This window comes from Streptomyces sp. NRRL S-920, from assembly GCF_000717945.1.
Lineage (GTDB): Bacteria > Actinomycetota > Actinomycetes > Streptomycetales > Streptomycetaceae > Streptomyces > Streptomyces alboniger.
The window spans coordinates 280,225-327,601 of sequence record NZ_JODF01000001.1; the positions used below are offsets into that span (position 1 = coordinate 280,225).

The following is a 47,377-nucleotide window of genomic DNA, read 5'->3' on the forward strand; positions in this document are numbered from 1 at the left end:
GTCCGACAGCCGCGCGGACCTGCGGAGCGTGACCGTGCCGACCCTCGTACTGGAGTGCGCCGAGGACGTGATCGCCCCCCGCGAGGTCGGCGCGTACGTGCGCGACGCGATTCCCTCCTCCCGGCTGGTCACGCTGGACGCCACCGGTCACTGCCCGCAGCTGAGCGCGCCGGAGGCCACCGTCGAGGCGATCCTCGACTTCCTCGGCTCCCTGGAGGACCCGCGGTGATGTGCCGCTCGGGCGGAGAGCCGGGAGCCGGCGGCGCGGCCGGTACGAACGCCGCGTTCACGGCGCTGCTGGAGGACAGCGCCGAGGACCTCTACGAGTCGGCGCCCTGCGGCTACTTGTCGACGCTGATGGACGGCACCATCGCCAAGATCAACGCCACGCTGCTGGACTGGCTGGGCATGGAACGCGAGGCCGTCGTGGGCGAGGCGCGCTTCGCGGACCTCCTGACCGTCGGCGGGAAGCTGTACCACGAGACGCACTTCGCGCCGCTGCTGCGCATGCGGGGCGAACTGGGCGGCATCGCTCTGGAGATGAAGGCCGCCGACGGCCGACGGCTGCCGGTGCTGGTCTCCTCCGTGATCAAGTACGGCGGTCAGGGCGAACCCCTGCTGATCCGCACCACCGTCTTCGACGCCTCCGACCGGCGCGCCTACGAACAGGAACTCCTGCGCCGCCGCGAAGAGGCCGAGCAGGCGCGCGCGGAGGCCGAAAGAGCCCGTGCCGAGGCCGAACGGTCGCGCGCGGAGGCGGAGCAGGCACGCCGCCAGGCCGAGGCCGACCGCGAACGGCTCGCCGACGCGCTCGCCGCTCTCCAGCAGACGCTCGTCCCCTCCTCGCTGCCCGTCGTGCCGGGCCTGGAGACAGCGGTCTACTACCACACCGCGTCCCCGGACCTGCTGGGCGGCGACTTCTACGACCTGTTCCCCCTGGGCGAGGGCCGCTGGGCGTTCTTCCTGGGAGACGTGTCCGGCAAGGGGCCCCAGGCGGCCTCGCTCACGTCACTGACCCGCTACACCCTGCGGGCGGCCGCCCTCCACGACCCCGAACCCGCCGTGGCGCTGGCCACGCTGAACTCCGTCCTGCACGACCGGTACACCGCCGGCGGCGACCCCCGCTACTGCACCGCCATCTTCGGCGTCATCGAACCGGGCGAGGGCCGCACCACCATCCGGCTCGCCTCCGGTGGCCATCCTCCGGCACTGGTGGTACGCGGCGAAGGACGCGCGGACTACCTCCCCACACCCGGCGGCCTGCTCGTGGGCGCCCTGCCGGACGCCTCCTTCAGCACGGCGGAGACCACGCTCGGTCCCGGCGATACGATTCTGCTCTACACCGACGGCCTCACCGAGGCCCGCGCCGGGCGAAGCCGCGAGAGCATGTTCGGCGATGACGCGCTGCGCGCCTTCTTCGCCGACCCTGCCTCCGCCTCCCCGGCCGCTTCCTCGGCGGGGGAGGTGGTCGCCTCGCTGACCGAGCTGCTGGAGGGCTTCGGCGAGGGCCTCGACGACGACACCGCTCTGCTCGCCCTCGGAGTCCCCGCCCGCGGGACCGCCCCCGCGACCGACCACTCGACAACGAAGCAACCACGATGAGCCCACTGAACATCATCCGCCGGGACGCCGAGACCGGACCCGTGCTGCACGTGGCAGGCGCCCTCGACTACCAGCAGGCCGCGTCCTTGCGCGAACAGGTCGAAGCGCTGGCCCTGAGCGCGGGGCAGAGCCTGGTCATCGACCTGTCCGGCCTGGAGTTCTGCGACTCGAGCGGCATCACCGCCCTCCTCGCCGCCCGCCGTCGCGCCCACACCACCGGCGCCGACCTGGCCCTGGTCGACGTCCCCGCCAACACCTTGCGCATCCTCACCGTCGCCGGCCTGGATCAGGTCTTCACCATCCGTTCCAGCACCGACTAGACGACGGTGGACGTCGGCGGGATCCACCGGCGGGAGCGGGGCGGGGTGTTGGAGACGTTGTACTCCTTCCTCAGTTCTTCGGGGATGGCGTAGTGCATGACGCGTCCGCGGGTGAGGGAGGACAGCTCCAGGACGGCGGTGAGGCTGCCGAGGCGGTCCAGCGCCCAGGCGCCGAGAGGCGAGCGGTCCTCGATGGCCTCCAGCACTCCGAGGAGGTGGGGGACGGTCTTCACGACGGTGTCCCACGCGGTGCTGGGTACGCGCAGCCAGTCGGCGCAGGTGTCGCCGATGAGGTAGCGGATGAGGGCGGAGACGACCGGGTCGAAGAAGGTGCCGGGCACGACTTCCTCGTAGAGGTCGATGAGCTGCCGGGTCAGGTGTGCGCCCTCCTCGGAGGGCCCCATGTGCCGGATCATGTACAGGTCGAGGAATTGGCGGGCCTCGTCGAGCGTCTTGGGGACCGCGTCCTGGTCGATGCCGAGCATCGCCCCGACCACACGCCAGGCGTAGTAGTAGGCCTCCGCGCCCTCCGTCGACATGTGGATGTTCAGGCGGTGCAGGCTGTCCAGCACGAGCAGCGAGAAGAACATCTGCCCGCCGATCAGGTCCTCCTGACAGATCGGCGTTCCGAGCGTCTCGGTGTCCCAGCGGTTCTCGCGCTTGAGGTGGTGGCGGATGGAGGCGTGCAGCAGGCGGACCTTCTGCGCGGCCGGGATGAAGCGGCTGCCCGCCTCGAAGGCCCCCGGCTGCATCAGATAGACGGTGAACTGGCCCGTCTCCGCCATCCGCCTGGAGGGGTACGCCAGTCCGTGGGTCGTCGACAGCAGCTTCGCCACGGCCGGCACGACATAGCAGGCGGGCATGGAGGCGAAGGAGAGGGCCGTGGAGATGTGCACGTTGTTGTCGATGAAGAACAGCCGGGCCTTCTCCATCTCGCCCCAGTCCACCCAGGCCGGTGGATAGCTCGTGGCCGCGAGGTACTCCCGGGCGACGTCCGGCAGCCCTTCCGGCAGGGGAGCCCCGACGGTGGAGACGTACCGCATCAGCGTGTTGAACTTGCCCACCTCACCGCGTTCGAAGAGCGTGGCGACGGTGGCGTCGGCGAGTTCGTCCCCGGGCTCGCGCAGGGCGGTCATCGATGCCTCGGTGTGCAGCATGACTGAGTTCCTCGTTCTCGGGTTGACTTCGGGTGGGCGTCGACGCGCGCTGCTCGCGCGGGCGTCAGGACTGGCGGGCCGCCGCCGAATGAGCCAGCGCCGTCAGGGCTCTGGCGGCGGGCGCCGACACGTCCGCTGTGTGCAGCGCGTCCAGCGCCTCCCGGACCCGGACGGTGATCATGTCCTCGATGCGGTCGGGCGTCCTCAGGTCGCGCATCATGTCGCGTACGGTGCGCAGGCCCTCCGCGTCCAGATCGGGCCGGCCCAGCAGGGCGCGCAACCGGTCCCGTTCGTCGGCGCCGGCGAGGCGCCAGGTCTCGGCGAGCAGGGCCGTGGGCCGCTGACCGCGCACGTCGTCGGCGTTGGCCTTGCCGGTGCGCTCCGGGTCGCCGAAGAGGCCGAGCAGGTCGTCCCGCAGCTGGAACGCCTCGCCCAGCGGCAGGCCGTACGCGGAGTAGCCCTCGCGGAGCCGACCGGCCGCGCCGGCCAGGGCGCCACCGATCAACAGGGGCTGCTCGACGGTGTACTTGGCGGTCTTGTACCGGATCACCTTCAACGAGGCCGCGGTGTCCGGGTCCGTGCCGGTGCGCAGGATCTCCAGGCACTCACCCGCGATCAGCTCCCGGGTCAGGGCCGACCACAGGGGGCGGGCCCGGGCCAGATAGGCGGCGGGCAGACCGCTGGTGGCGAACAACTGCCCGGCGAGCCCCATCAGGAGATCGCCCACCAGCATCGCCAGCGACCTGGCGGACGCCGAGGCGCGGGGGCGGTCGAGGACGGTGCCGCGCAGTGCGACGTGGGCGGTGGGCCGGCCGTGCCGCATCGGGCTGTCGTCGATGAGGTCGTCGTGCACGACGGCGGCGGCATGCACCAGCTCCATCGAGGCCGCCGCCCGCACCAGAGCGTCGCTGTCGGGCTGGCCCGCTCCGCGCCAGCCCCAGTAGCAGAACGCCGCCCGCAGCCGCTTGCCGTCCGCGACCGCCGCCTCCAGCTGGTCGGTCACCGGACCGAGCAGGGGGTCGATGTCCGCGAACAGCGCGGCCTCCTGGCCTACGAACTGACGCAGGATCACATCGACGCGGTCCTTGAACCGTGCGGGTTCCCACAGGTCAGAGGTCATCGGCGGCCCGTCGAGCCAGCGCGTGCCGGGCCAGGGTCTCCAGGTGGGCCGGGGGCACGGTCGCGAACCGGTCCCGCACCAGGCGCCCGCGCGCCAGCAGGTCGTGCTCGGCCTGCGCCGCCAGCTCGGAGGTGTCCGAGCGGCGCAGCAGCCCTTGCGCCGTCCCCAGGGCGGTGCCCAGCGTGCTCACCCCCAGATCGGCCAGGCCCACGGCCAACAGCACGGCCCGCTCACCGAGACCGCCGATCAGGCTCGCTTCTCGCGTCATGACATTTCTCCCACCAGAGCACGTACACCCGGCGCCCGCTTCAGGCGGGCCCGCACATCATGGGCCCACGCCGGGCACATGCCAGGGGAAACTCACGATCGAGTGAACGCTTTATGGGAGTGAGTTGCCCGCGCTAGAGCCAACCGGCCCGCATGCTGGTCACCGCTCCCGCGTCAACATCGCTCGTCGGCCGGCCCAGTTCCCCGGCCCAGACCCGCTCCAGCATCCGGCCGACGGTGCCCACGATCTCAGGGGCCGCTGTGCGGAGGCCGTCCGCGTCCGCCGCCGAGATCTCGTCCGCGGCGATGCCGGCCTCGTCCAACAGGCTGGAGATGTCGGTGAGCCTGTCGCTCAGCCACGTCAGCGGGTCGTCGGACAGCTCCTCGACGAAGGTCCGCGGGCCGGGTTCCCAGTCGACGATGCCGGGGTGGTGGTGCGTGCGGTCGAAGGTGTTCGGGGCGGCGTCCGCGTCCTGGAGGAGGTCTACCCGCCACAGAGGGCGCCCGATGGTGATGGGGCGAGCCGAGTAGAGGGAACCGGGCAGCTCGCCACTTTCGAACACTCGTAGCTCCAGCCGGACCCCGCGCTCGGGACTCTCCTGTCCGTGCAGCGGACTCGGGTTGAGGAAGTAGAGGTCGCTCACCACGACGCCGATCCGCTCAAAGGCGACTGCGTACAGCACACCAACCCCCAGGGGCTACTCGTGAGCCAGGCGAACCTTGTCCTGCCGAGCCTACGGAGGTCCGCCGCGCCGCACGATCCAGAACCGGCCAACGGCGTGAGTGCCCGGGGCGCACTCGCGGGAGTTCCGGCCCCCGCCTCGCGCGGCGGGGGCCGGATGCGGCGCTCAGCTCACCTCGTGGCGGCTCGCGCGGCCTGCCCCGACCAGCAACAGGACGGCCGCCAGCAGCAGGACGGGCCAGGGCGTGAGCGTGAGGACCACGGCGTCGATCACGGTCCAGAGCCCCAGGATCCACGCGATGAACGACGGCGGTGTGATGCCCCGGCGATCCAGCCACAGCACGGTGAGGCCGACCATGACGAGCGGCACACCGAAGCTGCCCAGGCTCAGCCAGTACGCGCTGTTGGCCGGGCTCATCGCCGAGAGGTCGTCATCCCGCAGCGCCCCGCTGAACCACGCGTCCGCGTGGGTCGCCGCCTCCTCCACGGTCAGGGCGCCGATGGTGTGCAGAGTGCCGAACAGCACGATCAGCCAGCCGGCCCATTTGATCATCTGAACTCCCCCTCGTACTCCGCGAGTTATACGCTGACGTACAAGGCGAGAGTAGAGCCGTTATACGGCTTCGTACAACAAGTGGGAAGGTGGGGTGGCTCACCCATGGGCGCGCTGCGCACGCCGCGGGAGAAGTGGATCGAGGAGGGGCTGCGCGCGCTGGCCGAGGGCGGCGTGGAGGCCGTGCGGGTCGAGGCCCTGGCCAAGGCGCTCGGGGTGACCAAGGGCGGGTTCTACGGCTACTTCGCCAACCGCGGAGCGCTGCTGGAGGCCATGCTGGACACCTGGGAGCGGGAGTGCGTCGACGACGTCCTGGCCCGCGTCGAGCGGGAGGGCGGCGACCCGCGCGAGCAGGTCCGGCTGGCCGGGCGGCTCACCTTCTCCGGTGACCGCCTGCTTCCCATCGACCTGGCCGTCCGCGACTGGGCCCGCCGCGACGCGGCCGTCGCCGAACGCCTGCGCCGCGTGGACAACAGCCGTATGCAGCTGGCACGCGACGCGATCAGCACCTTCTGCTCCGACCCCGAAGAGGTCGAGGCCCGCAGCCTGCTCGCGTTCTGCGCGGCCATCGGCAACCACTTCCTCGCCGCCGACCACCAGGGCGGCACCCGCGCCCAGGTCATGACGCGCGCCGCCAACCTGATCCTCGACATCCCGTCCGGCCGACCTGATCGGTGACCCGTGCCTCACAGGCTCGCCAGGAGATCGTCGAGCGGGGCCGGGACCCGGCCGGGGGAGAGGGCGTCGACGAGGAGACGGCCGTAGCGGATCTTGCGGCCCTTCTTCGTGCCGAGGAAGCGCCGCAACTGCTGGTGCCTGGGCCGACCGTCGTGCGCGGGCTGGCGAAGGAAGGTCTGCCAGGCGCGGAGGTCGCCCTCGGCCGCGACGATGTCCTCGACCCTTGCCGTGCCCAGCGCGCGGATGAGTTCGTCCTCCAGGTCCGCCGCGCACACGAAGAAGTCCCGGCGGGGTGCCCGCGCCCGCTCCAGACCGCGGTGGTAGAAGCTCTGTTCGTTCTCGTCGCACAGCCCCGCCAGGCGCAGGCCGAGGCCGGGCGGTCCGAGGAGGTGTGCGTAGCGGCCGATGCTCATCGCCCCGCCCATCGGTACGACGCACACTCCCTCGGCGGCGAGGTCCCGGCCGTGCCGGGCGGCGAGTGCCTCGACGGCCGCGTGGTCACTCGGCCCTTCGAGCAGGACCGCCGTCCGCACCCCCAGCTCCACGGCCAGCTCGCCCGCCGGCCCGCCGGGACCGCCGCTCGCCCAGCCACCGACCGCGTCCCGGAATGCCCGTATGTCCGCCATGGAGCGAGTGTGCACGTCCGCGCGACCGCACGGCACGGAATATGCGGCCCGCTCGGCCGCGGGCGTCAGTGCTACGTCAGCATTCCTGGGAACCATGGCGCCCCTGGTGCCGTCCGGGAGGAAGTTCATCATGAACGCGTCTTTCAACGAGTCCTGCGACTCTTCCAGGGGGTTACGCCTGTCGGCCGTCGTACGGCGTGGCGGACGATCCGGTGCGCTGCTGGCCTTCGTGATGGTCCTGTGCGCCGCGCTGGGCTGGGGGCCCGCGTCCTCCCCGTACGCCTTCGCCGCCGATGCCGCCGCGTCCACTTCCGCCAGGCAGATCGTGAACATCGTCTCCGCGCCCAGCGGCTTATGCGTGGAGGTCCCCGCCTCGGAAGTCGGCCAGCCGGTGCGCCAGGGCCGCTGCTTCGGCAAGCCGGGGGCACGGTGGTACCTCCAGTCCTCCGGGGCGGCGAGCGACGCGGTCAACATCGTCAGCGCCGGCAGCGGAACCTGCGTGGAGGTGGCGAACTCCAGCCCGGACAACGGCGCCGCCATCCGCCTGGGGGCCTGTGACAGCCGCCCCGCGGTGAGTTTCCGGATCGTCCCGGTCGGTGACGGTGTCGGATTCCAGACCATGACGTCCACGACCCCCAAATGCCTGGAGGTCACGGAGTCCTCCACGGCGGACGGGGCGGCGCTGCGGCAGTGGGACTGCAAGCAGCAGGCCGGCGCGATGTTCTTCCAGCGACAGCCTCCCCGGCAGTGGGAGACCACGCTCGTGAACGGCAACAGTGGAAAGTGCCTCGGGATCCTCAACCAGAGCCGTCTGGACGGCGCCAGGGCGATCCAGCGGACCTGCACCGCGGGCACCGACGAGCGGTGGCAGGTCGTCGAGCTGGGCGAGGGCAACGTGGCGGTGGTCAACGGCAACAGCGGTAAGTGCCTGGCCATCAGCAACGGCAGTCTGGACAACGGCGCCCACGCGAACCAGTTCTCGTGCGACGGCTACAAGTTCCACACCTGGGCGATGAGCCCGGCGGGGGACGGAACCTTCACGCTGGCCAACCTGAGGAGCGGAAAGTACCTCGGCGTGCGCGGCCAGAGCACGGAGGAGGCGGCCCAGGCGGAGCAGTGGGACCGCACGGCCCACACCGATCAGCTGTGGCGGATGAGCCCGACAGCGACGTGAGCGCTCCCTTACGACGGGCCGCCACCGTCCGTCCCCGCCGCCAGACTCCGCACATGCGCCTGCGCCTCGCCCAGCAGCTGAGCGGGCACGAGCCAGTAGTCGTAGATGCCGCCCCGCGCGGAGTTGTATCCACAGAGCACGGCCACCCCGGTGCCGAGGCGCTCCTTCAGCTCCCCGGCCAGCCAGCCGACGAAACCACTGTTGTCGGATGCCGACGGGAAGTGGAAGGCGAAGACGCCGAAGACCTCCGCCTCCCCGCCCCGCGCCGGTTCGAGAACCGACCAGCTCTGCGCGTCCCGCACCAGAGCCAGAACCTCGGCGGACGGCTGAGGTACCGGCCCCGCCGGGTATTCGTGGTAGGCCCAACTGCCCGGCAGGACCTCGAAGTCGGCGTCCGCGAGCACGCCGCGCAGCCGTGCGCGGGTTTCGTGGGGTGATTCGTGACTGATGCTGACCATGGCCCGTCCAACCGAGTCCCCCCGCGCCGAAATTCCCGCCAGTCACCACCTGCTGCGACCGCCACCCACCACCTGCTGTGATCCGCCGCCCGGCCCCGGGGGAGAATGAGATCCACTTCCCCCTCGACCAGGAGAAACATGTACAAGCGCCTGCCCGTCCTCGCCCTCTGCCTGGCCACGGCCGCTCTTGGCATCTCGGCGTGCGACGACTCCGGCGACAACCGCTCCGGAGCCCCGGCCCGGGCGGCGTCGACGGCCCCGTCCTCCCCCAAGAGCCCCCCGGCCGACCCCTCCGAGGGCGACGCCGAGCCGCGCGGACTGACCGGCGCTACGCCCGCGTTCTTCCTCAAGACCATCCGGGACCACTACCCGGACATGGACCACATCAGCGACGAGAAACTCCTCGCCCACGGCAACGCCTTCTGCGCCGCCGAGGGCCAGGCACTCGCCGATCAGGCGAAGAGGACGATGAAGGAACTCGGCACCACCCCGAAGCAGACCGCCCGGATCATGGGCAGCGCGCACGGCTACTGCCGCCTGGGCAGCACTCAGTCCGGCAACTGAGCCTCAAGCCGGAAGCGGCTCCTCCAGGAGGGCGCGTACGGCCGGTGTGCCGGACCGCTCCGCAAGCTCGGCCCGCAGCAGCTGCCACTGCTTCGCCACGGCGACCGAGGAGGAGTGGAAGAGGAACTCGGCGGTGCGCAGCGCCCGTTCCAGTGCCTGGTCGGTGTCTCCGCAAGCGAGCTGCGCCCGGGCGAGGAAGCCATTGCACAGGGCCGCGTTCTGGCCTTCCACGGGGGAGCCGCCTGCCGGGTCCGCGTCGAGGAGGGGGAGAAGGTGGTCCACCGTCGGGCCCATCTCGTTCAGGCTGAAGTGGGCGGCGCCGGCATGGAACTGGATCGCCTCGCCCGTGAACCACTCCAGACAGTCGGGGTCGTCGTCGTGCAGCGCGGGGCTGTGCAGGGTGCGGGCGATGTCCATCTCGCGCGCGCTGGCGCGGTGTTCACCCTGCTCCGCGTACGCGCGGCCGCGCAGCACGTGGATCAGGGATGCCAGCCGGGGGCTGTACCGCGAGCGCCGGCAGGCGTGTTGGGCGGCGTCGAGCAGCGTGAGGGCGGTCTGGACCTCGCCGTAGTGCAGGCGCTGCATGGCGAACTGCGTCAGGGCCCAGGCGCCCAGCCGGTTGTCCTGCGCGGCGGACGCGGCGCGCAACGCGGCCATCACCGCGGACTGGGCCCGCCTTTGGTCACCCAGGTCGAAAGCGAGCCGGCCGCTGTAGCAGGCGGCATCGGCCGTCAGGGCCAGCAGGCGTGCTCCGGTGGCCCGGTCGTAGGAGGCGTTGCGCGTCAGGTCGCACAGCAGCAGGAGCCAGGAATCGGCGAGGATGCGGGTGCCGGTGGAGCCCAGGGCGTCGAAGAGCTTGCGGCCCTCCAGTCGGCGCAGCTCCAAGGAGGAGACGGCCGACGCGGAGAGCCGTAGACCACGGCGGTCCGGCAGATCGAGCGGGGCGGCGGCGTTCAACCACGCTGTGGTGAGGCTCCTGATGCTCTGCTCGCAGGCGGGGATGGCGTCGTCCCGGCCGTCGGGCTCGGGCGACGAGCGTGCGATGCCCTCCAGGGCCACGAGTGCCTCGTCGCAGCTCCACGGCTGCTGGAGCAGTGAGGCGTGTCCGGTAGCCACGTACAGCCACTCCGGCCAGCCGAGGCGCACCACGTCGGTGCGCGGGACACCGTGCACGTGTGCCATCGCGTACTGCGCGCTCAGCTCGGGAGTGATCTTCCCGGACTCCCAGCGCGCGACCTTCTCCCGCCGCGCCGCCATGGTTCCGAAGCCCAGTTCGGCGTGGGTGTCGGCGATGAGCTTGGCATAGGCGGCGTGGGACAGCTCGTCCCGTCCGCGCAGCAGCGCGAGGGGGTGGCGGATGGAGCGATAGGTCATATGCATGCGGATCTCGATGCCGGGGGTTGCGAGGCCCGTGGGGGATGTGAGGGAAACATCCGCTTACCGTCAATCCGGACATTTCCAGCATAGTCAGTAGGTGTGCGGGCCGCAGGGTTGCTCCGGGCGGGGGGAGAGGCACATCCGAGGCACAGCCGGATCGCTGGAGAACCGCGGGCGCCCGCGGTTCCCTTTTCTTACGGCCGTCCTTCGTACCCGCACATCAACAGGGAGACGACTGTGCCCCCTCAACTCGCCGTTCCCGTCACCGTGGCGCCCCCTCAACGCTCGGCCGCCCGAGGTGCGCCGACGACGATGCCGACCGGCGCCCGCGGACACCGGACCGACCGCCCCATGTCCGTGCTGCGCTGGCCCGCGCAGGCCGACGAAATCGAGGCGCACCGAGCGCGGGGCGTCCCCCGACTGCTGCTGGTCGCGGCGGGCACCCGGCCCCCCGTCTGCGTCGACCCGCTGGAGGACTGGACCCGCACGCCGGTGGACGAGGTGGACCTGCGAGCGCGCTGGGCCGCCCTGTGCGCCAGGTCCGCCTGCCGGAAGCCGAAGATCGACCAGCACGGCGTCCTTCGGTTCGCGGGCCAGAGCCTTCCGCTCGCCGCCGGTGAGGCGGCCCTGGTGAGACTGCTCCTGGACTCCTACCGATCGGTAGTGAGCCGGGACGACCTGATCGCGCATATGTGGCCGCACAGTGCTCCCGCGCAGCGCAACGCCCTGGACGTGCGCGTACTGCGGGCACGCCGCCGCCTCCTGCCGCTGGGCCTGGTGATCAAAACCGTATGGAGTCAGGGCTATCTGCTCGACGCCCAACAGGACCGGGAGGCCTCGTGACCAGCACAGATCGGGCCAGCACAGACATGACCGGCACGGACATGACCGCCTCACATACCTGCACGGACGGCCGGCAGACCCTCGCCGGCCTGGCGCGACGCGGGGCCGAACGCCTGCCGACAGCCCCGGCCGTACGGTGGCGGGACTCCGAGGGGGCGTGGCGCACCCGGTCGTACGCCGACGCCCGGCGGGAGAGCGAGGAGATCGCCCGCGGGCTGATGGCGCTGGGCCTGCGCCCCGGCGACCGGGTGGCGATCCAGAGCGCGCTGCGTCCCGAGTGGACGTTCACCCTCCTCGGCGCGGCGGCCTCCGGTCTTGTCCTGGTCTCGCTCCTGCCCACCACGGTGCCGGAGGAGATCACACATGTCATGAACGACTCAGGTGCCACGGTGCTCATCTGTGAGGACGCGGACCAATGGGCGAAGGTGAAGGCTGCCCGGTCCCGGCTGCCCGCTCTGCGCCACATCGTGCTGATCGACGCCCCGGAGGGGGCCGACGGCATCATGACGCTGGCGGAGCTGCGCGCGCTGGGCCGCGAACAGATACCGAGCGCCGCCTTGCGCCGACGTCAGGACGCGGTACGGCCCGACGACCTGCTGGTCATCATCTACACCTCCGGCACCACAGGGCCGAAGAAGGGCTGCGCCCTCTCGCACGGCAATTACGTCAGTGTCCTGCGGGCGCACCCCGCCCCGCCACCCAAGCCCGCCGACGCCCCGCCGGACCTGAGCAACGGCACCCTCTACGTCGTGACCGGGCCGCACACCATCGCCCTGCTGATGCAGCTGCTCACCTGGTGGTCCGGCTACACCCTGGCCTACTTCAGCGGCGGCCCGCCGGAGCGCATGCTCCGGGAGATACGGGAGACCGCTCCGAAGCTTCTTCCCCTGGTGCCGCTCGTACTGGAAAGGATCTACAGCGCGGTTCTCGGATCCCGGCCGGAGGGGGAGCGGCACCGGCTCGTGGAACAGGCCCGGCTCGGCCTACAGGTCCGGGAGCGGCACGCCAGGGGCGAGAGTCTGCCCGCCGAGCTGAGCCGCTGGTTCGAGGAGGCCGACGCGGGTGTGTTCGCAGAAGTGCGCGCTCACTTCGGTGGCAGGGTGCGACGGGTGACCGTATCCGGCGCCGCGGTGTCCCAGGACCTGCTGGCCTTCTTCCTCGGCTGCGGTGTCCCGGTCGTGGAGTGCTACGGAATGACCGAGACCGCCGCGGCCGTCACCTCCAACTCTCCCGATGACTACCGACTGGGCACGGTCGGCAGGCCCCTGCCGGGAGTCGAGGTGGACATCGCGCCGGACGGTGAGGTGCTGGTGCGGGGCGGCAACGTCTTCCGCGGCTACTGGGGCTACGACGAGGGCCGGTTCGGTGCCGTCCACGACGGCTGGCTGCACACCGGCGACCTCGGTGAGATCGACGAGGACGGCCGGCTGCGTCTGCTGGGGCGCAAGAAGGAGGTGATCCAGCTGTCCCACGGCATGGCCGTCACCCCCCATCCGCTGGAGAGGCAGCTGCGGGCCAGCCCCCTGATCTCCCACGCCGTGCTCTACGGCGAGAGCCGGCCCCATCTCGTGGCGCTGCTCACGCTCGACGAGCGGCACGCGTCGGCGTGGGCCGCCGAACGGGGGCTGCCGACCGACCTGGGCGCCCTGGTCCGCCGCCCGGAGCTGCTGCGCGAACTCGACGGGGTGGTCGCACGCGCCAACTCCCGCCTCCAGGAGTACTACCGGGCCAAGGCGTTCACGGTGCTCGACCGCGATCTGTCGGTGGACACAGGGGAGTTGACCATTTCCCTGAAGGTGGCCCGCCCGGTGGTGTACGCGCTGCACCGGGAGCGATTCGAGGCTCTCTACGACTGAGGGCTCCCCACACCGCGAGATGCCCGGCAGATCTCCTGCCGGGCATCTCGCGGTGTGGCGGCCGATACCGTCGCCGGCACTCAGCCCACGATCAGCTTGGGGCGGTGGTGGTCCAGCCAGACGTACAGATCGAGCACCTTCTCCAGCAGCATGCGATGGCGCCCCGGATGCGGCACCCGGGTCGGATCCGCCTCGGCCGCGCGAAGCGCCGTGGGCCTGTCGACGAGGGTGAAGACGTCGTGGTCGGCGAGGGCGAGGACGCCGCGCACCTGCTCCTGGAGGGCGGAGACGTACCGGCGGTCCTGCGTCATCGGATAGGGGCTCTTGGTGCGCCCCAGCACCACGTCCGGGACCACCTCCCGGGCGGCCGCCCGCAACACGCTCTTCTCACGGCCGTCGAAGACCTGCATCGACCAGGGGATGTTGAAGGCGTACTCGGCGACCCGGTGGTCGCAGAAGGGCACCCGGACCTCCAGCCCCACCGCCATGCTCAGCCGGTCCTTGCGGTCGAGCATCCCACCGAGGCTGCGGGTCATGTGCAGATACAGGAGCTGGCGGGCGCGTCGCTGCTCGGCGCTCTCCCCGTCCAGGACGGGGGTCTCGGCGAGCGCGTCGCGGTACCGCTGCGCGGCGAACTCCGGTATGTCCAGGACCGCGCGGAGATCCGGCGGTGTGTACGGGCGTTCCTGCCGGGCCGTGCCGAGAGCGGCGGTGAGCCAGGGGAAACCGGCGGCCTCGCTGACCGCGCGGTCGTGGAACCACCAGTAGCCGCCGAACATCTCGTCGGCCCCCTCCCCGGAGAGGGCGACCGTGGAGTGTTCCCGGATCGCCCGGAAGAGCAGGTACAGGGAGTGGTCGAGGTCGCCGCGGCCCACCGGCAGATCCCGGGCGCTCACGCAGGCCCGGCGGACCTCCGGGTCGGCCAGCGCCGCGGGGTCCAGCACCAGATCGGTGTGATCGGTGCCCAGATGGTCGACGACGGCGCGTACGTAGGGTGCGTCCGGGCTGATGTTGTACTCGTCCGGTACGAAGTGCTCACTGTGCCCGGCGAAGTCCACCGAGAACGACCGCAGCGGCGCGGCCCGTCCCTCGGACGCGAGCCCGGCGAGGGTGCTGGAGTCCAGCCCGCCGGACACCAGCAGACAGCGGGGGACGTCGGCGACCAGCTGTTCCCGTACGGAGTCGTGGAGCAGCTCCCGCAGCCGCCCGGAGGTCGTGGCCAGGTCATCGGTGTGCGGCAGGGCCCGCAACCTCCAGTACTCCTGCTCGCGGACGCCCAAGCGGCTGACCGTGACCACATGGCCCGGCGGCAGTTCGCGCATGCCCTGCCACACCGCGGCGCCCGGCGTCTTCACGCCGAGCACGATCTCCCGTATGCCGTCCAGGTCCACGGTCCGTGGCACCGCCGGGTTGGCCAGGACGGCCTTGGGTTCGGAGCCGAAGAGCACCCCGTCGGGTGTGGGGTAGTAGTACAGCGGCTTGATGCCCAACCGGTCCCGGACCAGGAGCAGTTGCTCGGACCGGCCGTCCCAGACGGCGAAGGCGTACATGCCGACCAGGCGCTCGGTGAGCGCGGTCCCCCACTCCAGGTAGGCCCGCAGCACGACCTCGGTGTCGCAGGCGGTGCGGAACGGATGGCCCCGGCGGCGCAGTTCGGCGCGCAACTCGGCGAAGTTGTACACCTCGCCGCTGTACGTCAGGGCCACGACGCCGTCGAGGGTCCGGGCGGTCACCGGCTGCGCGCCGCCCTCCAGGTCGATGATCGCCAGACGCCGGTGGCCGAGGGCCGCGTGCCGGGAGTACCAGGTGCCGAAGCCGTCGGGACCGCGGGCGGTCATGGATTCCGTCATGGCTTCGAGTGCACCCTCCTCCCGGGTGAGATCGCGGTCGAACGACACCCAGCCGGTGATTCCACACATACCGCTGCTCCTTGCGTACGGGGGGAAGAGGTCAGTCGGTGAAGATGTGATCGCCGCGGACGGTCTGCCCGTCGGCCGTCGGCTCGGCCGGGTCCGAGCCCATCGAAGTGATCCTGTTGGCGCCGTCCACGAAGACGACCTTGGGCTCGACCTTCTGCGCCTCAGCATCCGCGACGACGCCGTAGCCGATGATGATGACCAGGTCGCCGACGTTGATGAGACGGGCCGCGGCGCCGTTGATGCCGACCACGCCGGTGCCCCGGGGGCCCTCGATGATGTACGTCGAGAGGCGGTTGCCGTTGTTGATGTCGACGATGTCCACCTTCTCGCCGGGCAGCAGTCCGGCGGCGTCCATCAGGTCGGCGCACAGGGTGAGCGAGCCGACGTAGTGCAGATCGGCCTGGGTGACCGTGGCGCGGTGGATCTTGGACGTGAGCATGGTACGGAACATGGCTGTACTTCCTTTCGAGGTGACTTGCGGAGTGGATCGCCGCTCTTCAGGGGGTGGATTCCGGTGGCCTCTCAGGCCTGCACGGACTTGATCTCCAGGAATTCCTCCAGGCCGAGGACACCGTGCTCGCGGCCGTTCCCGGACTGCTTGTAGCCGCCGAACGGTGCCCGGGGGTTCAAGTCGGCGCTGTTGACCCCGACTTGACCGGCGCGCAGGAGCCTGGCCACCGCGAGGGCCCTGTCGCGGTCCGGTGACCAGACCGCGGCGGCCAGTCCGTAGTCGCTGTCGTTCGCCAGCCGTACGGCCTCGGCCACACTGTCGTAGGGCTCGATGGCGAGCACCGGACCGAAGACCTCGTCGCGGTGCACCGCCATCCGCGGGGTGACCTCGGAGAGCACCGTGGGGCGGACGAAGTAGCCCTGGGGCAGGCCGTCCGGCGGCGAGGCCCCGCCGGTGACGAGGCGGGCGCCCTCGGCGAGGGCTCCGGTGATGTGCGCGCGGACCCGCTCCCGCTGAGTGGCGGACACCAGCGGGCCGAGGTGGGTCCCCTCGGCCAGCGGATCGCCGCACGTCATGGCCTCGGCCGCCTGCCGTGCCGCCTGTTCGACCTCGCCGAGCCGTGAGCGGGGCACCACGAGCCGGGTCAGCGCGCTGCACGTCTGGCCGGAGTTGAGGAACGCGTTGACCACGACCCGCGGCACCGCCTCGACCGGGTCGGCGTCGGGGAGCAGCACCGCGGGGCTCTTGCCGCCCAGCTCCAGCGTGACGCGCTTGACCGTCTTCGCGGCCAGTCGGCTGACCCGTCTACCCACCGCCGTCGACCCGGTGAAGGACACCAGATCGACGCCCGGGTGCGCGGCCAGGGCTTCGCCCACCACCGGCCCGGTGCCGCTGACCATGTTGAACACGCCGGGTGGCAGGCCGACCTTGTCGAAGATCTCCGCGAGCGCCCAGGCGCCGAGCGGTGCCACCTCACTGGGCTTGAGGACGACGGTGTTGCCCGCGGCCAGGGCGTAGGCGACCTTCGCGGCGATCTGGTGCAGCGGGTAGTTCCACGGGGTGATCGCTCCTACGACGCCGTAGGGTTCGCGCACGATCAGTGAGCCGCCCCCCTGACGTTCGTACGCGTACGCGGATGCGACATCGGCCGCGTGCCGGAACGACAGGACGGGCAGGGCGACATGCGCGGCCCGGGCGAACGCCAGCGGCGCCCCCACGTCCCGAGCGGTGAGCACGGCCAGCTCGGCCGCTCGCTCTTCCAGCCGGTCGGCGACGCGCCCGAGGTACTCCGCGCGGCGGGCGGCCGGGGTGTCCCACCATCCCGGGAAGGCGCGTCGGGCCGCGTCGACGGCCGCGTCGACATCGGCGGACGTGCCCTGCGGGACGGTGCACATCACCTGCTCGGTCGTCGGGTTGACGACCTCGATGACGTCGGTGCCCCGCGAGGGTCTCCAGGCGCCGTCGAGGTAGATCTGACGGTGGTGGTGCATGGCGTCTCCTTCGTGCTGCTGGGTGGCTACCACCGGGCTCGCAGCGCCCGGCCGACCTCGTCCACCGCTTCCTGGAAGGCGGCTAGTCGGGGGAGGAGGAAGAAGATGTGGAGCATTCCGGCGTAGCGGCTGACGGTCGTCGGCACTCCGGCGGCCCGCAGCCGTCGGCCGTACGCCTCTCCCTCGTCCCGCAGCGGGTCGTACTCGGCGGTGAGGATCAGCGCCGGCGGCTGGCGTGACAGGTCGTCGGCGAGCAGGGGCGCCGCCCAGGGGTGGGTGGCGTCCTCCGGGCGGGCCAGGTAGAGGTCCCAGAAGTGCTCCATCGCGGCCCGGGTGTTGACGTAGCCGCGCGCGAACTCCTGGTAGGAGGGGAACGGCGAATCGCGTGCGGGCGCGGTGATCGGGCAGATCAGCAGCTGGAGGCCGATGTCCGGGCCGCCGCGTTCGACGGCCATCCGGCAGGCCGCGGTGGCGAGGTTGGCGCCCGCGCTCTCCCCGGCCACCACGAGGCGGTCCGGGTCCGCCCCGAACTCGGCGGCCCGCGGGGCGAGCGCGTCGACGGCCGCGTAGGCGTCGAGCACGGGCCCCGGGAAGCGGGTCTCGGGCGCCCGCCGGTAGCCGACCGAGGCGACGACCGCTCCCGTGGCGGCGGCGAGTCCGCGCAGCGGGCGGTCGACCAGGTCGACGCTCCCCGCGACCCAGCCGCCGCCGTGGAAGAACACCACGAGAGGCCGGGGCCCGTCGGGCGGACCGGGCCGGTAGACGCGGACGGGGAGCGGCCCGCCGGGGCCGGGGACCGAGGTGTCCGTGACCTGTGCCATCGGTGCGGGCGGGCCTTGCACCTGTACGAGCCCGTCCAGGAGTTCGCGGATGACCCCCACGCTCACCTGCTCGAACGCCGGGAAGCCCTGCTCGTCCAGAGCGTGCAGTACACGCTCAGAGTCCATGTGGAGAGGCATGGTGCTCCTTCGGTTCAGGGGCGGGCGCCCGGGGCGGTCCGCGGGGGCACGGGCCGGTAGTCGGCTCGGTTGAGGCGGGCCGTGCGGCGGCGGTAGTCCGCGGTCTGGCCCGGCCAGTTGTTGGTGACCCGCCCACTGCTGTGGCGGTACCAGCTCGTGCACGTCGACCAGACCGACCGCCGCAACCGCCGCTGTACGTCCTGGTCGAAGGCTTCGGCGACCTCGGCGCGCACCTCCAGGAAGCGCGTCCTGCCCCGGGTGAGTTCGCGTACCGCGGCGGTGATGTACCGGATCTGACTCTCGATCATGTAGATGGCCGAGCCGGCGCCGATGTTGGTGTTGGGGCCGTAGATCATGAACATGTTCGGGAAGCCCGGGACGGCCATGCCCAGGTAGGCCCGTGCGCCATCGCGCCACACCTCGGACAGCTCCCGCCCGCCGCGACCGCGCACCCGCAGGGAGGCCAGGAACTCGGTGGCCGCGAAGCCGGTCGCGTAGATGATCGTGTCGACCGGATGCCGGACGCCGTCCGCGGTACGCACCGCGCTGTCGGTTATCTCGGTGATCGGCTCGGTGACGAGGCTGACGTCGGGACGGTTCAGGGCCGGGTAGTACGTGCTGGAGATGCCCACCCGCTTGCAGCCCAGCTCGCTGCGTGGCGTCAGCTTCTCGCGCAGTTCGGGGTCGTCGAGCTGCGTGCGCAGCTGCATCTGCGAGCCGCGCTCGGTCAGCCGGGCGGTCGGCCACCGGCGGGTCAGCCCGGAGACCAGGGCCTCGTTGAAGAGCCACCAGCCGAGCCTGGCCAGCTTCTGGGGCAGGGGCGGCAGCCGGCGGGACCACCGGGAGGGCGGCCGGTAGACCCGGTCCCATTTGGGGACCACATACGGCGCCGAGCGCTGGAAGACGGTCAGGTGCCCGGTCAGCGGCGCGATCTCCGGGACGATCTGCAAGGCGCTCGACCCGGTGCCGATCACGGCCACCCATCGGCCCGTCAGGTCGTGGTCGTGGGACCACCGTGCGGAGTGGACCGTGTGCCCGGTGAACCGGTCCGCGCCCGGTATCCGCGGTATCCGCGGATTGCTCAACTGCCCACAGGCCGGCACCAGTACCTCGGCCTCGATGGTCTCCCCCGCACCGGTGCGCAGCCGCCACAGCGCGGAACCCTCGTCGAACTCGGCCGACTCGACCTCGGTGTTCACCCGCAGGTGCGAGCGCAGTCCGTACTTGTCCGCGCAGTCGTGCAGATAGCGCAGGATCTCCGCCTGGGAGGCGTACCGGCGACCCCAGTCGCGGCGGGGTTCGAAGGAGTAGCAGTACAGGTGCGAGGGGATGTCGCAGGCCGCGCCGGGATAGGTGTTGTCGCGCCAGACCCCGCCGATGTCCGCGGCCCGCTCCACGATCACGAAGTCGTGGTGTCCTGCCCGCTTCAGCGCGATGGCGAGACCGATACCGCCGAAGCCGGCGCCGACGATCGCGACACGGGGGCGGGGCCCGCCGCGCCCGGCCCGCTGGTGCGCGCTCACTGCCCGGCCTCCGCGGGCGCGGGCGGGATGTTGTGGTTGAAGCGCAGCAGGTTCTCCGGGTCGTACTGCGCCTTGACGCGTGCCAGCCGCCGCAGCCGCGCGTCGTCCCAGAACCCCGTCACCCGGTCGGTCCCGGGCTCCTCGCTGAGCAGGTTGAGGTAGGACGCGCCCGACCCGAAGGCACGCAGCGCGGCTCCCGACTCCTTCACCCAGGCCCGGCACCGGTCGTTCTCGGCGGGGTCGTGCCACTGCCCGACGATGTGGATCAGCCAGCTCTCCTCGCGGTGGGAGAACGCCGTGGCGTCCGGTTCGATCCGGGTGGGCTGAGCATCGAAGGGGATGACCTGCATGACCGTCTCCGGCGACGGGAGATCGCTGCCGATGCGGGCCACCGTCTCGATCTCCGCGCTGCCGAAGCGGGGCAGGAACTCGCTGGTCCAGTACTGCTGATGGCCGCGTGGATTGGCCGGGTCCAGCATGGACTGCACGGTCACCAGCGGCATCGGCTCGACGACGTCGATCAGCGGGGTGCCGAACTCCCGGATCGGCCGGATCACGTCCCAGCCGTCGTCGAGGGGCCCCGAGTAGCGCAGGAAGAAGCCGACGACGGGCCGCCCCCGGTGCTCCTCGGGGAAGAACCCCAGGGCGGGAACGCGCAGGAAGACGACGTCGGTGCTCAGTTCGTCGGGCGTCGAGCTGATGGTGTCCCGGAGGAAGCGCAGGACCTCGACGGCCTGCTCCACCGGGTAGGCCACCATGCCGGCCAGCATCATCGGCCCGACGGGATGCGCCCGGTACTCGAAGGAGGTGACGACGCCGAAGTTCCCGCCTCCGCCGCGCAGCGCCCAGAACAGCTCCGGGTTCTGTTCGGCGCTCGCGGTCACCACCTCGCCGTCCAGGGTGACCATCTCCGCGGACAGCAGGTTGTCGCAGGTCAGCCCGTACTTGCGTTGCAGCATGCCCATGCCGCCGTTGAGGGTGAGGCCCGCGATGCCGGTCTCGGAGACCTGCCCCGACGGCACGGCCAGGCCGTGCACCTGGGTCTCCCGGTCGACATCGGCCAGCGTCGCCCCCGCCTGTACGCGTGCCGTGCCCCGCTCCGGGTCGACGTGGACGCCCCGCATGAGCGACAGGTCGATGACGATGCCGTCGTCACAGGTGCCGTGCCCGGCGATGCTGTGTCCGCCACCGCGTACGGCGATGGGGAGCCGCTGCTCCCGGGCGAAGGCGATCGCGGCGATGACATCGGCCGCGCCGCGGCAGCGCGCGATCACCGCGGGACGGCGGTCGATCATGGCGTTGAAAACGGCGCGCGCCGCGTCGTACGGGGAGTCGGCAGGGGTGATCACTTCGCCGAGGAGCGCGGCGCGAAGCTCCTCGACGGCCGCGGAATGCAGGGGGTTCATGGATGTTCCTCCAGGGAGCGCGGGGAGAGCGTGCACGCGTGTCAGTGGTGGGCTGCTGCGGCTTCGGCCCGACGGCGTGCCATGAACTCCTCGAACTTGTCGTGGAGTTCATCGGTGGCACGCATGAGGCGGCCACTTCGCGGGTTGACGAGAGAGTGCACGGAGTGGGCTTCCGCGAGGAGCCTGCTGCCGTTCGTCCGGTAGATCTCGTAGTGGCACTCCAGGTGCCTGCGGGGTGTGATGGCCCACGTCCTGATGGTCAGATCGTCCAGGTACTTGGCCGGCTCGTGATAGCGGGCGCGGAAGTTCGTCGTGGTGATCTGGTAGTTCCAGAAGTCGACGCCGACGGCCAGTGCGAAGGCCTCACGGCCCAGATCGAACCACGGCACGAAACTTGCGTAATACGCATGTCCTTGCACGTCACACTCGCCCCACCGGACGCGCGTCGTGGTGTCGACGTGATTCCAGCCTTCGAGATTCTGTACGGATTCAACCCAACGCGGCATGGCGGCTCGTTTCTCGTGAAAGGTTCTACGAGTGCTGCCCGGAGGCATTTATACGGCTCGACCATAGGAACGCCGTAAAGGCCCGTCAATCATTCCTGACGCGCATCTTTCACCGCGCCTCGGATGCCCCGGCATCTTTCTCGGAACTTACAGAAATCCTGGCCGAAACGGGTCTTCGGTTGACATGGATTTCTCGACGCGCCTAGCGTTCCGGTGAACGAAGGAGCAGGGCGACTTGGGCCCACTCGCATTCGGCGCGAATTATTTCTTCGTGTTTGGCGCACTTCATTTCGCAATTCTCGGATCGTCAGCGAATCGGCGGTGTTGGTCGATGGACATTACGGAATACCTCCGCTGCTCGGTGCCGGCGGCGGTGCACTCGGCCGGGGTCGACCTGGTGGACCTGCGCCGCTGGGACCTGGCCGTGGCCCGCACCAGGAGAGCTGTGCTGCGACGCGCCTTCAGCGCCTCGGAACGCGCGGCGGCCATGTGCGCGGCGGATGGCGAACTGACCCCGGCACGGATCCTGGGGCACACCTTCGGCATCAAGGAGAGCGTGGTGAAGGCCCTGGGAGGACTGCCGCCCGGCTCCGCCTACGCCGATATCGAGGTCGGCACCGGGCCACCGGAACAGGACGGCGGCGGCCGGCCAGTACACCTCCGCGGTGAACTCGCCCGCTGGGCCGCCCGGCACGGCGTCACGCTGACCGGCGGCACCCGTGAACTCGCGGACGACATGGCCGTGGCCTGGGTCGTGGCCGCTCCCACCGGGACCCCGGCAGGCCCCCGATGAACGGCCCCACGGCCTTCGTCTTCCCCGGCCAGGGCAGCCAGTTCCCCGGCATGGGGCGGGAGTTGGCGCGCTTCGGCCCCGCCGCCCGCGATCTCGTCGCCCGGGCCGAGGACGTCACGGGCCTTCCCGTCGGCTCCCTCATGACCGAGGCCGATGCGGACACCCTCGCCGACCCGGAGTACGCCCAGGTCCTGGTGTTCGTCTGGTCCCTCGCGGCGCTGCACCGGCTGCGCGACAAGGGCCTGGCCCCCTCGGCCGTCGCCGGGCACAGCCTCGGCGAGTACACCGCGCTCACCGCCTGCGGCAGCCTCGACCCGGACACCGCGCTCCTGCTGGTCTCCTGCCGCGGACGGGCCATGAGCACGGCCGCCCGGCAGACCGCCGGCACCATGGCCGCGATCGTCGGACTGCCACCGGACACCGTGCGCCGCCTGTGCCAGGAGGCCTGCGACGACACCGGCTTCGCCGTCGTCGCCAACCTCAACTCGCCCCGGCAGACCGTGGTGTCCGGCACCGTCACCGCGGTCCAGCGCGTGGTCGACGCCGCCCGCGACGCCGGGGCGCTGCGCGCCCGCCGCCTGCCCGTCGGCGGCGCCTACCACTCGCCCCTGATGGCCGGAGCACCACTGGAACTGATGGGCAAGCTCGCCGAGGCACGCCTGGCCCCGCCCCGCGTCCCCCTGGTGTCCAGCGCGACCGGACACCTGGTGAGCGACATCGAGGAGTACCGCGAGGTGCTGTTCGCGCAGATCCTGCGCCCGGTGCGCTGGCAGGAAGCGGTGCACACGCTCCTGGGGCTCGGCGTACGCACCTTCGTCGAGGCCGGGCCCGGGCGGGTGCTGTCCGGACTGGGGCGGGAGATGGCCCGCGAGGCCCGGCATCTGAGCGTCCTCGAAGCGCTCGGCGCCACACCCCCGCCCACGGCGGTACCGGCCTCGCCCGCGGGGCCGCCCACCGCACAGGACCACCTCACCTCGAAGGCAAGGAAAAGCACGTGAGCGATCTCAACGGGCGCATCGCGCTGGTCACCGGGGCCACCAAGGGCATCGGGCTCGCGGTCGCCACCGACCTGGCCCGCGCGGGAGCCACCGTCCTGCTCAACCACCGCCGGAACCCCGAACAGGCCGAGGAGGCCCTGCGGACCGTGCGGCAGATCCAGCCGGACGCCGCGCTGGTGCAGGGCGACATCTCCCAATCCGCGGACGTGGAGCGCATGTTCCGCCACATCCGCGCCGAGTACGGCGGCATCGACGCGCTGGTGCACAACGCCGGCATCACCCGGGACGGCTACGCCGTGATGATGGGCGACGCCAAGTGGCAAGAGGTGATCGACACCAACCTCACCGGAGCGTTCCTGTGCATGCGCGCGGCCGGCCGGATGATGGCCGCGCGACGCCGGGGCTCCATCGTCACCATCGGGTCCACCAGCGCCTTCAACCCGCCCGCCGGCCAGGCCAACTACGCGGCGGCCAAAGCGGGCGTACTGGCCATGGTCAAAGCCCTCGCCAAGGAACTCGGCGGCTACGGCGTCCGCGTCAACGCCGTCGTCCCCGGCTTCGTCGACACCGCCATGACCCAGAAGATGCCGCCCGCACAACTGGCGGAGAACCTCAAGCGCGTCCCGCTCGGCCGCATCGGCCGGACCGAGGAAGTCGGCTCGGCCGTGCGCTTCCTGCTCGGCGACGACGCGTCGTACATCACCGGCACTTCCCTCGTCGTCGACGGCGGACTCATCAGCTGAACCGCCCGAGCATCCCCCGACCCCACCCATCCCAAGCAAGGAGCCCCTCATGACGATGACCCTCGAAGAGGCCACCCACCGCGCCGGAGCGCGCCAGGAACTGGCCGAAGGCGTCAAGTGCCTTCTGGTGGAACGGCTCTCACTGGACGTCGACCCCACGACGATCGGCGACGACCAGCCGCTCTTCGGCCGCGGCCTGGAACTGGACTCCATCGACACCCTGGAACTGGCGATGGCCGTCGAGGACACCTACGGCGTCACGATCACCGACGACGACACGCACAGCCTGCTCTCACTCAACCGGCTCGTGGACCACATCGAGGCGGCCCGGACATGACGCACCACCAGTCACCCCCGCGGACGGCCGTGCTGAGCGCCGACGACATCGCCCGTCTGCTCCCGCACCGCCACCCGTTCTTCCTCCTCGACCGGGTCACCGCGCTCAACCCCGGCGTGAGCGCCGAGGCGATCAAGAACGTCACGGCGTCCGACGCCGTACTGGCAGGGCACTTCCCCGGCCGCATGCTCTACCCCGGCGTGCTGCTCGTCGAATGTGTCGCCCAGCTCGCAGCGGTGATCTACGGCAGCGCCGGCGCGCTGCGTACGACCGGCGAGATCGTCGGGGACGTGGCGGACCGCGTCGGCTACCTCGCGGAGATCCGCCAGGCGAAGTTCCTCAAACCGGTGCTCCCCGGCGACCAGGTGGTCTTCCGGGCCCAGAGCGGCCCCCGCATCGGCGGACTCATCTCGGTGACCGGACAGGCCTCGGTCGGCCGCGAACAGGTGATGACCGTACGGCTCGCCGTCACCGAGCGCGAGGACGCGTAGTAGGCCGCGCCTGACCCACCCCCCTCTTTTTCCTCTCGTCTGCCCAAGGAGTGCCCCATGAAGACCAGCTACACCCACACGACCGAGGAGTACACGGCGCTGCGCGAGGCGTGCGGACTCATCGACTACGCAGGCATGGGCCTGGTGCGGGTCTCGGGCCCCGCCGCCGCCGAGTACCTCGGCCGGGCCGCCACCCGCGGCGTCGACTTCCTCCTGGAGGGACAGAGCACCGCGGCCCTCCTGCTGCGCGAGAACGGCACCGTCATCGCCGAGGTGCTCATCCACTGCCACGCCGCGCACTACCTGGTGGAGATCTGGCCGTCCCAGGCCGCGGAGGCGACCGCCCACCTGATCGACGCCGCGCTGGCCCACGAGGACGTGACCGTCCAGGACGTCAGCGCGGAGTACACCGTCCTCGCGCTGGAGGGCCCCGCCTCCTTCAAGACCGCACAGCGGTACCTGCCGTTCCCCGTCGCGTCCATGGCCTACCGCAGCTTCGCCACCGCCGAGTGGGGCGAAGGCCAGGGGCTTGCCATCTCACGGACCGGGGTGACCGGCGAGTACGGGTACAAGTTCTACGCCCCCGCCGCCGAGGGGGCGCGTCTGCGGGCCGAGCTGCTGGCCGACGGCGCCGTCGAATGCGGCAAGGACGCACTCGACGTGTGCCGCATGGAGGTCCGGTTCGCCAGCCTGGAACACGAGAGCGCGGGCCACGAGGTCACCCCCTTCGACCTGGGCCTCCAGTGGATGGTCGACCCCGGCCGGGAGGCGGCGGGCCCGACCGCCGAGCGTGAGGGCGCGCTCCGCTCCCCGGTGTGCTGGATCGCGGACGAGTCACTGACCGCCAGCCCGGAGCAGGGCACCGCCATCGCGGTGCGGGACGCCGAGGTGGGCGTCGTCACCCACGCCGTCCGCTCGCCCAAGCTCGGCCGGATCATCGGCACCGGCCGCGTGGACGCCGCGGTGGCCGCCTCCGGCCAGGACTTCCAGCTCGCCGGGACCGGTACGGCGATCCGGACGGTGTCCGCCCCGTTCCTGACCGCCACCAGCCTCGACGTACCGCTGGATTGACATCCCGCGTGGCACAAAGTGCGGCGGCGTGCGCACAAAGTGCGCCGCCGCACCCCGGCTGTAAGGAGAAGACATGAGTTCCACCAAGGGCTTTCAAGAGGGCGTCGCCATCACCGGCATAGGCCTCAGCTGCGCGCTGGGCAACGGCGTCCAACAGGTGTGGCGGGGCATCCGCGAAGGACGCAGCGGCATCGACAAGACCGAACGTATCGACGTATCGACACTGAGCTGCCAGTACTCCGGCGAGGTGCCGTCGGTGCCCGCGACCGGGCAGCGGCTGCGCGGCCGGCTCGACCGTGCGACGACGCTGGCCCTCAACGCCGCCGAAGAGGCCATCGAGGGAGCCGGGCTGAGCCTGACGGAACACGACGCCTACCGCATGGGCGTCGCCGTGGGCACCTCGGTCGGCGGCCTGGAACGCGGTGAGGAGTTCCACTGGGACCTGCTGCGCGACGGGCCGGGGGCGCCACGCCGCGACCGGCTGTTCCACTACCCCCTCTACACGTCCGCGGACGCCCTGAGCATCGCCTTCCAGCTCAAGGGGCCCAAGGTGGTGATCTCCAACGCCTGCGCGGCCGGTTCCAACTCGATCGGGTTCGCGGCGGACGCCATCCGGGACGGCCGGGCCGACATCATGATCGCCGGCGGCGTCGATGTCCTGGACATCCTCTCGCTCGCCGGGTTCGACAGCCTCAACGCCCTCGATCCGGCCCCCTGCGCCCCCTACTCCCGCAGCACCGGCCTCAACATCGGTGAGGGCGCGGCGATCCTGGTGCTGGAATCGGAGTCGTCCGCCCGGCGGCGCGGCGCCTCGATCCTCGCCCACCTCCTGGGCTACGCCCTCACCAGCGACGCCTACCACGCCACCGCGCCGGACCCGGCGGGCAACGGAGCGGTCCGTGCCATGCGAAGGGGCCTCGCCCAGGCACAGCTGACCGCCGCCGACGTCGACTACGTCAACGGGCACGGCACGGGCACGCCGACCAACGACAGCGCCGAGACGAAGGCCGTCACCTCCCTGTTCGAAGGCATCTCACCGGCACCGGTGAGCAGCACCAAGTCGCAGGTCGGCCACATGCTCGGCGCGGCCGGCGCCCTGGAGGCGGCGGCATGCGTCCTGGCGCTGCGGGACGGCGTGCTGCCGCCCACGGTGAACGTCGAGGAGGGCTTCGACGCGCCCCGCGACATCGTCGCCAACCACGCGCGTGAGAAGGAGCTGGACGTCGTCGTCTCCAACTCCTTCGCGTTCGGCGGCAACAACTGCTCCCTCGTCCTGGGACGCCACCCGGCCCCGCCCACGCCCCGGCCGGACCGGCGTGTCGTCATCACGGGCGCCGGACCCGTCTCCTCGGTCGGCAGCGGACGGGAGGCCTTCCTCGCCGCGCTCAGGGAGGGACGGTCCGGCATCGGCCCGGCCCGCCTGTCCGACCTCGCGCTCTCCCGCAGCGGACAGGCCGCCGAGATCGACATCGCCGACTGCCGCCGCCACGTCGACCGCGCGTACGCCCGGCGGCTCGACCAGATCGGCCTGCTGACCCTCGCCGCCTGCCGACTGGCCCTGGACGACGCGGGCCTGCGGATCGGGAGGTCCGACGCCGAACGCGTCGGCATGGTCTTCGGTACGTTCAACGGGCCCGTGGAGACGGTGGAACAGCTCAGCAAGACCATCGGCACGGACGGCCCGCACCGGGTCAACCCCCGCCTGTTCCCCAACTCCGTGATGAACGCGGCGGCCGGACACGCCTGTCTGGCACTCCGGATCCGGGGCCCGCTCTCCACCCTCGCCACCGGCTGCGTGTCCGGTCTGAGCGGGCTGGGTTACGCCGCGGACCTGATCCGGCGCGGCGAGGCCGACGCGATGCTCGCCGTGAGCGCGGACGAGCTGACCCCACTGGTGCACTACGGCTTCGACCGGCTCGGCCTGCTCTCGTCGGACACCTGCCGCCCCTACAGCAGCACCCCCAGCGGGACCGTCCTCGGAGCCGGCAGCACCGCCCTGGTCGTGGAGTCCCTGGAGCACGCCCTGGCCCGCGGCGCCACGGTACTGGCCGAGGTACGGGGACACGCGACCACCTCGGACGGCTACCGCATCGCGGGCAACGACCCCTCCGGCCGGGCCTGGGCGGAGAGCTTCACCCGCGCGCTGGACGACGCGGGAATGACCCCGGCCGACATCGGCACCGTCTACGGCGACGCGCGCGGAACCGCCGTGCTCGACCGGGCCGAGACCCGCGCGGTCGCCCAGGTGTGGCAGCCCGGCGCGGTGGGGCTGAGCAACCTCACCGGATACGTCGGCCATGTGCACAGCACCACTTCCCTGATGTCGGCGGTCTGCGCCACCGAGACACTGCGCACCGGGTGGAGCCCGCCCGTCGCGGGACTCACGGAGCCGCTCGCCGGGATCGAGGGATACCTGCGACCGCGCACCGAAACGGAGCGAACCGACCATGCCGCCGCTCGCTCCTGTCTGCTCACCGCGGCCAACTGGGGTGGCACGTACGCCTCACTCGTACTGAGCCCGTGGGAGGCCGAGCCGGGGAGGACGCCGTGAGGCGCCACGCCCCCTTGGTCCTGCACCTCGCCACTCCCCAGCAGACGCCGCCGGCCGGCGACCCCCGCTGGGGCACCTGGCTCACCGACGCGGAACTCGCCTACGCACGCGGCCTCCTGCGGGCCGAGGAACACCTGTCCGCCCGGAAGCTGGCCAAAGAGGCCGGTGCGGAAGTCCTGGGGTGGCGGTGCGAGCCACCCTGGCAGGACATGGAGGTGCGGCGGCACCCGGGGACCGCACCCGCCCTCCACCTCGGCGAGACCCTCTCCCGCACGTCCCTGGCACCGGGCACTGCCGCGCCGGGCATCTCACTGACGCACGCCCGCGGTTACGCGGCCGCGCTCGCCTGGCTGCCTCATAGCGGGGGAGCGACGTGAGGGCCGGCCGGCCCGGCGGCCAGGTGGCGGTGGTCACCGGCGCTGTCGGCGGGATCGGCCGGGCCGTGACCGCCCTGCTCATGGAGCAGGGCGCGGGGGTCGTGGTGACCGACCTGGACGGCGAGGCGTGCCGGGCCGCCGCGGCCGAACTGAACCGCGGCCCGTACCGCGGCCGGTCCTTCGGCCACCCACTGGATGTCACCGACCCCGACGCCTGGGAGCAAGTGACCCGCTACGCCCGCCGCCGCTTCGGCCACCTCGACGTCCTGGTCAACAACGCGGGCACGTTGGCGATCGACGGCGTGGAACACCTCGGCGCACACGACTGGGAGCGCGTGGTGGACACCTGCCAACGCGGCACCTGGCTCGGCATGCGGGCGGTCACGCCGTGCCTGCGCTCGGCGGGCGGCGGAGCGGTCGTCAACATCGCGTCGGTCTACGGCATGGTGGGCTCGGGCGCTTCCTTCGCCTACCACGCGGCCAAGGGCGCCGTCCGCGCCATGACGGTCGCCGCCGCCGTCGAACTCGCCCCCGCGGGCATCCGGGTCAACACGGTCTGTCCGGGCATGGTCGAGACCTCGATGACCACCACCGTCCCTCAGCAGTTCGTCGACGACGTGGTCGCGGCGACACCGTTGCGCCGCCGGGCGCACCCCCGCGAAGTCGCCGCCGCCGTCGCCTTCCTGGCATCCGACGCGGCCTCCTTCATCACCGGGGCCGAACTCGTCGTCGACGGCGGCTACACCGCCCGCTGACCAACGCCGGCCCGGCTCACGAGCCTTCCGCCTGCCCCGAAACAAGGAAGGAGAGGTGATGGCCATGCACGCCCGGCCCAGGTGTTCGTGGACTGTCCTCGGTGCGATCTGCACCGGCTTCTTCATGATCGTGCTCGACACCACGATCGTGCATGTCGCTGTCCCCGCGATGCTGGAGGACCTGGACGCCGGTCTGGACCGGATCCTGTGGATCGTCAACGCGTACGTGCTCACCTACGCGGTCCTCATGATCACCGCGGGACGGCTCGGTGAGCGCTTCGGCCCCCGGCCGGTCTATCTGACCGGGCTGCTGCTGTTCACCCTCGCTTCCGGCCTGTGCGCCCTGGCCGACAGCGTGGGTGAACTCATCGCCCTGCGCGCCCTCCAAGGGGTGGGCGCGGCCCTGCTGACCCCGCAGACCGGTGTCTTCGTCACCGTGCTGTTCCCCCCGGGGCGGCGGGGTGCCGCATTCGGCGTACTGACCAGTGTCATCGGGCTGTCCATCGTGGCCGGGCCGCTGCTCGGCGGCTTCCTGGTGACCTGCGCCGGATGGCAGTGGATCTTCCTCGTCAACGTGCCGGTGGGGCTCGCCGCGTTCGTGGCGGCGGTCAGACTGCTGCCCCGCCTGGCGCCGGTCCGGCGGCAAGGCTGGGACCCGGTCGGTCTCGTCCTGGTGACGGCAGGTCTCACCGCCTTCACCTTCGGCCTGCTGGAGAGCGACCACGCCGGGTCTGCGAGCATCGCTGGCCTGGTCCCCGCCCCGTGGGTGTTCGCCTCGGGGCTCGTGCTCCTGGCGGTCTTCGTCGTGCAGCAACGCCGCACCAAGGGCCGGCCCTTGCTGCCCCGCGCGCTGTTCGCCCACCGGAACTTCGGTCTTGCCAACCTCATCGGCGCGGGCATCCACTTCGCCGTGATCGGCAGCGCGTTGCCGGTCACCCTGTTCCTCCAGGGCGTACTGGACTGCTCGCCCTGGGAGGCCGGGCTCGTCACCGCGCCCACGCCCCTGGCCGCGGTCGCCGTCGCCCAGGCGGTCGGCCGTCTCGTCGACCGGTTCGGCGGAAAGCCCCTGCTGCTGGCCGGGCTGCTGACGTACGCGAGCGGTCTCGCGCTGATCGCGGTGGACGCCCGGCCCGGCATGAACCCCTGGGGTCTGCTGCCCGGGCTGCTCGTCGCGGACATCGGTATCGGCTGCGTGCTGGCGCCGGTGACCCATATCGGCATGGCCCCGGTGAACAGCTCGCTGGCCGGTGCCGCTTCCGGCGTACTGAACACCACCCGGCAGGTCGGCGGGGTGCTCGGCAGCGTGGCGGTCGGGACCCTGCTGCAATATCGACTGGCCGCCAACGTCCACGAACGGCGCCTCACCGCTGCGGACTCGCTGCCGCGGGCGGCGCGGCGGGCGTTCGTGTCCGACCCGGACGGTGAGGTCCCCGGATTCCTCGATCCGCGCGGTGTGGATCTGTTCCTCCGCCTGGGGGTCCAGGCGCAGAAGCAGGGCTTCGTCGACGCGATGCGGGAAACGGCGCTCCTGCCGATCGGTGTGCTCCTCCTCGGCGCCGCGTGCTGCCTGGTCCTCAGGGGCGGCACCCGGCGCACCGGCGTGGACGGTGGATGGAAGACGTCATGAACGGACGTACGCCACCCAGCGCGGCCCAACCACCCTCTCCACCCCACGAGTTCACCGTCCTGCGCGGGCAGCCGACCGACGAGGAACTGGCGGCGGTGGTGTCGGCGCTCCTGACGGTCTCCCGCAGCCGCGCGGTCCGCGGTCGTGGCGACGGCGGGAACACGGACAGGGGCGCGGTGGTGCGCCGCCGGCCGTGGACGTGGTCGGGTTACCGCGCTCCTGGCTCGTGGCAGCGCTGACCGCTCATCAATGAGCGGTGCCGCCCCTGCCTGCGTAATGCGGGCTGCCTAAATACATTTGCCGGGGCCTTTCTCTTTCCTTACACACGGCCTTGCTATTCAGGAATTACGCCTCATACGCTGCGCTCGCTCGTCAAATGCCGACCGTATAAACGCGTCGGCCTGAGAGAAGGAGTCGGCGATGACCGAAACTCTTGGAACTGCCCGGAGCAGAAAGCGGCCAGCGGTGATCACGGAAAATTCGCCTCGGTCGCAACTCGCGTCCCTCACCGGAATGCGGTTCTTCGCCGCGGCGCTGGTGGTCTGCACTCATTTCGGGCTCTACGTGCGCGGAAACCCCGACTTCTGGCGAAACTCGGGCCAGATCGGGGTCTCGTTCTTCTTCATCCTGAGCGGATTCGTGCTGACCTGGTCGGCACGCCCGGACCGGAGCGCCCGCGACTTCTGGCGTCGTCGCCTGTGCAAGGTCTTCCCGAACCACCTGGTGACGGCTGTCATCCACTTCGCGCTGCTGTGCCTGGTCGGCGTGCAGCTCACCCAGTGGCAGCTCCTGCCCACGGCGCTGCTGGTGCAGTCGTGGATCCCCGGCTTCGATCTGACCACCGCGGTTTCCCCGGTGAGCTGGTCGCTGTCGTGCGAGCTGTTCTTCTACGCCGCGTTCCCGTTCCTGCTGCGGTGCGTCGTCCGTATCCGCGACGGGCGGCTGTGGTGGTGGGCGGCGGCGATGGTCGCGATGATCGTCTGCGTGCCGGTCGTCGCGACGTACCTGGTCCCGGACGGCAACCCCATGACGCCGCTGCTGCCCTACATGAACAACGACGCCTGGTTCGTCTACTTCTTCCCCGTCACCCGCGCCCTGGAGTTCCTCCTCGGGATGCTGGTCGCGCGCCTCGTCATGCAGGGGAGGTGGCTGCCCGTGGGCAGGATTCCGGCGATGCTCGCGCTGGCGCTCGGCTTCTGGATGTCGATGGGCGCGGGGCTGTACTCGTTCGTCGCGGTCACCGTGGTCCCCCTGGCGCTGGTCATCGGTTCGACCGCGGTCGCTGACGCCGCAGAGTGCCGGTCCCTTCTCGGCTCCCGGCCGATGGTGTGGCTGGGCGAGGTGTCCTTCGCGCTCTACCTGGTGCACAAGCCGGTCATCGACTTCAGTGCCAGGGGGCTGGGCATTCCGCGCTTCAGCGGCATGGATCTGACCGCCCAAATCGGCTTCTTCACCTTCATATTCGGGGTGTCGGTGCTGGTGGCCTGGACGCTGTACCGGATGGTCGAACGGCCGGCGATGCGGCGCTGGAGCCGGGCGAGGAGCCAACCGCAGCCTTCTGATTGACGAGAACGCAAGGGTGAAATACGCGGCTCCGGCCGGTGGCGACCTTCCGCTACCGGCCGGAGCTATTTCTTATGCCCGATGCCGATATGTTGTCTGCCCGAGTCGGTACGTCGGTATCGAATCACGCAGCATCATTTCGGTACGGCCTGGACCGGTGCCTCCGCCAGACCGAAGCGGCGATGAAACGCACGCAACGGCCGGGGCGCCCACCAGTTGTGCCTGCCCAGCAGCCGCAGGCAGGCCGGCACGAGGACGCCGCGGATGAGCAGCGCGTCCAGCAGGACAGCCAATCCGCTCCCCAGCCCGAACATCTGCATGAAACTCACCGAACTGGTCGCGAACGCGAGCAGGCTCACCGCGAGAAGCGCTGCCGCCGCCGAGACGATGGATCCGCTGCGGCCGAGCCCCCGCGGGACGGCCTCGGCCGTGGGCAGCCCCTGGTCGTGCAGCTCCTTGATCCGGCCCAGGACGAACACCTCGTAGTCCATGGACAGCCCGAACACGACGCAGAACGTCAGCAGCGCCATGGCCGTGTCCATCGGCATCGGCGTAGCGCCGAGCAGCCCGGAAAAGTGCCCCGACTGGAAGATCCACACCATGGTGCCGAGGATCGCGCCCATCCCGAGGGCGTTGAGCAGCAACGCCCGCAGGGGCTGAGTCACGCTGCCGGTGAAGAGGAACAGCAGGACGAACGTGCTGATGGCGATCATGGCCAGGGCGAGGGGCAGCCGTCCCCCGATGGCCTGCTTGGTGTCGACGGCCCGGGCGGCAGCACCGCCCACGAGTGCCTCGCCGGACCCGGACAGGGCCACCGCACGCACCCTTTCAACCAGCTGGGCGGCTGCTTCGGAGGCAGGCGGGTGGCTGGTGTGCACGGTGATGTGGTGCGGACCCGACCCCCGCGAGGTCCGTGTGTCCTGGTCGACGGAATCCACGCCGCTCACTTCCGATACGGCCCGCGCGTACGCGGCGACATCTGACGGCGCCGCCCCTCCGGTGACCACGACATCGAGGGAGTCGACGCCCCCGCCGTGCGGAAAATCGGCGCGCAAGGCGGCGGCGACGGTCCGGCTCGGCGTGTTCTCGGGCATGACGCGTTCGTCCGGGGTGCCGAAACGGACTCCGAGCAAGGGTGACGCCGCGACCACGAGGACGGCGAAGGCGGGCAGGGCGGTCCGCAGCGGGTGGCGAAGGACCGTGCGGGCGATGCGCTCCCAGAGCCGGTCGCCTCCGCCCGCCCGTACGGCCCGGGGGGTGAGGCGCGGGCCGAGCACGGCGAGCAGCGCGGGTGTGACCAGGAGCGCGCAGAGCGCCGCGGTGGCGACTACGCCAAGACCGGCGTAGGCGAACGAGCGCAGGAAGGCGAGCGGGAAGACCAGCGGTGCGGCGAGCGCGGCGGCGACCGTGGCGGCGGAGAACACGATCGTGCGCCCGGCCGTCGCCACCGTCTGCCCGACCGCCTCACGAGGGTCCTGACCGGCGGCCAGTTGTTCGCGGTACCGGCTGACCATCAGCAGCCCGTAGTCGATCGCCAGTCCGAGGCCGAGAGCGGTGGTGAGGTTGATGGCGAAGACCGATACGTCGGTGACGCGGGCGAGCAGATGGAGTTCGGCGAAGGTCCCGAGGACGGCCATGACGGCGATCCCCAGCGGCACCAGCGCGGGCGCCACGCCACGGAGGACGAGGACCAGCAGGGCGAAGGTGACCGGGATGGCGATGCCTTCGGCCAGCCCCAGGTCCTTGGCCACCTGCGTGCTGATGTCATGACCGAGACCGGAGGGCCCGCCCGCGACGACGGTGAACGCCCTCCCCGGATCACCCTCCTCGCGACCGTCGGCCTCGGCATCGGCCGCCTCGGCGTTGACATTGGCATCGGTGTCGGCATCGGCATGATCGGCTATGAGCGCGGCGGCCCGCTCGGCGACCTCTTCACTGTCTCCGTCGAGCTGTACGAGTACGAGCGCGCCGCTGCCGTCCTCCGCCCTGAGGGCAGCGGCCGGTGTCCGCCAGTAGGAGACCACGTCCTGGACTCCCTCGCGCCGTGAGAGCCGGTCGGTGAAGTCATCGCCCGCGGCCCGTACAGCGGGCGAGTCGACCGTGCCCGCTCGTGGCCGGACGAGCAGTACGAGGTCGGGCGTACCGCCGAATTCTCTGTCGAGCAGCCGGGCCGCGCGGCTTGAGGGGGCGGCCGGGTCCTCGAATCCGCCGCTCTTGAGCTGTCCGAAGACGCCGATCCCCGCGGCACCGGCCGCGAGCGTCAGCAGCCCGGCCCAGATGAGCACCCTACGTGCCCTGTCGAAGAGGAAGAGTCCCAGTGTGCGCAGCATGTGCTGCCTCCCGGAGGGCCGGGCGGGCCGTGTGCCGGGAGGCATACGGACCCGACGATGTTTACGCCGTTAACTTTGCATTCCATGTGCACGCTGTCAACATTGGAGGGTGAGTACACCCAAGGCTCCGCGGAGCGGCTACCACCACGGTGATCTGCGCAACGCACTCGTAGGGGCGGGCGTCGCCCTCGCCGCGAAGGGCGGCCCCCAGGAGGTGGTCCTGCGGGCCGTGGCCAGGGAGGTCGGCGTCTCGCCCACGGCCGCGTACCGGCATTTCGCCAACAGGGAAGACCTGCTGCACGCCGTCAGGCTGGCGGCGCTGGCCCGGCTCGCCGGGGCCATGGAACAGGAGGTCATCGCGGGGAAGCGGCGGCGCGACCCGGTCGAGGACGCGGTGCGCCGCCTGCGTGCCCTGGGGGCGGGCTACCTCCGGTTCGCGCTGGCCGAGCCGGGGTTGTTCCGGATGGCCTGCTGCGACACCTCGGCGCGGACCGCGGACTTCTCACTGGTCACCGACTCCCGCGCCTTCGCCCTGCTGACCGAGGTGATCGACACGCTCGCCGGACACGGCCTGATCGAGTCCGGCAGCCGGCCGTTCAGCGAGATGGCGGCGTGGGCGCCGATCCACGGCATGGCCACCCTGCTGCTCGACGGCCTGCTCGACGCCCTTCCGCCACGACAGCGCCAGGCCGCGGTGGACCGGGTCATCGAGGTCACGGTCGAGGGGTTGTGCGGTCAGGGCGTGGTCGCGAACGCCGGCCGGTCGTGGACGCGACGGCTGTGGTCCCCGGAGCGAAAGAAGGAGAGTGGGCCGGGGGAGAGGCCCTGAACGGCGCCGAGGTCGCGCTCCACGGGTATGTGCTTGCCATCGGTATTCCTTGTCGGAGTGTGTGCTGGTGGGGGGAGAGGGAGGCCGTCCGCAGGGAGTGGCCCCCTTGTGCTCGCCACTTTCGCCCGCGGGGCGTGCCCGGCGGACCCGACCGGCGTCCGCAGCCGACCCCGCCGACCGGCGGGGTCCGGAGCCGCCCACCAGGAAGTCGCCCGGGGCGACCAGCCATGGCGAGCGCGCGTTGCGCGGTCTCCCCGGGGGCGCCGCACCTGGCCGCGGCTTAGGGTTGGCACGTGGGACAACCAGGGCACGAGGGGACGATCCGGGTGGTCGTCGTCGATGACGAACAGCTCGTGCGTTCCGGTCTGCGGATGATCCTGGCGGCGGCGCCGGACATCGAGGTGGTGGGTGACTGCGGTGGCGGCCAGGCCGTGGACACGGTTCTCGCGCACCGCCCCGACGTGGTGATGCTGGACATCCGGATGCCGGACGTGGACGGGCTCACCGTGCTCAGGCGTCTCAGGTCGACGCTGGGCGACAAGGCTCCGGCCGTCACCATGCTCACGACGTTCGACGCGGACGAGTACCTGATCAGCGCCCTGTGTGACGGCGCGTCCGGGTTCCTGCTGAAGGACACCGAACCGGAGCAGCTCGCGCGGGCGGTCCGGGTGCTGGCCGCGGGGGGACAGACCCTGGACCCGTGGGTCACCCGCACCATCGTCGGGGGGTTCGTGGAGGGCGCCGACGGCGCCCAGACCGCCAAGTGCGCCCTGAAGCAGCTGACCGACCGTGAACGCGAGGTGCTCGCGCTCGTCGCGCGGGGACTGTCGAACGCCGAGATCGCCCAGCACATGCACCTGGCCCACGGCACCGTGAAGGACCACGTCAGCGCGGTCCTCGGCAAACTCGGCGGGCTCAACCGCGTCCAGGCCGCGGTGCTCGCCGTGCGGGCGGGCCTGGCCGGCTGCGACCCCGCGGGCTCTCAGGAACCGCTGTGAGGAACCGGCTGTCCAAAAGGCACAGACGCCTGTTGTTCCTGCTTCTGCCAGTGGCCCTCGCCGTCCTCGACACCATCGTGTCGATCGGCCCGATGGGGTCCTCGCCGGTGGAGGTGATGCTCGGTCTGGCAGGTGGCTTCGCGCTGCTGGCGCGCAGACGGGCGCCGATGGTGGTGCTCCTGGCGATCGTGCCCGGTGCGTATGTGGGCACCGGCTGGTTCGCCGCCATGGCCGCCCTCTACACCGTGGCTCGCCAGCGCTCCGACCGCCGTCTGCTGATCACTTGCGCTCTGCTCGTCGCCGTTGCCTCCTACCTGCCCTATCCCCTCGGCATACTGGCGGAACAGGGGTGGGAGAACTTGAACGCCGAGAACGCCGTACTCATGTCATTGGTCCCGGTCGCGCTCGGTCGCGCTGTGGCCATGCGCGCGGAACTCGCCAAGCGTCTGCGCGAGTTGACCGAGAGTCGAGCCAGGGAGCATGAGCTGGCGGCGAGGCAGGTGCTGGCCACGGAGCGGGCAAGGCTGGGCCGGGAGATGCATGATGTCGTCGCCCACCAAGTGAGTCTCATCAGCCTTCAGGCGGGCGCACTGCGCGTGAGCAGCGCCGACCCCGCCGTCAGGGAAGCCGCGGATGCCATCCGGACGCTGTCCGTGCGCACCTTGGAGGAACTGCGGCACATGGTCGGTCTTCTCAAGGCCGCGGGCGGAGGCGGCGAACTGACCCCTCAGCCCCTGCTGAGCGACCTGCCCCGGCTCATCGACGAGAGCGGGCTCGACATCGACGCCGATATCGAGGTGACGGCGTGCGGCACATGCCCCGACGCCGTGGAGCGGGCCGCATTCCGCATCGTCCAGGAGGCCCTGACCAACGTACGCAAGCACGCGCCCGGCGCGAAGGTCTGGGTGAGCCTGCGGGACCAGGGCCACCAACTGTTCGTCGAGGTCCGGAACGGCCCCGCCTCGGACGGGGCGGAGCCCTTGGGGTTGCCGAGCGGAGGTCACGGGCTGGTCGGCCTGCACGAGCGCGTCCACCTCCTGGGCGGCAGCATCGCGACCACGCCCCGCGCGGACGGCGGCTTCCTGGTCAGCGCGATCCTGCCGACCAGCGGGCCCTGACCCTCAGGTAAGGCGCTCGGGGACAGAGGCGAACAGGTCCTCGTACTGGACGAACAGGCGCGGGACGGGGGTCCCGGCGGGGGCGTGGGTGCCGGTCTCGGAGAGCGCGGTCCAGCACGCGGCCGTGAGCCGGCGGGCGTGGGCCCCGGGCCAGGGCTGGGGAAGTAGCTCGGGGGGCAGGAGGGGGTCCGGTTCCATGGCGTGGCTGAAGGCCGCGGCGAGCTGGATGAACATGGCCAGCTGCTCGGGCCCGGTCAGGCCGTCCGGCCCGGCGAGGCGGTCGAGATAGGCCTGGGCGAGATCGGCGAGGTGGTCGTGGCGCGCGGCGATCTCGTCCAAGGGCCACAGGGCGGCCGCCAGGGCGGGAGGCTGAACGAGGCCCCCGACGCGCAGGTCGGTGCTGGTGAGGCAGGTGACCGCGTGAGCGACGTCGAGATGGCGGGCCTGCGCCTCGACGAGTTCCTCGATGGGGTTCGCGCTGACGTAGAGGCCGCTTTGGACCGGGGCGGCGCCGAGGTGGCGCAAGGTGTCGCGGAGGGTGTCGCGGGAGGTCCTGTTCGACTCGGGGATGGCGAAGGCGAACAGATGCCAGACACCGTCCCAGGGCGCGAGGCCGTGGTCCTGGCGGTAGGCGTGGCGGACGTAGGCGACGTCAGGGCTGATCGAGCCGGTGAAGTCGGCGACCGCCTTCAACAGAGCCTTGCGTCCACGTCCTTCGTGGGTGAAGCGGCCCTCGGCGACGAGCCGCTTGATGCAGAGGCGGACCTGTTGATCGGTCATGCCCAGAAGACCGGCTACGGCGTACAGCTCACCGGAGTCGACGGTGCCGTCCTCGCGGACCAGGGCGTGGACGAGTAGTCGGGTGGGAACGGTGCTCATCAAGCCTCCTGGCGGTTCGTCGTCATGCCCGGCGCGATGGGCCGGTGCATGGTCGTCACGGCGCCGAACCCCATCAGTTTGCGCAGGTAGGGGGTCTTCTCCGTGTGTACGGGGAGGAAGCCGTGGCGCTCGTACAGGGCGCGGGCGCGCGGGTTGACGTCGATCACGTCGAGACGGACCCGCCGACAGGAGTGATCGGCGGCCACGCCCGCGATCTCGCGCAGCAGAAGGCTACCGATGCCTTTGCCGCGGTGCTCAGGGGCGACGGCGATGCCGTCCATCACGAGTTCGCCGTCGGCGGGGCGCCGTTCCATCAGGGCGAGGAGAGCCAGTCGGGGCAGGCCGCGCCAGGTTCCGTAGGTGGCCAGGATGTCGCCCGCGCCGCCGCCTATCAGGGCGCGCTCGGCGAGCTGGTAGCCGGCCACCCCCGCCACCTCGCCGTCGACGAGGGCGGCCACGCCACGGTCGTGGTGGATATGGGACGCGATGAAGGCGCGGGCCTTGTCCGGTGGGTTCATGGCGGCGCCGAGCTTCCGCCCGAACGCCTCCCAGTACAGCGCGGCCACACGCGTCTCGCTGCCCTGCGGGATGCCCCTGCGTATCTCCGGGCCATCCCCACTCGTCGGGCCATCCACACGCTTCGGTCTGTGTCCCCTCGGCGGGGTGTTCGTCGGCTCCATCGGGACTCCTTCCGCACGGCGGGCCGAGAAGCCCGCCCTTGCACTATCGACCTTACTACGTTCATTGTGGGCACGAACGTATCAGGAACAATAGATTTGTTGGGGGAGAGATGAGCCGATTGATGATTCCGCTCGTGCGGCGCCGATGGCGCGCCCTGACGTGGTCGCTGGTCGCGGTGCTGCTGGTGGGCGCGGGGACCGTCGGTGTCGCGATCTGGCAGAACACCTACGCGCTACGGGAGGAGCGCATCACCGTGCGCCACGACGGGCGGCGACTGGACGGAGTCCTGGCCCGGCCCCAGAAGGGCAGCGGCCCCTTCGGGCTGGTGGTCTTCGTCCACGGCGACGGGCCCATAGACGCCACGCACGACACCTTCTACCGGCCCCTGTGGGAGTCGTTCGCCAAGGCCGGCTACGCCTCGCTCTCCCTGAGCAAGCCCGGCGTCGGAGCCTCCGAGGGGAACTGGCAGAACCAGAGCATGGACGACCGCGCGGACGAGACCCTCGCCGCGATCGCCTGGGCCCGCACCCGCCCCGACATCGACGGCGGACGCATCGGCCTGTGGGGAGCCAGCCAGGCCGGGTGGGTGCTGCCCAAGGTCGCGGCCCGCGACCGCGCCGTCCGGTTCGTCATCGCGGTCTCACCGGCCGTCGACTGGCAACGGCAAGGGCGCTACAACCTCCTCGCCGAACTGCGCCGGGACGGCGCCACCCGGGACGAGACACGAAAGGCGCTGCGACGGCGCGAGACGACCCTGCGCCTGCTGCGGCAGGGCGCGACCTTCGAGCAGTACCGCACCGCGGTCCCCGACACCGACGGCATGACCGCCGAACGCTGGCGGTTCATCGCCAAGAACTACCGCTCCAACGCGAGCGAGGACCTGCGCGCCATGCGCGGCACCCCCACACTCCTGGTGCTTGCCGGGCACGACATCAACGTCGACGTCACCGACACCGACGCCGCCTACCGCCGCATCCTGCCGCCCGCCTCCCTGACCGTGCGGCACTACCCCGACGCCACCCACTCGCTGGTCGACAACGCCGTCGAGAACTCCGAGCCGCGCCTCACCCTGACCGCCGTCTTCGCCCCCCGGCGCCTGTACGCCGCCGGATTCCTCGCCCACCAGCGCGACTTCGTCGAGCAGATCACCGACCGCGAGGGGACCGAGTGACCACCGCGACCACCACACCCCCGTCCCGGGCGGCCGGCGGACGCCTCGCCCACGTCGACGCCCTGCGCGGGTTCGCCCTACTGGGCATCCTCATCGTCAACATCGGCTACCTGGCCTCCGCCTATCACGGCACCGGCGTGGAGGACCCCGGCTTCACCTCGCCGCTCGACAACGCGGTCCGATGGTTCGTCGCGGTGTTCTTCGAGGCCAAGTTCTTCCTGCTGTTCTCGTTCCTGTTCGGCTACAGCTTCACCCTCCAGCTCGCCTCCGCCGAACGGCACGGTGCACGCTTCGCCTCCCGCTTCCTGCGGCGCCTGGCCGGCCTGTTCGTGCTCGGCGCCCTGCACGCGGTCCTGCTGTTCCCCGGCGACATCCTCACCACGTACGCGGTACTCGGCCTGATCCTGCCGGCCGCCCGTCACCTGCGGCCCCGCACCGCCGTGTACACCGCCGCCGCCCTCTTCGCCCTCACGGCCGCCGCGTACGCCGTACTCGCGCTCTCCGCCCACGCGGCGGGCGGCTCTGGAGTGGACCCGGCCACGGCGGCCGGTGCCGAACGGGCCACCGAGGCGCTGCGCGGCGGCCCGGTGTCAGTGGTCGCCGCCCACCTGGAGCAGCTGCCCGACGTACTGATGCTGCTCCTCTTCTTCCAGGCACCGGCCGCCCTGGCAGCGTTCCTGCTCGGCCTCGCGGCGGGAAAAAGCCAGACCCTCGGGGACATCGCCCGCCATCGCAGGACGCTGGGGAGGCTCCAGTGGGCGGGCTTCACGCTGGGGCTGCTCGGCGGTGTCGTCTACGCCCACGCGAATCTGGAGCACCCGGGCAGTCCGTACCAGATCCTCGCCATGGGCATCGACGTCGTCACCGCCCCGCTGCTGGCCGCCGCCTACGCCGCGACGGTCCTTAAGCTCGCCCGCGGCCGGCACGCGGACCGGCTGATCGCGCTGCTCGCCCCGGCGGGCCGCATGACCCTGACCAACTACCTCGCCCAGTCCCTCGTCTGCGCCCTGCTGTTCACCGGCTACGGCGCGGCCTTGGTCGGCGATGTCCCGCCACTGGGCGTCCTGGCCATCGCCCTTGTGCTCTTCACGACACAGGCGGCCGCGAGCCGCTGGTGGCTGCGTCGGCACCACTACGGCCCGCTGGAATGGCTGCTGCGCGCCTGGACCACCCTGACCCGGCCGCCGCTGCGCCTATCAGCGGCGCACAACAGAACGCCGCGCCCCGGGCCGCTTTCACCACGGCGTGGGGCGCGGCGCTCGCCGCGGATCAGGTGCCGGACTTGCGGCCGTAGACGAAGACGTCGTCGCCCTTGCGCAGCATGTCCCAGTACTTCACGGCGTCCTTCTTCGTCATGTTGACGCAGCCGTGGGAGCCCGGCGGGGACCACACGCTGATGCCGACCGAGTGGAAGGCCTGACCGCCGTCGAAGAACTGGCTGTAGGGCATCGGCACGTCGTAGATGCTCGACACGTGGTCGATGTCCCGCCAGTAGACCTTCTTCAGCCCCGTACGGGTCTCGTGGCCGTTGCGGCCGGTGCGCACCGGGACCGGGCCGTACTTGAGGTCCTTGCCGTCCTGGATCCAGCTGAGCTGGAGCGTCAGGTCGACACAGGCGATCCGCCCCTTGTCGGTCGGGCACTTGCCCGCCTTGTTGGGGTTGTCGCCCACCGCCTTCTGCTTGTTCATGAGGTCCATGACGCCCCAGGTGACGCTGCCCGCGTACCCGGCGTTCGGGGTGATCTTGTGCTTGGTCTGGAAGGCCTTGATGGCCTTGCAGTCGGCCGCCGACTGCTTGCCGTCCACCGGGCGGCCGAGGAACTTCTCGACCTGCTTCTGATACGGCCCGGTCTGCGTCGAGCACGACGCGGCCTGGGCGCTGCCGGTGCCGAGCGCCACGGTGAGCGGGGCCACCAACACGGTGATCCCCAGGGCGACGGCTCCTCGCCTGCGTATGTCCCCCACAGCTGTCTGCTCCTCATTCGTCATTCGTCATTCGTCATGCGTCCGCGGTACGGACTCCACCTGCTAGACGGCACGGGCCCCGGGTTCGTTGTAGGGCGAATTGACACAGGTGTGTAACAGGGGGTGGTTTGTCGCCCGCTACTGCGGCTCAGGGGCCTGCTGGATGATCTCTTGCGCCGCCCGGACGAGATCGGCGTTGCTCTCGGCCGGTGTGCCGTCGGGGAGTTGGAGCACGTCCTCCAGGCCGATCCGCGTGTCCAGTCGGCGTGCGGCCGCCAACCGGACGATGGGCCAGGCGGCGTCGTCCTCCCCGTGCAGGAGGATCCGCGAGGAGGTGACCGGGCGGAGGTCGTCGAGCAGGTCGGCCGCGGCACGGATCGCGGTCCGGGGGCTGGTGTCGGTGATCTCGGCGAGGACGCGCAGGACGCGGTGGGACGCGGGCCAGTTGAGGAAACGCCGTGCCGCGGGGGTTCCGGAGAAGATGCCGGCTTCGATGCCGATGCCCCGGTCCAGCAGGGCGGTGGAGACCTCGGTGGCGCCCTCCTCGTGCCAGTTGACGGAGGCGTGGTCCGGCAGCACAGTCCAGGCTCGGACCTGCGCCGCGCGTGCTGCGGGGTCCGGTGTGGCCCAGGCGCCGGTGGTGACACCGACGGGGACGCCCGGAACGGCGGCCCGTACCGCTATGAGGGCCGCGGCGACGGCAGCGGGGTCCAGAGTGTCTGAGCCGTCGCGGTCCTTGGGGTGGAGATGGATGTCCTGCGCGCCGGCGGCGACGGCCGTACGGGCTGCCGCCGCCAGCTCCTGTGAGGTCACGGGAAGGTGAGCGCATTCGGTACGGCCTCTGGCGCCGTTCAGACAGACTTGCAGCATGGAGTGATCTTCTCAGCCGGGTCTGACATGCAAAGACCGCTACCGACTCCGCGCAGGCAGGCGTTGCCGGCGCCTACTGCATGACGCGGACGCTCCATCCCCTGGGGAAGAAGCCGTTGTTGACCGGCCCCACTATGCCGATCACGTTGCCCGCGCACGCCGGCTGGTCGTAGACCACCACCGGGGAGTTGGTGTAGTTGTGCACGATGAGATTGAGCGCGCCCGCGGTGATGCACGACCCCCGGGCCGGGTCGGTGAAGACACGTCCGTTCAGGTCCAGATTCCCGACCGCGGCATGGGCCGACTGAGTAAGTCCGAGCGTGAGCAGAGCGCTCCCGCCGAGCACGCCGAGTGCGCGCGTGAGACGACGCAAGGCGACCTCCCTGATCCTGAGATTTCGGCCCGCTCACCCGCCGGTTCGATCCGAGCCGTCGGGGCGGCGCCTTGAACGACCCGAAAGGTAAGGACGAGAGCGTCCCAGCCGCCAGAGGCTTTCCCCACCCTGGGACGGTGGAACGGCGAAACCGCCTGTGACCAGTGACGACACGCGCCGCCTGGAACGCCGAAACGGGACGGCCCACTGTGAACAGGGCAGTGAACCTCCGCACGCGTTTCGTACGCCACATGTGCGCCAGGCGTACGGTCCCTGGATAGGCTGTGGCTCAGGAGGCATTGATGTCTGAGTTTTTCGACGCGGTCGACGCGCTGGTCGCGTCCCGCTCCTCGCTGCCGTCGGCGGAGGAGCGCAAGCGGCTGCGGGTCGCGCACGGCCTGACGCTGGACGAAGTCGCGGCCGCGTTGAAGGTGCGGCGGGCCACGGTGTCGGGCTGGGAGTCGGCGAAGAAGCCGACGGAGCCCCGAGGCCCGGAGCGTGAGGCGTACGCACGACTGCTGCGGCAGCTCGCGGAGCTGTACCCCGCCGACGCGGTCGTACCCGCCCAGGACGCTGCGGCCCCGACCCCGACACCAGCCCCGGCCGCCGCATCACCCGGCCCGATGGGATCGCGGACGCTACCCGCGGACCCCGCGCCCCCCGCCGCGGACACGACCGCGACCGAGGACACCCGGACCAGCCCCGCCCCCGACGCCCCCGCTGTGGCACTCGCGCCGCGTCCGGCCCGCACCACCAGACCGTCGTCGACCAGACCGTCATCGACGCCGTCGCGGCGTCCGGGCGCGAAGCAGGGCGCCCCGGCCGGCACCCCGGCGGCCGCCGCCGACCCACGGTTCGAGAACGGCCCGCTGGCAGTTGTCCATGTCGAGGAGGGGCAGACGCTGGCGTACTGCACCGGCGGCCTCGTCCTGGACGTGCCCGCCAAGTCGATCGCGGCCCTGGTGGACTGGACACTCAAGGAGGCGAGGCTCGGACAGCCGAAGCTGTCCGGTCCGGGCAAGGACGCCGACCCGCTGCTGGTGCTCACCGAAGCCGCGCTGGAGCGCTACGGCCTCCCGGCCACGCTCACGGAGGAGGAGCGGCTCGCCGGACGCCTGCCGGACGGCCACAAAGTCATCAGGCAACTGGCCCGCGCGGAGTGGAAGCTGACCAAGCGCGGCTTCGGCCCCTGGGCGCGGATCTACCGCCCCGCCACCGGCTCGGAGCGCGCCTGCGTCCAGCTGTGCATCCCGTCCTGGAACGCGCTCGAGACCCGGCACTGGGGCCGGGCCGGACAGCTCCCCCCCGCCGAACTCGCCCGCGTCCTCGGCGTATACGCCTCCCGGGTCATGACCCCGCGGGGCTCGACCGCCGTGACCGGCCTGGAGCTGATGACCGCGCTGCACCCGCCGACCCGCGCCTCCGAGCCGGACGCGAAGGGCAAGCGCCACCCCGAGCACAACCCCGGCAGCCTGGGCAAGGACCCGGTGGACTGCGCGCCGTGCGAGGCCCCCGACGGACATCCGCTGCTCAAGGACCTGCCGCGCTTCTACCTCCGAGGCCCGGCGGAGAAGCTGTTCGAGGAGGCATACGACTGGGCGCGCCCGATGACCGATGACGAGTGCACCCTGCGGCACCTGGTCGGCATCGACGTCAACATGGCCTTCGCCGCGGGCGCCAACGGCCTGCCCGTCGGCCTCGGAGCACCCACGTACGTCACGAACCCGGTGTTCGACCCGAAGCTGCCCGGCAGTTGGCTCGTCGACCTCTCCCACGTCGACCTGTCGAGGGTGAAGGCCGGCAAGGAGTGGGTGGAACTGGACGGGGCGCTGCTGCCCAGCCCGTTCACGCCGAAGGGCGAGCGCCCCGAGGGCCCGGCCTGGTACGCGACGCCCACCGTCGCGTACGCCGTGGAGCTGGGCTACGAGGTCCACCCTGTGGAGGCGTACGTACGGTACGAGAACGGCCGCTACCTGGACAGTTGGTACAACCGGCTGCGCGACGCCTATCTGGCCACGATGGCCGACCTCGGGGTCGGCGCCGACCTCGCCCCGGCCGACTTCCTCGCGGCGATGGACGGCTACAAGAGCCGTGACCCGGAGCTGGCGATCGTCGTCTCGGCGATCAAGGCGACGGTGAAGGGCGGTCTGGGCAAGCTCCGCGAGCGCCCGCGCGGTGAGGGCTGGCGGCCGGGCGAGCCGTGGCGGGCACTGTCCCGTCCGACGTGGCGGCCGGACATCCGCGCGGCGGTCATCTCCCGCACCCGCGTCAATCTGCACCGGAAGATCGTCAAGCACGCGGCGTTCACCGGGCAGTATCCGGTCGCGATCCTCTCCGACTGCGTCGTCTACGCGGCAGGCGGCACCGGCCCGCTGGACTTCCTGCCCTACCGGGACGGCAAGCCGCTGCCCGGCGGCTTCAAACTCGGCGTCAACCCCGGCCTGGTCAAGCACGAGGGCACTCAGTCCGTGCTGTGGGGTGAGGAGGTCCGCGAGCGGTTCGACGCCCCGGAGCTGAACCTCGCCCGGTACATCAAGGACGGCACCGTCACCGACGTCGACAACGGAGAGTAGGAGAAGGCGACGATGAGCCTCTTCGGGGACGGCCTGGAAGCCGCGGTGCAGAAGGCGTTCACACGTCCGGCACCCAAGAGCGCGGGCCCGCAGATGCGGTACCTGGTCAAGCAGCTCAAGGGTACGAAGGCGGTCGCGGAACTGCTCGGCGTGTCCCAGCGGCAGGTGGAGCGGTATGTGGCGGGCAAGGCCAGGAAGCCACGCCCGGCTCTGGCCTCGCGCCTGGAGCGCGAGGTGAAGAGGCGGTGGCAGCCGCAGATCCGGGCCAGGGCCCGCGAGAGGGCGGCGTCCACGGACGGCATCGTCATCGACACCCGCGCCCGCATGGGCTACACCGCGCCGATCGGTTCGACGGACCAGGACCGCATCCGCCATCTGACCGTCGCCCTGCCGCCGCAGCACGCCGCCCGCCTCTTCGAGGCCCAGGAGGCCGGCGCGAGCGACCGCGAACTCAAGGAGATCACGGCCGAAGCGCTCAAGGAGGTGTACTTCCAGGACGGCGGCCGCCGGGCCGGCAGCTTGGAGGAGGTGCGTTTCACGGATGTGGAGCACCTGGAGTTCGAGCTGTAGCAGCGGCGACCCGAACGGCTCGGGAGCCGCATATGAGGCCGTGGAAGGTCCTGTCCGCTAGTGGGAGGCTTGGGTTTTGCCACCCTTCAGACGGAGCAAGTCTTGCTGGAGGGCCACCCATGGCCCAGGACCGCGAGGGTGGTGCGGCGCTTCCGGGGGGGGGGGGGGGGGGGGGATGGGGGG

At 71.2% G+C, this 47,377-nt stretch carries 48 protein-coding genes (1 of these 48 cut by a window edge); 27 read left to right on the top strand and 21 right to left on the bottom strand.

Annotation, left to right across the window (positions count from 1 at the left end; genetic code table 11):
* The 3 genes in view from IG54_RS0101255 to IG54_RS0101265 are tightly spaced (each overlapping or abutting the next) and all read left to right on the top strand, a layout consistent with a single transcriptional unit that may run on beyond the window.
* A protein-coding gene (locus IG54_RS0101255) for an alpha/beta fold hydrolase (protein WP_030776026.1) crosses the window boundary here: on the top strand, positions 1–229 show its end. 584 nt of this gene lie to the left of the window's left edge; 229 of the gene's 813 nt are visible here — the last part of the coding sequence; its start codon lies off the left edge, out of view; the stop codon is at positions 227–229.
* The gene (locus IG54_RS0101260; protein WP_037895914.1) at positions 229–1,602 is read left to right on the top strand and encodes a PP2C family protein-serine/threonine phosphatase; all 1,374 of its coding nucleotides are present in this window, start codon (positions 229–231) and stop codon (positions 1,600–1,602) included. Before IG54_RS0101255 ends, IG54_RS0101260 begins: the two co-directional genes overlap by 1 nt.
* Positions 1,599–1,922, top strand: coding sequence for an STAS domain-containing protein (locus IG54_RS0101265; protein WP_030776032.1), 324 nt, complete (start codon positions 1,599–1,601; stop codon positions 1,920–1,922). Before IG54_RS0101260 ends, IG54_RS0101265 begins: the two co-directional genes overlap by 4 nt.
* On the opposite strand, the gene IG54_RS0101270 is transcribed toward IG54_RS0101265, so the two are convergent.
* The 5 genes from IG54_RS0101270 to IG54_RS0101290 form a co-directional block, all read right to left on the bottom strand.
* Positions 1,919–3,079 (bottom strand): oxygenase MpaB family protein, encoded by a 1,161-nt coding sequence (locus IG54_RS0101270; RefSeq protein WP_030776034.1) that lies wholly within the window; start codon positions 3,077–3,079, stop codon positions 1,919–1,921. The two genes, IG54_RS0101265 and IG54_RS0101270, sit on opposite strands and share 4 nt — an antisense overlap.
* Before the next feature lie 64 nt (positions 3,080–3,143).
* Entirely contained in the window at positions 3,144–4,199 is a 1,056-nt protein-coding gene (locus IG54_RS0101275; protein ID WP_030776037.1) for a polyprenyl synthetase family protein, read from the bottom strand.
* Positions 4,189–4,467 carry a hypothetical protein gene (locus IG54_RS0101280; RefSeq protein WP_030776040.1) on the bottom strand — a complete coding sequence of 93 codons (279 nt, stop codon included), beginning with the start codon at positions 4,465–4,467 and terminating at the stop codon, positions 4,189–4,191. Before IG54_RS0101280 ends, IG54_RS0101275 begins: the two co-directional genes overlap by 11 nt.
* Positions 4,468–4,600: 133 nt before the next feature.
* Positions 4,601–5,149, bottom strand: coding sequence for a hypothetical protein (locus IG54_RS0101285; protein ID WP_030776043.1), 549 nt, complete (start codon positions 5,147–5,149; stop codon positions 4,601–4,603).
* 165 nt (positions 5,150–5,314) lie between these two features.
* Positions 5,315–5,701: a DUF6463 family protein gene (locus IG54_RS0101290; protein WP_030776046.1), complete on the bottom strand. Its 387-nt coding sequence runs from the start codon at positions 5,699–5,701 to the stop codon at positions 5,315–5,317.
* Positions 5,702–5,806: 105 nt separating this feature from the next.
* Between IG54_RS0101290 and IG54_RS0101295 the strand changes: the two genes are divergently transcribed.
* On the top strand, positions 5,807–6,379 hold the full coding sequence (locus IG54_RS0101295) for a TetR/AcrR family transcriptional regulator (RefSeq protein ID WP_030776049.1): 573 nt from the start codon (positions 5,807–5,809) through the stop codon (positions 6,377–6,379).
* Positions 6,380–6,387: 8 nt separating this feature from the next.
* Here the strand turns inward: IG54_RS0101295 and IG54_RS0101300 are convergent, their stop codons facing one another.
* Complete coding sequence (locus IG54_RS0101300) at positions 6,388–7,005, bottom strand: TOPRIM nucleotidyl transferase/hydrolase domain-containing protein (RefSeq protein ID WP_030776050.1); 618 nt, start codon at positions 7,003–7,005, stop codon at positions 6,388–6,390.
* A gap of 130 nt (positions 7,006–7,135) precedes the next feature.
* Between IG54_RS0101300 and IG54_RS0101305 the strand changes: the two genes are divergently transcribed.
* Positions 7,136–8,179: an RICIN domain-containing protein gene (locus tag IG54_RS0101305; RefSeq protein ID WP_158708767.1), complete on the top strand. Its 1,044-nt coding sequence runs from the start codon at positions 7,136–7,138 to the stop codon at positions 8,177–8,179.
* Positions 8,180–8,187: 8 nt separating this feature from the next.
* Here IG54_RS0101305 and IG54_RS0101310 read toward each other — a convergent pair whose 3' ends face one another.
* Positions 8,188–8,637, bottom strand: coding sequence for a DUF6196 family protein (locus IG54_RS0101310; RefSeq protein ID WP_037895919.1), 450 nt, complete (start codon positions 8,635–8,637; stop codon positions 8,188–8,190).
* Positions 8,638–8,775: 138 nt separating this feature from the next.
* Here IG54_RS0101310 and IG54_RS0101315 point away from each other — a divergent pair, with 138 nt between their 5' ends.
* Entirely contained in the window at positions 8,776–9,201 is a 426-nt protein-coding gene (locus IG54_RS0101315) for a hypothetical protein (RefSeq protein WP_030776057.1), read from the top strand.
* A 3-nt stretch (positions 9,202–9,204) separates the two neighbouring features.
* Here the strand turns inward: IG54_RS0101315 and IG54_RS0101320 are convergent, their stop codons facing one another.
* Positions 9,205–10,581, bottom strand: a complete 1,377-nt coding sequence (locus IG54_RS0101320; protein WP_158708768.1) for a hypothetical protein — start codon at positions 10,579–10,581, stop codon at positions 9,205–9,207.
* Between the two features lie 309 nt (positions 10,582–10,890).
* Here IG54_RS0101320 and IG54_RS0101325 point away from each other — a divergent pair, with 309 nt between their 5' ends.
* Positions 10,891–11,421 (top strand): helix-turn-helix domain-containing protein, encoded by a 531-nt coding sequence (locus tag IG54_RS0101325; protein ID WP_051819174.1) that lies wholly within the window; start codon positions 10,891–10,893, stop codon positions 11,419–11,421.
* Positions 11,418–13,277, top strand: a complete 1,860-nt coding sequence (locus IG54_RS0101330; RefSeq protein ID WP_158708769.1) for an AMP-dependent synthetase/ligase — start codon at positions 11,418–11,420, stop codon at positions 13,275–13,277. Before IG54_RS0101325 ends, IG54_RS0101330 begins: the two co-directional genes overlap by 4 nt.
* A gap of 80 nt (positions 13,278–13,357) precedes the next feature.
* Here IG54_RS0101330 and asnB read toward each other — a convergent pair whose 3' ends face one another.
* The 7 genes from asnB to IG54_RS0101365 form a co-directional block, all read right to left on the bottom strand.
* Positions 13,358–15,196: an asparagine synthase (glutamine-hydrolyzing) gene (gene asnB, locus IG54_RS0101335; protein ID WP_030776068.1), complete on the bottom strand. Its 1,839-nt coding sequence runs from the start codon at positions 15,194–15,196 to the stop codon at positions 13,358–13,360.
* A gap of 31 nt (positions 15,197–15,227) precedes the next feature.
* Complete coding sequence (panD, locus tag IG54_RS0101340) at positions 15,228–15,647, bottom strand: aspartate 1-decarboxylase (RefSeq protein ID WP_030776071.1); 420 nt, start codon at positions 15,645–15,647, stop codon at positions 15,228–15,230.
* Between the two features lie 71 nt (positions 15,648–15,718).
* Entirely contained in the window at positions 15,719–17,137 is a 1,419-nt protein-coding gene (locus IG54_RS0101345; protein WP_030776074.1) for an aldehyde dehydrogenase family protein, read from the bottom strand.
* A gap of 26 nt (positions 17,138–17,163) precedes the next feature.
* Positions 17,164–18,084, bottom strand: a complete 921-nt coding sequence (locus IG54_RS0101350; protein ID WP_051819176.1) for an alpha/beta hydrolase — start codon at positions 18,082–18,084, stop codon at positions 17,164–17,166.
* Between the two features lie 26 nt (positions 18,085–18,110).
* The gene (locus IG54_RS0101355; protein WP_051819177.1) at positions 18,111–19,619 is read right to left on the bottom strand and encodes a flavin-containing monooxygenase; all 1,509 of its coding nucleotides are present in this window, start codon (positions 19,617–19,619) and stop codon (positions 18,111–18,113) included.
* Positions 19,616–21,025: an FAD-binding oxidoreductase gene (locus IG54_RS0101360; protein ID WP_030776084.1), complete on the bottom strand. Its 1,410-nt coding sequence runs from the start codon at positions 21,023–21,025 to the stop codon at positions 19,616–19,618. Before IG54_RS0101360 ends, IG54_RS0101355 begins: the two co-directional genes overlap by 4 nt.
* A gap of 41 nt (positions 21,026–21,066) precedes the next feature.
* Positions 21,067–21,579, bottom strand: a complete 513-nt coding sequence (locus IG54_RS0101365) for an acyl-CoA thioesterase (protein ID WP_078593580.1) — start codon at positions 21,577–21,579, stop codon at positions 21,067–21,069.
* A gap of 283 nt (positions 21,580–21,862) precedes the next feature.
* Between IG54_RS0101365 and IG54_RS0101370 the strand changes: the two genes are divergently transcribed.
* The 12 genes from IG54_RS0101370 to IG54_RS0101420 all read left to right on the top strand — a co-directional run bounded on the left by IG54_RS0101370 (position 21,863) and on the right by IG54_RS0101420 (position 32,840).
* Positions 21,863–22,324, top strand: a complete 462-nt coding sequence (locus IG54_RS0101370) for a 4'-phosphopantetheinyl transferase superfamily protein (protein WP_078593581.1) — start codon at positions 21,863–21,865, stop codon at positions 22,322–22,324.
* Entirely contained in the window at positions 22,321–23,322 is a 1,002-nt protein-coding gene (locus IG54_RS0101375; protein ID WP_063756171.1) for an ACP S-malonyltransferase, read from the top strand. The genes IG54_RS0101370 and IG54_RS0101375 overlap by 4 nt, the downstream gene beginning before the upstream one ends.
* The gene (locus tag IG54_RS0101380; protein WP_030776096.1) at positions 23,319–24,065 is read left to right on the top strand and encodes an SDR family NAD(P)-dependent oxidoreductase; all 747 of its coding nucleotides are present in this window, start codon (positions 23,319–23,321) and stop codon (positions 24,063–24,065) included. Before IG54_RS0101375 ends, IG54_RS0101380 begins: the two co-directional genes overlap by 4 nt.
* Positions 24,066–24,114: 49 nt before the next feature.
* Positions 24,115–24,402 (top strand): phosphopantetheine-binding protein, encoded by a 288-nt coding sequence (locus tag IG54_RS0101385; RefSeq protein WP_030776099.1) that lies wholly within the window; start codon positions 24,115–24,117, stop codon positions 24,400–24,402.
* Complete coding sequence (gene fabZ, locus IG54_RS0101390; protein ID WP_030776102.1) at positions 24,399–24,893, top strand: 3-hydroxyacyl-ACP dehydratase FabZ; 495 nt, start codon at positions 24,399–24,401, stop codon at positions 24,891–24,893. Before IG54_RS0101385 ends, fabZ begins: the two co-directional genes overlap by 4 nt.
* Before the next feature lie 57 nt (positions 24,894–24,950).
* Entirely contained in the window at positions 24,951–25,964 is a 1,014-nt protein-coding gene (locus IG54_RS0101395) for a glycine cleavage T C-terminal barrel domain-containing protein (RefSeq protein ID WP_030776105.1), read from the top strand.
* 73 nt (positions 25,965–26,037) lie between these two features.
* Positions 26,038–28,515, top strand: coding sequence for a beta-ketoacyl-[acyl-carrier-protein] synthase family protein (locus IG54_RS0101400; RefSeq protein WP_030776108.1), 2,478 nt, complete (start codon positions 26,038–26,040; stop codon positions 28,513–28,515).
* A complete protein-coding gene (locus tag IG54_RS37530) occupies positions 28,512–28,892 on the top strand; it encodes a hypothetical protein (RefSeq protein ID WP_158708770.1) in 381 nt (126 codons plus the stop codon). The genes IG54_RS0101400 and IG54_RS37530 overlap by 4 nt, the downstream gene beginning before the upstream one ends.
* Positions 28,889–29,647, top strand: coding sequence for an SDR family NAD(P)-dependent oxidoreductase (locus IG54_RS0101410; RefSeq protein WP_030776113.1), 759 nt, complete (start codon positions 28,889–28,891; stop codon positions 29,645–29,647). The genes IG54_RS37530 and IG54_RS0101410 overlap by 4 nt, the downstream gene beginning before the upstream one ends.
* A gap of 58 nt (positions 29,648–29,705) precedes the next feature.
* A complete protein-coding gene (locus IG54_RS37535) occupies positions 29,706–31,274 on the top strand; it encodes an MFS transporter (RefSeq protein WP_051819178.1) in 1,569 nt (522 codons plus the stop codon).
* Positions 31,271–31,513: an acyl-CoA carboxylase subunit epsilon gene (locus tag IG54_RS39835; RefSeq protein ID WP_106976917.1), complete on the top strand. Its 243-nt coding sequence runs from the start codon at positions 31,271–31,273 to the stop codon at positions 31,511–31,513. Before IG54_RS37535 ends, IG54_RS39835 begins: the two co-directional genes overlap by 4 nt.
* Positions 31,514–31,694: 181 nt before the next feature.
* Positions 31,695–32,840 carry an acyltransferase family protein gene (locus IG54_RS0101420; protein ID WP_234335915.1) on the top strand — a complete coding sequence of 382 codons (1,146 nt, stop codon included), beginning with the start codon at positions 31,695–31,697 and terminating at the stop codon, positions 32,838–32,840.
* 131 nt (positions 32,841–32,971) lie between these two features.
* Here IG54_RS0101420 and IG54_RS0101425 read toward each other — a convergent pair whose 3' ends face one another.
* Entirely contained in the window at positions 32,972–35,167 is a 2,196-nt protein-coding gene (locus IG54_RS0101425) for an MMPL family transporter (RefSeq protein WP_030776122.1), read from the bottom strand.
* Positions 35,168–35,276: 109 nt separating this feature from the next.
* Between IG54_RS0101425 and IG54_RS0101430 the strand changes: the two genes are divergently transcribed.
* The 3 genes from IG54_RS0101430 to IG54_RS0101440 all read left to right on the top strand — a co-directional run bounded on the left by IG54_RS0101430 (position 35,277) and on the right by IG54_RS0101440 (position 38,112).
* The gene (locus IG54_RS0101430; RefSeq protein ID WP_051819180.1) at positions 35,277–35,996 is read left to right on the top strand and encodes a TetR/AcrR family transcriptional regulator; all 720 of its coding nucleotides are present in this window, start codon (positions 35,277–35,279) and stop codon (positions 35,994–35,996) included.
* A 371-nt stretch (positions 35,997–36,367) separates the two neighbouring features.
* Positions 36,368–36,994: a response regulator transcription factor gene (locus IG54_RS0101435; RefSeq protein WP_051819194.1), complete on the top strand. Its 627-nt coding sequence runs from the start codon at positions 36,368–36,370 to the stop codon at positions 36,992–36,994.
* A gap of 32 nt (positions 36,995–37,026) precedes the next feature.
* A complete protein-coding gene (locus IG54_RS0101440) occupies positions 37,027–38,112 on the top strand; it encodes a sensor histidine kinase (protein ID WP_234335916.1) in 1,086 nt (361 codons plus the stop codon).
* A 3-nt stretch (positions 38,113–38,115) separates the two neighbouring features.
* On the opposite strand, the gene IG54_RS0101445 is transcribed toward IG54_RS0101440, so the two are convergent.
* Positions 38,116–38,991 (bottom strand): PaaX family transcriptional regulator C-terminal domain-containing protein, encoded by an 876-nt coding sequence (locus IG54_RS0101445; protein ID WP_030776134.1) that lies wholly within the window; start codon positions 38,989–38,991, stop codon positions 38,116–38,118.
* Positions 38,991–39,626: a GNAT family N-acetyltransferase gene (locus IG54_RS0101450; protein WP_030776136.1), complete on the bottom strand. Its 636-nt coding sequence runs from the start codon at positions 39,624–39,626 to the stop codon at positions 38,991–38,993. The genes IG54_RS0101445 and IG54_RS0101450 overlap by 1 nt, the downstream gene beginning before the upstream one ends.
* Before the next feature lie 155 nt (positions 39,627–39,781).
* Here IG54_RS0101450 and IG54_RS0101455 point away from each other — a divergent pair, with 155 nt between their 5' ends.
* A complete protein-coding gene (locus IG54_RS0101455; RefSeq protein ID WP_051819183.1) occupies positions 39,782–40,843 on the top strand; it encodes an alpha/beta hydrolase family protein in 1,062 nt (353 codons plus the stop codon).
* Positions 40,840–42,204 carry a DUF418 domain-containing protein gene (locus tag IG54_RS0101460; protein WP_030776142.1) on the top strand — a complete coding sequence of 455 codons (1,365 nt, stop codon included), beginning with the start codon at positions 40,840–40,842 and terminating at the stop codon, positions 42,202–42,204. The genes IG54_RS0101455 and IG54_RS0101460 overlap by 4 nt, the downstream gene beginning before the upstream one ends.
* Here IG54_RS0101460 and IG54_RS0101465 read toward each other — a convergent pair.
* From IG54_RS0101465 to IG54_RS0101475, 3 genes are all read right to left on the bottom strand, one after another.
* Positions 42,113–42,808, bottom strand: coding sequence for a L,D-transpeptidase family protein (locus IG54_RS0101465; protein ID WP_030776144.1), 696 nt, complete (start codon positions 42,806–42,808; stop codon positions 42,113–42,115). The genes IG54_RS0101460 and IG54_RS0101465 overlap by 92 nt on opposite strands.
* A gap of 138 nt (positions 42,809–42,946) precedes the next feature.
* Positions 42,947–43,678, bottom strand: a complete 732-nt coding sequence (locus tag IG54_RS0101470; RefSeq protein WP_030776146.1) for a 3-keto-5-aminohexanoate cleavage protein — start codon at positions 43,676–43,678, stop codon at positions 42,947–42,949.
* A 73-nt stretch (positions 43,679–43,751) separates the two neighbouring features.
* Positions 43,752–44,051 carry a hypothetical protein gene (locus IG54_RS0101475; RefSeq protein ID WP_158708771.1) on the bottom strand — a complete coding sequence of 100 codons (300 nt, stop codon included), beginning with the start codon at positions 44,049–44,051 and terminating at the stop codon, positions 43,752–43,754.
* A gap of 302 nt (positions 44,052–44,353) precedes the next feature.
* On the opposite strand from IG54_RS0101475, the gene tap reads away from it, so the two are divergent.
* Both tap and tpg read left to right on the top strand, forming a co-directional pair.
* Positions 44,354–46,624: a telomere-associated protein Tap gene (gene tap / locus IG54_RS0101480; protein WP_030776152.1), complete on the top strand. Its 2,271-nt coding sequence runs from the start codon at positions 44,354–44,356 to the stop codon at positions 46,622–46,624.
* 12 nt (positions 46,625–46,636) lie between these two features.
* Positions 46,637–47,194, top strand: a complete 558-nt coding sequence (gene tpg / locus IG54_RS0101485; protein WP_030776154.1) for a telomere-protecting terminal protein Tpg — start codon at positions 46,637–46,639, stop codon at positions 47,192–47,194.
* Positions 47,195–47,377: the final 183 nt, after the last annotated feature.

Coding starts and splice junctions, on each gene's coding strand:
- IG54_RS0101260 (WP_037895914.1), top strand. CDS start 229: ATGTGCCGCTCGGGCGGAGAGCCGGGAGCCGGCGGCGCGGCCGGTACG.
- IG54_RS0101265 (WP_030776032.1), top strand. CDS start 1,599: ATGAGCCCACTGAACATCATCCGCCGGGACGCCGAGACCGGACCCGTG.
- IG54_RS0101270 (WP_030776034.1), bottom strand. CDS start 3,079: ATGCTGCACACCGAGGCATCGATGACCGCCCTGCGCGAGCCCGGGGAC.
- IG54_RS0101275 (WP_030776037.1), bottom strand. CDS start 4,199: ATGACCTCTGACCTGTGGGAACCCGCACGGTTCAAGGACCGCGTCGAT.
- IG54_RS0101280 (WP_030776040.1), bottom strand. CDS start 4,467: ATGACGCGAGAAGCGAGCCTGATCGGCGGTCTCGGTGAGCGGGCCGTG.
- IG54_RS0101290 (WP_030776046.1), bottom strand. CDS start 5,701: ATGATCAAATGGGCCGGCTGGCTGATCGTGCTGTTCGGCACTCTGCAC.
- IG54_RS0101295 (WP_030776049.1), top strand. CDS start 5,807: ATGGGCGCGCTGCGCACGCCGCGGGAGAAGTGGATCGAGGAGGGGCTG.
- IG54_RS0101300 (WP_030776050.1), bottom strand. CDS start 7,005: ATGGCGGACATACGGGCATTCCGGGACGCGGTCGGTGGCTGGGCGAGC.
- IG54_RS0101305 (WP_158708767.1), top strand. CDS start 7,136: ATGAACGCGTCTTTCAACGAGTCCTGCGACTCTTCCAGGGGGTTACGC.
- IG54_RS0101310 (WP_037895919.1), bottom strand. CDS start 8,637: ATGGTCAGCATCAGTCACGAATCACCCCACGAAACCCGCGCACGGCTG.
- IG54_RS0101315 (WP_030776057.1), top strand. CDS start 8,776: ATGTACAAGCGCCTGCCCGTCCTCGCCCTCTGCCTGGCCACGGCCGCT.
- IG54_RS0101320 (WP_158708768.1), bottom strand. CDS start 10,581: ATGCATATGACCTATCGCTCCATCCGCCACCCCCTCGCGCTGCTGCGC.
- IG54_RS0101325 (WP_051819174.1), top strand. CDS start 10,891: ATGCCGACCGGCGCCCGCGGACACCGGACCGACCGCCCCATGTCCGTG.
- asnB (WP_030776068.1), bottom strand. CDS start 15,196: ATGTGTGGAATCACCGGCTGGGTGTCGTTCGACCGCGATCTCACCCGG.
- panD (WP_030776071.1), bottom strand. CDS start 15,647: ATGTTCCGTACCATGCTCACGTCCAAGATCCACCGCGCCACGGTCACC.
- IG54_RS0101345 (WP_030776074.1), bottom strand. CDS start 17,137: ATGCACCACCACCGTCAGATCTACCTCGACGGCGCCTGGAGACCCTCG.
- IG54_RS0101350 (WP_051819176.1), bottom strand. CDS start 18,084: ATGGACTCTGAGCGTGTACTGCACGCTCTGGACGAGCAGGGCTTCCCG.
- IG54_RS0101360 (WP_030776084.1), bottom strand. CDS start 21,025: ATGAACCCCCTGCATTCCGCGGCCGTCGAGGAGCTTCGCGCCGCGCTC.
- IG54_RS0101365 (WP_078593580.1), bottom strand. CDS start 21,579: ATGCCTCCGGGCAGCACTCGTAGAACCTTTCACGAGAAACGAGCCGCC.
- IG54_RS0101370 (WP_078593581.1), top strand. CDS start 21,863: ATGGACATTACGGAATACCTCCGCTGCTCGGTGCCGGCGGCGGTGCAC.
- IG54_RS0101375 (WP_063756171.1), top strand. CDS start 22,321: ATGAACGGCCCCACGGCCTTCGTCTTCCCCGGCCAGGGCAGCCAGTTC.
- IG54_RS0101385 (WP_030776099.1), top strand. CDS start 24,115: ATGACGATGACCCTCGAAGAGGCCACCCACCGCGCCGGAGCGCGCCAG.
- fabZ (WP_030776102.1), top strand. CDS start 24,399: ATGACGCACCACCAGTCACCCCCGCGGACGGCCGTGCTGAGCGCCGAC.
- IG54_RS0101395 (WP_030776105.1), top strand. CDS start 24,951: ATGAAGACCAGCTACACCCACACGACCGAGGAGTACACGGCGCTGCGC.
- IG54_RS0101400 (WP_030776108.1), top strand. CDS start 26,038: ATGAGTTCCACCAAGGGCTTTCAAGAGGGCGTCGCCATCACCGGCATA.
- IG54_RS37535 (WP_051819178.1), top strand. CDS start 29,706: ATGGCCATGCACGCCCGGCCCAGGTGTTCGTGGACTGTCCTCGGTGCG.
- IG54_RS39835 (WP_106976917.1), top strand. CDS start 31,271: ATGAACGGACGTACGCCACCCAGCGCGGCCCAACCACCCTCTCCACCC.
- IG54_RS0101420 (WP_234335915.1), top strand. CDS start 31,695: ATGACCGAAACTCTTGGAACTGCCCGGAGCAGAAAGCGGCCAGCGGTG.
- IG54_RS0101425 (WP_030776122.1), bottom strand. CDS start 35,167: ATGCTGCGCACACTGGGACTCTTCCTCTTCGACAGGGCACGTAGGGTG.
- IG54_RS0101435 (WP_051819194.1), top strand. CDS start 36,368: ATGATCCTGGCGGCGGCGCCGGACATCGAGGTGGTGGGTGACTGCGGT.
- IG54_RS0101445 (WP_030776134.1), bottom strand. CDS start 38,991: ATGAGCACCGTTCCCACCCGACTACTCGTCCACGCCCTGGTCCGCGAG.
- IG54_RS0101455 (WP_051819183.1), top strand. CDS start 39,782: ATGAGCCGATTGATGATTCCGCTCGTGCGGCGCCGATGGCGCGCCCTG.
- IG54_RS0101470 (WP_030776146.1), bottom strand. CDS start 43,678: ATGCTGCAAGTCTGTCTGAACGGCGCCAGAGGCCGTACCGAATGCGCT.
- tap (WP_030776152.1), top strand. CDS start 44,354: ATGTCTGAGTTTTTCGACGCGGTCGACGCGCTGGTCGCGTCCCGCTCC.
- tpg (WP_030776154.1), top strand. CDS start 46,637: ATGAGCCTCTTCGGGGACGGCCTGGAAGCCGCGGTGCAGAAGGCGTTC.